At 65.1% G+C, this 45367-nt stretch carries 45 protein-coding genes and 3 pseudogenes; 23 read left to right on the top strand and 25 right to left on the bottom strand.

The features are described from left to right. On the bottom strand, nucleotides 1–495 hold a 495-nt coding region (locus WAQ08_RS18585), incomplete at its 3' end, for a PhoH family protein (RefSeq protein ID WP_422193679.1). A gap of 231 nt (nucleotides 496–726) precedes the next feature. Here WAQ08_RS18585 and WAQ08_RS18580 point away from each other — a divergent pair. The 4 genes from WAQ08_RS18580 (at nucleotide 727) to WAQ08_RS18565 (ending at nucleotide 5186) form a co-directional block, all read left to right on the top strand. Next, nucleotides 727–2784: an ATP-binding protein gene (locus WAQ08_RS18580; protein ID WP_422193678.1), complete on the top strand. Its 2058-nt coding sequence runs from the start codon at nucleotides 727–729 to the stop codon at nucleotides 2782–2784. Between the two features lie 14 nt (nucleotides 2785–2798). Next, complete coding sequence (locus WAQ08_RS18575) at nucleotides 2799–3470, top strand: response regulator (RefSeq protein WP_422193677.1); 672 nt, start codon at nucleotides 2799–2801, stop codon at nucleotides 3468–3470. Further along, the gene (gene ruvA, locus WAQ08_RS18570) at nucleotides 3467–4045 is read left to right on the top strand and encodes a Holliday junction branch migration protein RuvA (RefSeq protein WP_422193676.1); all 579 of its coding nucleotides are present in this window, start codon (nucleotides 3467–3469) and stop codon (nucleotides 4043–4045) included. The genes WAQ08_RS18575 and ruvA overlap by 4 nt, the downstream gene beginning before the upstream one ends. Nucleotides 4046–4115: 70 nt before the next feature. Continuing rightward, entirely contained in the window at nucleotides 4116–5186 is a 1071-nt protein-coding gene (locus WAQ08_RS18565; RefSeq protein ID WP_422193674.1) for a M14 family zinc carboxypeptidase, read from the top strand. A 61-nt stretch (nucleotides 5187–5247) separates the two neighbouring features. Here WAQ08_RS18565 and WAQ08_RS18560 read toward each other — a convergent pair whose 3' ends face one another. Then, nucleotides 5248–5721 (bottom strand): acyl-CoA thioesterase, encoded by a 474-nt coding sequence (locus tag WAQ08_RS18560; protein ID WP_422193673.1) that lies wholly within the window; start codon nucleotides 5719–5721, stop codon nucleotides 5248–5250. 121 nt (nucleotides 5722–5842) lie between these two features. Beyond that, nucleotides 5843–7468 carry a response regulator gene (locus tag WAQ08_RS18555; RefSeq protein WP_422193671.1) on the bottom strand — a complete coding sequence of 542 codons (1626 nt, stop codon included), beginning with the start codon at nucleotides 7466–7468 and terminating at the stop codon, nucleotides 5843–5845. Nucleotides 7469–7596: 128 nt separating this feature from the next. On the opposite strand from WAQ08_RS18555, the gene WAQ08_RS18550 reads away from it, so the two are divergent. Beyond that, nucleotides 7597–8079 (top strand): glutathione peroxidase, encoded by a 483-nt coding sequence (locus WAQ08_RS18550; RefSeq protein ID WP_422193669.1) that lies wholly within the window; start codon nucleotides 7597–7599, stop codon nucleotides 8077–8079. Between the two features lie 24 nt (nucleotides 8080–8103). Here the strand turns inward: WAQ08_RS18550 and WAQ08_RS18545 are convergent, their stop codons facing one another. Together WAQ08_RS18545 and WAQ08_RS18540 are read right to left on the bottom strand one after the other, a co-directional pair. Continuing rightward, complete coding sequence (locus WAQ08_RS18545) at nucleotides 8104–8580, bottom strand: nitrogen fixation protein (protein ID WP_422193667.1); 477 nt, start codon at nucleotides 8578–8580, stop codon at nucleotides 8104–8106. A 49-nt stretch (nucleotides 8581–8629) separates the two neighbouring features. Then, the gene (locus tag WAQ08_RS18540; protein ID WP_422193665.1) at nucleotides 8630–8905 is read right to left on the bottom strand and encodes a hypothetical protein; all 276 of its coding nucleotides are present in this window, start codon (nucleotides 8903–8905) and stop codon (nucleotides 8630–8632) included. Nucleotides 8906–9114: 209 nt separating this feature from the next. Here WAQ08_RS18540 and WAQ08_RS18535 point away from each other — a divergent pair, with 209 nt between their 5' ends. Then, nucleotides 9115–10308, top strand: a complete 1194-nt coding sequence (locus tag WAQ08_RS18535; RefSeq protein ID WP_422193664.1) for an aromatic amino acid transaminase — start codon at nucleotides 9115–9117, stop codon at nucleotides 10306–10308. A 167-nt stretch (nucleotides 10309–10475) separates the two neighbouring features. Next, the gene (locus WAQ08_RS18530; protein ID WP_422193662.1) at nucleotides 10476–12149 is read left to right on the top strand and encodes a long-chain-fatty-acid--CoA ligase; all 1674 of its coding nucleotides are present in this window, start codon (nucleotides 10476–10478) and stop codon (nucleotides 12147–12149) included. Between the two features lie 30 nt (nucleotides 12150–12179). Here the strand turns inward: WAQ08_RS18530 and WAQ08_RS18525 are convergent, their stop codons facing one another. From WAQ08_RS18525 to WAQ08_RS18510, 4 genes are all read right to left on the bottom strand, one after another. Further along, nucleotides 12180–12734: a YaeQ family protein gene (locus WAQ08_RS18525; protein WP_422193660.1), complete on the bottom strand. Its 555-nt coding sequence runs from the start codon at nucleotides 12732–12734 to the stop codon at nucleotides 12180–12182. A gap of 53 nt (nucleotides 12735–12787) precedes the next feature. Further along, nucleotides 12788–13666, bottom strand: a complete 879-nt coding sequence (locus tag WAQ08_RS18520; protein ID WP_422193658.1) for an alpha/beta hydrolase — start codon at nucleotides 13664–13666, stop codon at nucleotides 12788–12790. 60 nt (nucleotides 13667–13726) lie between these two features. Further along, the gene (gene otnI, locus WAQ08_RS18515; RefSeq protein WP_422193656.1) at nucleotides 13727–14545 is read right to left on the bottom strand and encodes a 2-oxo-tetronate isomerase; all 819 of its coding nucleotides are present in this window, start codon (nucleotides 14543–14545) and stop codon (nucleotides 13727–13729) included. 107 nt (nucleotides 14546–14652) lie between these two features. Next, on the bottom strand, nucleotides 14653–16359 hold the full coding sequence (locus WAQ08_RS18510; RefSeq protein ID WP_422193654.1) for a methyl-accepting chemotaxis protein: 1707 nt from the start codon (nucleotides 16357–16359) through the stop codon (nucleotides 14653–14655). 179 nt (nucleotides 16360–16538) lie between these two features. On the opposite strand from WAQ08_RS18510, the gene WAQ08_RS18505 reads away from it, so the two are divergent. Beyond that, nucleotides 16539–18122 carry an MFS transporter gene (locus tag WAQ08_RS18505; RefSeq protein WP_422193652.1) on the top strand — a complete coding sequence of 528 codons (1584 nt, stop codon included), beginning with the start codon at nucleotides 16539–16541 and terminating at the stop codon, nucleotides 18120–18122. A gap of 58 nt (nucleotides 18123–18180) precedes the next feature. Further along, nucleotides 18181–19020, top strand: a pseudogene (locus tag WAQ08_RS18500) (M48 family metallopeptidase); the annotation flags it as partial. Nucleotides 19021–19263: 243 nt separating this feature from the next. Here the strand turns inward: WAQ08_RS18500 and WAQ08_RS18495 are convergent. The 6 genes and pseudogenes from WAQ08_RS18495 to WAQ08_RS18470 form a co-directional block, all read right to left on the bottom strand. Continuing rightward, on the bottom strand, nucleotides 19264–19905 hold the full coding sequence (locus WAQ08_RS18495) for an MBL fold metallo-hydrolase (RefSeq protein ID WP_422193650.1): 642 nt from the start codon (nucleotides 19903–19905) through the stop codon (nucleotides 19264–19266). A 150-nt stretch (nucleotides 19906–20055) separates the two neighbouring features. Further along, complete coding sequence (locus WAQ08_RS18490) at nucleotides 20056–20514, bottom strand: hypothetical protein (protein WP_422193648.1); 459 nt, start codon at nucleotides 20512–20514, stop codon at nucleotides 20056–20058. A 172-nt stretch (nucleotides 20515–20686) separates the two neighbouring features. Then, nucleotides 20687–21061, bottom strand: a pseudogene (locus WAQ08_RS18485) (MFS transporter); the annotation flags it as partial. A 102-nt stretch (nucleotides 21062–21163) separates the two neighbouring features. Continuing rightward, complete coding sequence (locus tag WAQ08_RS18480) at nucleotides 21164–21613, bottom strand: DUF6488 family protein (RefSeq protein ID WP_422193647.1); 450 nt, start codon at nucleotides 21611–21613, stop codon at nucleotides 21164–21166. After that, nucleotides 21555–22007, bottom strand: a complete 453-nt coding sequence (locus WAQ08_RS18475) for a HupE/UreJ family protein (protein WP_422193682.1) — start codon at nucleotides 22005–22007, stop codon at nucleotides 21555–21557. Before WAQ08_RS18475 ends, WAQ08_RS18480 begins: the two co-directional genes overlap by 59 nt. Nucleotides 22008–22025: 18 nt before the next feature. Continuing rightward, entirely contained in the window at nucleotides 22026–24506 is a 2481-nt protein-coding gene (locus tag WAQ08_RS18470) for a heavy metal translocating P-type ATPase (RefSeq protein WP_422193645.1), read from the bottom strand. 590 nt (nucleotides 24507–25096) lie between these two features. Here WAQ08_RS18470 and czcI point away from each other — a divergent pair. From czcI to WAQ08_RS18445, 5 genes are all read left to right on the top strand, one after another. Continuing rightward, nucleotides 25097–25456 (top strand): cation efflux protein, CzcI family, encoded by a 360-nt coding sequence (gene czcI, locus WAQ08_RS18465; protein WP_422193643.1) that lies wholly within the window; start codon nucleotides 25097–25099, stop codon nucleotides 25454–25456. A 102-nt stretch (nucleotides 25457–25558) separates the two neighbouring features. Then, a complete protein-coding gene (locus tag WAQ08_RS18460; RefSeq protein WP_422193641.1) occupies nucleotides 25559–26935 on the top strand; it encodes a TolC family protein in 1377 nt (458 codons plus the stop codon). Between the two features lie 7 nt (nucleotides 26936–26942). Further along, complete coding sequence (locus WAQ08_RS18455; RefSeq protein ID WP_422193639.1) at nucleotides 26943–28244, top strand: efflux RND transporter periplasmic adaptor subunit; 1302 nt, start codon at nucleotides 26943–26945, stop codon at nucleotides 28242–28244. Between the two features lie 14 nt (nucleotides 28245–28258). Further along, nucleotides 28259–31432: an efflux RND transporter permease subunit gene (locus WAQ08_RS18450; RefSeq protein WP_422193637.1), complete on the top strand. Its 3174-nt coding sequence runs from the start codon at nucleotides 28259–28261 to the stop codon at nucleotides 31430–31432. Between the two features lie 153 nt (nucleotides 31433–31585). Next, on the top strand, nucleotides 31586–31873 hold the full coding sequence (locus tag WAQ08_RS18445; protein WP_422193635.1) for a hypothetical protein: 288 nt from the start codon (nucleotides 31586–31588) through the stop codon (nucleotides 31871–31873). 109 nt (nucleotides 31874–31982) lie between these two features. On the opposite strand, the gene WAQ08_RS18440 is transcribed toward WAQ08_RS18445, so the two are convergent. The 4 genes from WAQ08_RS18440 to WAQ08_RS18425 all read right to left on the bottom strand — a co-directional run bounded on the left by WAQ08_RS18440 (nucleotide 31983) and on the right by WAQ08_RS18425 (nucleotide 35165). Beyond that, the gene (locus WAQ08_RS18440) at nucleotides 31983–32492 is read right to left on the bottom strand and encodes a DUF6538 domain-containing protein (RefSeq protein ID WP_422193633.1); all 510 of its coding nucleotides are present in this window, start codon (nucleotides 32490–32492) and stop codon (nucleotides 31983–31985) included. Nucleotides 32493–32663: 171 nt separating this feature from the next. Further along, nucleotides 32664–32951 (bottom strand): putative quinol monooxygenase, encoded by a 288-nt coding sequence (locus WAQ08_RS18435; protein ID WP_422193631.1) that lies wholly within the window; start codon nucleotides 32949–32951, stop codon nucleotides 32664–32666. A gap of 44 nt (nucleotides 32952–32995) precedes the next feature. Further along, nucleotides 32996–34183 (bottom strand): acetyl-CoA C-acyltransferase, encoded by a 1188-nt coding sequence (locus WAQ08_RS18430; RefSeq protein WP_422193680.1) that lies wholly within the window; start codon nucleotides 34181–34183, stop codon nucleotides 32996–32998. A gap of 163 nt (nucleotides 34184–34346) precedes the next feature. Continuing rightward, the gene (locus tag WAQ08_RS18425) at nucleotides 34347–35165 is read right to left on the bottom strand and encodes a sigma-70 family RNA polymerase sigma factor (protein WP_422193630.1); all 819 of its coding nucleotides are present in this window, start codon (nucleotides 35163–35165) and stop codon (nucleotides 34347–34349) included. A gap of 113 nt (nucleotides 35166–35278) precedes the next feature. On the opposite strand from WAQ08_RS18425, the gene WAQ08_RS18420 reads away from it, so the two are divergent. Further along, the gene (locus WAQ08_RS18420) at nucleotides 35279–35893 is read left to right on the top strand and encodes an ATP-dependent Clp protease proteolytic subunit (RefSeq protein WP_422193628.1); all 615 of its coding nucleotides are present in this window, start codon (nucleotides 35279–35281) and stop codon (nucleotides 35891–35893) included. Here WAQ08_RS18420 and WAQ08_RS18415 read toward each other — a convergent pair. Then, nucleotides 35876–36463: a hypothetical protein gene (locus WAQ08_RS18415; protein ID WP_422193627.1), complete on the bottom strand. Its 588-nt coding sequence runs from the start codon at nucleotides 36461–36463 to the stop codon at nucleotides 35876–35878. The two genes, WAQ08_RS18420 and WAQ08_RS18415, sit on opposite strands and share 18 nt — an antisense overlap. 155 nt (nucleotides 36464–36618) lie before the next feature. Further along, nucleotides 36619–37866 (bottom strand): MFS transporter, encoded by a 1248-nt coding sequence (locus WAQ08_RS18410; RefSeq protein WP_422193625.1) that lies wholly within the window; start codon nucleotides 37864–37866, stop codon nucleotides 36619–36621. Between the two features lie 64 nt (nucleotides 37867–37930). On the opposite strand from WAQ08_RS18410, the gene WAQ08_RS18405 reads away from it, so the two are divergent. The 8 genes and pseudogenes from WAQ08_RS18405 to WAQ08_RS18370 all read left to right on the top strand — a co-directional run bounded on the left by WAQ08_RS18405 (nucleotide 37931) and on the right by WAQ08_RS18370 (nucleotide 43678). After that, a complete protein-coding gene (locus WAQ08_RS18405) occupies nucleotides 37931–38824 on the top strand; it encodes an AraC family transcriptional regulator (protein ID WP_422193624.1) in 894 nt (297 codons plus the stop codon). A 74-nt stretch (nucleotides 38825–38898) separates the two neighbouring features. Continuing rightward, a complete protein-coding gene (locus tag WAQ08_RS18400) occupies nucleotides 38899–39279 on the top strand; it encodes a hypothetical protein (protein ID WP_422193622.1) in 381 nt (126 codons plus the stop codon). Nucleotides 39280–39550: 271 nt separating this feature from the next. Next, the gene (locus tag WAQ08_RS18395; RefSeq protein ID WP_422193621.1) at nucleotides 39551–39889 is read left to right on the top strand and encodes an NIPSNAP family protein; all 339 of its coding nucleotides are present in this window, start codon (nucleotides 39551–39553) and stop codon (nucleotides 39887–39889) included. Then, complete coding sequence (locus WAQ08_RS18390) at nucleotides 39886–40230, top strand: antibiotic biosynthesis monooxygenase family protein (protein ID WP_422193620.1); 345 nt, start codon at nucleotides 39886–39888, stop codon at nucleotides 40228–40230. The genes WAQ08_RS18395 and WAQ08_RS18390 overlap by 4 nt, the downstream gene beginning before the upstream one ends. A gap of 5 nt (nucleotides 40231–40235) precedes the next feature. Then, nucleotides 40236–40427, top strand: a pseudogene (locus tag WAQ08_RS18385) (ArsR/SmtB family transcription factor); the annotation flags it as partial. An 88-nt stretch (nucleotides 40428–40515) separates the two neighbouring features. Then, on the top strand, nucleotides 40516–40647 hold the full coding sequence (locus WAQ08_RS18380) for a hypothetical protein (protein ID WP_422193683.1): 132 nt from the start codon (nucleotides 40516–40518) through the stop codon (nucleotides 40645–40647). Nucleotides 40648–41200: 553 nt separating this feature from the next. Beyond that, entirely contained in the window at nucleotides 41201–42118 is a 918-nt protein-coding gene (locus WAQ08_RS18375) for a helix-turn-helix domain-containing protein (protein WP_422193618.1), read from the top strand. A gap of 99 nt (nucleotides 42119–42217) precedes the next feature. Beyond that, complete coding sequence (locus tag WAQ08_RS18370; RefSeq protein WP_422193617.1) at nucleotides 42218–43678, top strand: aldehyde dehydrogenase family protein; 1461 nt, start codon at nucleotides 42218–42220, stop codon at nucleotides 43676–43678. Between the two features lie 41 nt (nucleotides 43679–43719). On the opposite strand, the gene WAQ08_RS18365 is transcribed toward WAQ08_RS18370, so the two are convergent. The 4 genes from WAQ08_RS18365 to WAQ08_RS18350 all read right to left on the bottom strand — a co-directional run. Further along, the gene (locus WAQ08_RS18365; RefSeq protein ID WP_422193616.1) at nucleotides 43720–43959 is read right to left on the bottom strand and encodes a hypothetical protein; all 240 of its coding nucleotides are present in this window, start codon (nucleotides 43957–43959) and stop codon (nucleotides 43720–43722) included. Next, nucleotides 43925–44317, bottom strand: coding sequence for a LysR substrate-binding domain-containing protein (locus WAQ08_RS18360; protein ID WP_422193614.1), 393 nt, complete (start codon nucleotides 44315–44317; stop codon nucleotides 43925–43927). The genes WAQ08_RS18365 and WAQ08_RS18360 overlap by 35 nt, the downstream gene beginning before the upstream one ends. A 66-nt stretch (nucleotides 44318–44383) precedes the next feature. Further along, nucleotides 44384–44902 carry a methylated-DNA--[protein]-cysteine S-methyltransferase gene (locus tag WAQ08_RS18355; RefSeq protein WP_422193612.1) on the bottom strand — a complete coding sequence of 173 codons (519 nt, stop codon included), beginning with the start codon at nucleotides 44900–44902 and terminating at the stop codon, nucleotides 44384–44386. Beyond that, nucleotides 44899–45367: DNA-3-methyladenine glycosylase family protein (locus tag WAQ08_RS18350; RefSeq protein ID WP_422193611.1), on the bottom strand; the 469-nt coding region annotated here is incomplete at its 5' end. The genes WAQ08_RS18350 and WAQ08_RS18355, both read right to left, overlap by 4 nt.

The following is a 45367-nucleotide window of genomic DNA, read 5'->3' as shown; positions in this document are numbered from 1 at the left end:
GCTGCGCTCCAGCGCATCGACCGCGCAGGCCACGGCCAGGAAGGTCTTGCCCGTGCCGGCCGGGCCGATGCCGAAGCTCATGTCGTGGCCCATGATGTTCTTGAGGTACTGCACCTGGTTGGGCGTGCGGCCCTGCAGGTCGGCGCGGCGGGTGTGCAGGGTGGGGCCTTCGGCACTGTCATCAGCGGGGTTGGCCTTGGCGGTACCACCGCGCTTGGTGGTGCCTGGCCCGCCCAGCGCCTGCTGCTCTTGCGAGATGGCCAGTTGCACCGTCTCGGCCGAGATCGTGCGGCCCGCCTTGGCGTACAGCGCCTCCAGCAGGTTCAGCACCTGCTGCGCCTGGGCCTTGGGCCCGTCGATGCGGAAGGCCTCGCCCCGGCGTGCCACCTTCACGTCGAAGGCCGCCTCGATGGTGCGGAGGTGGTCGTCCATGGGGCCGCACAGGTGGGCCAGGCGGGCGTTGTCCGGGGGGGTGAAGCTGTGGCGCAAGGGCATCGGGTGGGCGATGGTTCTGGGGGGATCGTGCAAGATGGCCCCTAAATTGTCGCTTGCCCTGGGTTTCCTGGTGTGACATCTGCCTCAGAATCCAGCAGACATGCCCGGCCACCCAGGTTCAGCGGGTTGGCGTCTTTTTGAGAAGCAGTCGAGCACATGGTTCTACAGCGGTGGCAACAATGGTGGGCGAGGGCCAGCGGGCGATGGGCCTCCACCACACCTCCAGGCGGCGTGCCCGAGGAGGAGATCGCGTCCTCGCGCCTGCTGGCGCTGGGCACGATGATGCTGGGCCTTTTGCTGGCCTGGGTCGTGGCCTGGGCGGTCGTGGCGCTCAACCGCACCGCCGGTGGCGCCGAAGATGGCCGTGCCGATCCTGAGCACCTGCACGGCGTGGCGCTGCGCGGCGCCTGGACGGCGGTCACGGCCGGGCGTGGTTCGGGCGGGGTGTTCCCCTCGCAGGCCGCAGGCCAGGTCACCACCTTGCCGGATGAATGGGCGCGCACGCGTCCGGGCTTCGATGGCAGCGTCTGGTACCGCTTCCAGTTCGAGCGGCCCCAGCGCATCTCGCCGGAGGTGCTGCTGGCCGCCTACGTGGAGCGCGCGTGCTCCGCCGTGGAGGTGCAGCTCAACGGCCAGTTGCTCTACCGCGCCGGCCGGGTGGGCCAGCCCATCGCCACGCAGTGCTACCAGTCGCACGTGGTGCCGCTGCCCAGCTTCCTGCTGCGTGCCGGCGAGAACCACCTCGATGTGAAGGTGTCCGGCCACCCGCTGGACAAGGTCACCGCACGGCAGCGCGCCGGCGGCCTGGGCGCCGTGCGCATCGGCACCTGGGGTGACCTGAGCGATCTGCACGACGAGCAGACCTTCTGGTCCGTCACCGTCTCGCAGATCATCGGCGGCATCCTGGCCGTGTTGGGCGTGTTCGCGCTGGGCCTGGGCTGGGTGCGCCGCCTGGCCTACCTGGGCCATTTCGCGATGCTCACGCTCAGCTGGGCCCTGCTCACCGGCCGCTTCTGGCTGACGGACGTGCCCCTGCCCAACACGGTGCTGGAGGTGGTGATCGCCTGCCTGTTCGCGCCGATGGCGGCCTTCGCCGTGAAGTTCCTGCTGGGCTATGCGGGGCATGGGCTGCATGGCTCCAATGCGCCGGGCCGCGAGCGCCTGGTCAACCGCATCCTGTGGGCGCAGGTGCTGCTGATGCCCCTCACGCTGTGGCTGGGGCATGACAACCTCTTCATCGTCAGTCGCCTGTGGTACCTGGTGCTGGCGCTGGAGGTGTTCGCCGCCATCGTGTACTTCCTGTGGTTCGCTGGCCGCTCGCGCCGCGCCGAGTTCTGGCTGATGAGCGGCACGCTGGGCGTGACCTCGGCGCTGGTCGGCATCGAGCTGTTCTTCCAGCACCGCCTGATCCACATGTGGGGCTGGAACGCCACCTACTTCGTGATGCCCATGCTGTTCGCGGCGGTGTCCTTCCGGCTGATCCAGGTGTATGCCCGTGCACTGCAGACGGCCGAGGGCGCGCGCCAGCAGCTCGAGCGCCGCGTGCAGGAGATCTCCAGCGAGATCGAGCGCAACTTCACGCAGATCGCCGAGCTGCGCGTCGAGCAGATCGCCGAGAAGGAGCGCAAGCGCATCGCCGCTGACCTGCATGATGACCTGGGCGCCAAGCTGCTCACCATCGTGCACACCAGCGACAACGACCGCATCTCCACGTTGGCGCGCGAGGCGCTTGAAGAAATGCGCCTGTCGGTGCGCGGCCTCACGGGCCGCCCGATGCGCCTGCCCGATGCGCTGGCCGACTGGCGTGCCGAGGTGGTGTCGCGCCTGGGGCAGGCCGGCATTGAGGTGGAATGGCGCCACCCGATGGACGTGATGGACGAGCCCTTGTCCGCACGCACCTACGTGCAGACCACCCGCATCATCCGCGAGGCGGTCAGCAACGTCATCAAGCACAGCCAGGCCTCGCACGTGGTGATCCACTGCGAGGTGGGCACGCACGATTTCCAGATCGTCATCCAGGACAACGGCAAGGGCATCCCGCTGGAGCTCGACGGTCGCCTGGACCGTGGCCATGGCATGGCCAGCATGAAGCACCGTGCCAAGCAGCTCAACGGGCAGTGCCTGGTCGAATCCGGTCCGGGATTCGGAACCGTGATCCGCCTGAACCTGCCGCTGGAGATCGAAACCGTGGCATCCGCGCTATCTCACGGGGCCTCACCCCCCCGTAAAGGCGCTGCGGCTGCTAGCATCCCTGTTCAGACCCCTGGGGGTAACCCCAATGCTTATTGAATGAGGCCCTGGCCATGAAGCAAATCCTGTTGCTCGAAGACTTGCCCGAGATCCGTGCCTGGCTCAAGACACTGGCCCTCCAGGTGTTCCCCGGCGCGCAGATCCACGAGAGCGCCCGCATCCACGACGCGCTGCAGCTCGTCAATGCCATGCGCTTCGACGTGGCCCTGTGCGATCTGGGCCTGCCCGACGGCTCCGGCGTCGAGGTGGTGCAGGCCCTGCGCGACAAGCAGCCCGATGTGCAGTCGGTCGTTGTCACCATCCATGACGACGACGAGCACCTGTTCCCCGCGCTGCAGGCCGGCGCCTTCGGCTACCTGCTGAAAGAGCAGTCGCGCGAGCAACTGGCCGAACAGCTTCAGCGCATCGCCCAGGGCGAGCCGCCGCTGTCGCCCTCGATCGCGCGCCGCGTGATCCAGTACTTCACGGCCCAGGCCCGCATGCAGCCGCAGCACGTGGGCAACGATGCCGATTCCGTGACGCCGCACGTGCAGCTCACCGAGCGCGAGAACGAAGTGCTGCTGCGCGTGGCCAAGGGCTTCACGCTGCCCGAGATCGGCCAGCAGCTTAACCTGTCGCGCCATACCATCGCGGATTACGTCAAGCAGATCTACCGCAAGCTCAACGTGTCCTCGCGTGCCGAAGCGGCGCTGGAAGCGCAACGACTGGGGCTGTTTCGCCGATGATCTCCCGGTTGACGGGCGTGCTGGCCGATAAGGCCCCGCCCAGCGTGCTGGTCGACGTCAACGGCGTCGGCTACGAGGTGCAGGTGCCCATGAGCACCTTCTACAACCTGCCGGAAACCGGCGCCAAGGTGACCCTGCTCACGCAGTTCATCGTCCGTGAGGACGCGCAACTGCTGTACGGGTTCCTCACCAGTGCCGAGCGCGAATCCTTCCGTGAGCTGGTCAAGATCAGTGGCGTGGGGCCGCGCATCGCCTTGAGCGTGCTCTCGGGCCTGACCTCGAACGACCTGGCCCAGGCCGTGGCCACCCAGGACACGGCCCGCCTGACCAAGGTGCCCGGCATCGGCAAGAAGACGGCCGAGCGCCTGCTGCTCGAACTCAAGGGCAAGCTGGCCCCGGCGCTGAACGTGCCGGCAGCCGAGGTGTCTGGCGGCGAATCGCATGCCGACATCCTGCAGGCGCTGATGGCGCTGGGCTACTCCGACAAGGAGGCCCGCGCGGCGCTCAAGGCCCTGCCGCCCGACGTGGGCGTGAGCGAAGGCATCAAGCAGGCGCTGCGTGCTCTCACGCGTTGATCACCAGCCCACTTGGCCCATGTCACAGGGCCCTGACGGATTCAGGGCATGATAGCGGGCTATGTGCTTTGTGAGTTCACCCCGGCAGGCGGCCCGCGCCGCCACGGCGGTGCTGATTCCGGTATTCATGTGGGCAGCGGTTCCTGGCCTGGCGGCCGCCGCGCCGCAGGCCGCAGCGTCCGCTTCATCCCCGACCCCGTCCCAGTCTGTTACTGCGGCCAAACCCGCCAAGCCGGCGGCGGCGCCGACCAACAACATGACGGTCCGGCCCTCGGTGGCCCCCCTGGTCAACAAGCCGTCCGTGCTGGGCAAGCCGGCGGATGACCCGTCGCGTGCCAAGTCCGTGCTGCCCGCGCAGCCGGCCCTGTCGCGCACCGTGGACATCCCCACCACGCAGGCCTTCTGCGAGCAGAGCGTCAAGCGCCTGCCCAGCGTCGGCATGGCGCTGTGCCGTGGCGCGCAGCTCACCGACAACGGCGGGCGCTCCGTGCAGGGGCAGCCCTTCTACCAGCGCGATGTGGTCTCGCCTAACCCACAGCTCAAGGTGCTGGTGATCGGGGGCATCCATGGCGATGAGCTGTCGTCCACCTCGCTGGTGCTGCACTGGATCCAGCACGCCACGCAGACGCCGGCCAATGTGCACTGGCGCTTCGTGCCGCTGGTCAACCCCGACGGCATGCTGCGCGATGTGCCGCGCCGCACCAACTCGCGCGGCGTGGACCTGAACCGCAACTTCCCGACGCCCAACTGGGACAAGGAAGCGCCCTTCTACTGGAAGGGCCGCACGCGCAGCGACCCGCGCCGCTACCCCGGCCCCAAATCCCTGTCGGAGCCCGAGAGCAAGTGGGTGCACGACGAGATGGAGCGCTGGAAGCCCGACCTGATCGTGTCGGTGCATGCGCCCTACGGCGTGCTCGATTTCGACGGCCCCACGTCACCACCGCAGCGCCTGGGGCGCCTGTACCTGGACCAGGTCGGCATCTTCCCCGGGAGCCTGGGCAACTTCGGCGGCGTGCACAAGCGCGTGCCCGTGGTCACCATCGAGCTGCCCAGCGCCATCCGCACCCCGCAGGATGCCGAGATGCGCCAGATGTGGCTGGACCTGCTGCGCTGGATGGGCGAGCGCCTGGGCGCGAACTGAGGCTGGGGCTACGCAGGGGCAGCCCCCTCACAGCGCGCGTCAAAGGCCCAGGGCCCAGGCCTCAGGGCAGCGGCTTGAGCTGCCCCGCGCGGGCGCGCTCCAGCCGCTCGGCGAAGCTCGCCGGCGGCGGTGCCACGGTCTTGCGGCCCTGGCCGAAGTTGTCGGCCGACAGGAACACCACACCGGTCTTGCCGCGCGCCACTTCACGGCCCGTGGCCTTGTCCTGCAGGCGAAAGACCAGGTCGAAGCCGTACTTGTTGAAGTCGTCCGGCACCATGTCCACGCTCAGGGTCTCGCCGTAGAAGGCCTCGGACTTGTACTGCGCCATCATGTCGCCCACCACGATGGATTGCCCATCGATGTCGCCCTCGCTGCGGTAGCCCAGCCAGCGGAAGAAGCGCACCCGCGCCTCCGACACCAGCGTGAGCAGCAAGGCGTTGTCGAGGTGACCACCCTGGTTCACATGACTGATGTAGATGGGGACGTCGGTGGTGAAGAGGAACTGCTCGGGCAACTCGAATTGAAGGCGGGCCATGGTGGGCAAAGGGCGGCAAAATACAACGCCCGCATGATACCTGCGGGTTTTTTACCTATGCTTGGCTCAGGGACGGCCTGGCGCGTTCAAAACGCGCCAAATGCATCCAAAACGGCCCAAATCAGCGCGGCGGATTGGCCGGGATGCCCGCCAGGATGCCCAGCAGCCGCTGCAGCTGGATCGGCTTGACCAGGTAATGGTTGAAACCGGCCTGCAGCGCCCGGGCGATGTGGTCGGGCAGGGCGTCGCCGCTCAGCGCGATCAGCGGCACGCGGCGCGTGAGCGGGCTGGCGCGCAAGGTGCGGCACAAATCCAGGCCGCTGCCGTCGGGCAGGTTGATGTCGACCAGCGCCACGTCGGGCATCTCGCCCTGGATGGCCGCCAGCCCCTGCGAGGCCGTCGGGAAGGACGACAGCTGCACCTGCGGGTAAGCCGCGAACAGGGCCTCGACCAGACTGCGGTTCAGGGCGTTGTCCTCGACGTGGATGATGCGCAGCGGCGGCAGCTCGATGCCGGCCGGCGGGCTGTTGGGCGTGGCGGCCGGGGTGGCCAGCCGGTCGGCCAGGGGCAGGTTCAGCGTGAACATCACGCCCTTGCCCAGGGCTGTGCTCACACCCAGGCTGCCGTTCATCAGTTCGGCCAGGCGCTGGGCGATGGCCAGGCCCATGCCGTGGTCGTCCAGCTCGTCCAGGCCGGGCGACTGGCGGGCAGGCGCCTTCTGGCCGCCCGAGGCGGTGAAGGGCTCGAACAGTCGGTTGGCATCGCCGCCGGGCAGCAGTCCATCGCCGCCCTGGTGGTTCACCTCGATCAGCGCGCGGCCATGGTCGGGTGAATGGCGGCAGGCCACCCACACTGTCTTGTCGGGCAGGCAGTGCGAGATCGCGAAGCGCAGCAACTGGGTGACCACATCGCGCACGTGCACCGGGTCGGCCCAGGCGGTGGGAGCATCGCCTTCGATCACCAGGGTGACGCGGCGTTCGCGGGCGGCAGCCTCCAGCGAATGGCTGGCCTCCTTGCTCACGGCCAGCAGGTTCACGCGCTGGGCGTGCACGGGCAGGGAGCGGTCTTCGGCGTTAGCCAGCTTGACGGCCTTGTCCAGCAGATGGATCAGCTGCTGCGCGGCCTGCTGGATGTTGGCCACCTGGCGGCGCGCATCGGGGGCGGCCTGGATGTCCATGTCCAACAGTTGCGAGAAGCCCACGATGGTGTTGAGCGGCCCGCGCATGCCCAGGCTGAGCTGCCCCAGGAAGGTGGTGCGGCGCGCCAGGGCCACCTCGGCCTCCAGGCGGCTGTGGTGCTCGGTCTGGGCCCAGCGCTGGGCGCGCAGGTCGGTCAGGATCTCGATGTAGCGATCCACCGAGCCATCGGGGCCTGGCAGGGGCTGCACGGTGCGCTCCACCCAGAAGGCTTCGCCATCCTTGTGGTGCTGGCACATGGCCACGCGCTCGACGCCTTCGCCCTGCGAGATCCACTGGTTGATGCGGCGCACGGCCTCGGCATCGGTCTGGGGGCCGCTGAGCAACTCCTCGACCTGGCGGCCGTAGGCGTCTTCCAGCGTGTAGCCGGTCAGGCGGGTGAACGCCGGGTTGGCCCAGCGGATGCAACGCTGCGCGTCACACACCAGGACCGCATCGGTGATGCGGTCGGCCATGAGGGCCAGTTCCTGGTTGGTGGCGTGCGCAGGACGCGTGGACCCCGTTGGCGGGGCCAGCGGTGCCTGAGGAGGGATGGTGGAGGAGTCCGACATGACCCGAGTCTCCTGTGGTGCCAGTGTGGGTGCGGATGTTATGGAAAAAGGATATCCACCCCGTAGGCGATCCGCAAGGGCCGACGCTGGATAATGGGTAACTCAACATTGCACCGAGGCGCTGCTTCATGAGCTCTGTCTACGATTTCACGGCCCAGACCATCAACGGCCAGCCTGCACCGTTGTCAGAATACCAAGGCAAGGTCCTGTTGATCGTCAACACGGCCAGCAAATGTGGCTTCACGCCGCAGTTCGAAGGCCTGGAAAAGCTGTGGAAGGGCTATTCGGACAAGGGGTTGGTGGTGCTGGGTTTCCCATGCAACCAGTTTGGATCTCAGGACCCGGGCGCGAACGATGAAATTGCCTTGTTCTGCCAGCTCAATTACGGGGTCAGCTTCCCCATGATGGGCAAGATCGATGTCAACGGTGGCAACGCCCATCCGCTGTACCAGTGGCTGGTCAAGGAAGCCCCCGGCATCCTGGGCACCAAGTCGATCAAGTGGAACTTCACCAAGTTCCTGATCGGGCGTGATGGCCAGGTCATCGGGCGTTATGCGCCCACCGATGCGCCCAAGGCGCTGGTGTCCGACATCGAGAAGGCGCTGGGCTGATCAGCCTGGGCGCTTGAACCGGGTTCAAGCCTGCAGGGGCAGGTTCGGCATCTCGGCCGCGCCGGCCAGGTTCATCGGGTCGGCGGTTTCCACGACGCTGTCTGATGGCGCGCTGTCGTTGGTGACCACCTGCGGGCAGCGCAGGCAGGCGCTCACACCTTCCTGGGCCCACCACATGCAGCGGCTGCGGATGGCGCAACGCGGCGGCTTGCTCACCACCACGGGCGCGATGCGCACGGTGCGGATGGCCAGGCGGCACTTGCGGCGGGTGTCGTCGAAGTGCCAGCACTCGGTGCTCATGGCGCAGGGCGCGCCAAAGCGGAACACCTCGGCCGGGTCCACCGGGGCGGCCATGGCGACCACCTCCGGCGTGACGGGAAACGACTGCTCCAGGTAGGACACCTCGGGCCGCTCGGCGCTGCCGCCGATCACGGCGAAGACTTCGGCGCCGTCCAGGTGGTGCTGGGCGCTGGGGCACATGGGGATGGCGGGGTGTTGCATCGCATGCTCCTCGTCGTGGGCCGTGAGGTGTCCTGGGGACTTTGTTTGATCAGCGCGCGACGATCTGGCCGATGTTGGCGATCTCGAGTTGCTTGATCTGGGTCAGCTGCAGGTTGCGGATGATCTCGGGGTTGATCTTGCCGTTGATGATGTTGCCGCCCACGGGAAAGTAGGTGCCGGCGCCGCTCACGGCCTGCACCTGTTCAGCGCTCAGCTCGGTCATGCGGCGGGCGGCCAGGGCGCGCTCCACGCCTTGGGCGGCCAGGGATTGCAGATCGGCCATCGCAGCGCGGCCGGCGGTCTTCAGTTCGGTCTTGGTGGTCATAATGAGTCCTTTCGATGTTGAGGGGATCGTTCCAATCGCCACCGTGTTCAGCAGGAGTCGGGTGTCGATGGGATGGACTGTAAAAATCCGCGTACCGCCCCACATCCTGCGAACTAGGGCCTCCCCTAGCTCAAGCTAGGGCCCCCATGCTGGGGCCCCAGTTCTAGGGAGCCGGGATAATGGGCGGTATAGCCCAGGAGCTCTCAGCCATGTTCAAGCACGTCGATGCCTACCCCGGTGACCCCATCCTCACCCTCAACGAAGATTTCCAGAAAGACCCGCGCCAGGGCAAGATCAACCTGAGCATCGGCATCTACTTCGACGAAGAAGGCCGTCTGCCGGTGATGGACGCCGTGCGCCAGGCCGAGACCGCGCTGCTGGGCAACGTCGGCCCCAAGCCCTATCTGCCGATGAGCGGCGCGCCCGATTACCGCCAGGCTATCCAGCACCTGTTGTTCGGCGCGCAGCACGAGGCCGTGACGTCGGGCCGCATCGCCACCATCCAGACCATCGGCGGCTCGGGCGCCTTGAAGGTGGGCGGTGATTTCCTCAAGCGCTATTTCCCCGATTCGCAGGTGTGGGTGAGCGACCCCACGTGGGACAACCACCGCGCCATGTTCGAAGGCGCCGGCTTCACGGTGAACACCTACCCGTACTACGACGCGGCCACGGGTGGCCTGAAGTTCGACGCCATGCTGTTGGCCATCGATGCGCTGCCCGCCAAGAGCATCGTGCTGCTGCACGCCTGCTGCCACAACCCCACCGGTGTCGACCTGAGCCAGGACCAGTGGAAGGCCCTCACCGCCGTGCTCAAGGCGCGTGAGCTGCTGCCCTTCCTGGACATCGCCTACCAGGGCTTTGGCGATGGCATCGATGAAGACGCGTTCGCCCTGCGCACGCTGGCCGACGCTGGCGTGAGCTTCTTCGTGGCCAACTCGTTTTCGAAGAGCTTCTCGCTGTACGGCGAGCGCGTGGGCGGCCTGAGCGTGGTCTGCCCCGACAAGGCCGAGGCCGGCCTGGTGCTGGGCCAGTTGATGGCCTGCGTGCGCCGCAACTACTCCAGCCCGCCCACGCACGGCGCGCGCATCGTGGCGCAGGTGCTGAACACGCCCGCGCTGCGCCAGTCATGGTCGGATGAACTGGGCGCCATGCGCCAGCGCATCAAGCTGATGCGCCAGCGTCTGTACGACGGCGTGGTGGCCCAGTTGCCCGGCCGTGACGTGCGCTACTTCATCGACCAGCGCGGCATGTTCAGCTACACGGGCCTCACGGTCGCGCAGGCCGACACGCTGCGCGAACAGCACGGCGTGTACGTGCTGCGCTCGGGCCGCATGTGCGCTGCGGGCCTCAATGCCAACAACGTCGACAAGGTGGCCGAGGCCATCGCGGCTGTGCTGCGTTGAACGGACGATAGGGAGACGACAAGGTGGTGATGGGGTGATCCGGGCTCAAACGTAGCCCGGTGGGCAGTTTGGGCGCGCCATATCAGGGAACCCCTTAGTTGAGGGGGCGTCAAGTTCGGTTCAAGATCGACCTTTGATCGAACAAGCACAACGGATTGCGCAGCGCCATGACCCAACCCTATCCCTGGCTCCAGAGCTACCCGCCGGGCGTGCCCGCCGAGATCGACCACAGCACCTACCCCTCGCTGGTCGATCTGATCGATGAAGGCCTGACCAAGCACCGCGACAAGGCTGCCTATGCCTTCATGGGCAAGCACTTCAGCTTCGGTGACATCGACCAGGCCTCCAAGATTTTCGCGGCCTACCTGCAGACGCTGGGCCTGGCCAAGGGCGATCGCGTGGCCGTGATGCTGCCCAATGTGCCGCAGTACCCAGTGGTGGTGATGGCGATCCTGCGCGCGGGCTATGTGGTGGTCAACGTGAACCCGCTGTACACGCCGCGTGAGCTGCAGCACCAGCTGTCTGATTCGGGCGCGCGCGCCATCATCATCCTGGAGAACTTCGCGCACGTGCTCGAGCAGGTGCTGGCCTCCACGCCGGTGCAGCACATCGTGCTGGCCAGCATGGGCGATACGCTGGGCTTTCTGAAGGGCGCCATCGTCAACCACGTGGTGCGCAAGGTCAAGAAGATGGTGCCGGCCTTCAACCTGCCCAACGCCGTGCGCTACAAGGATGCGCTGTCGCGCGGCACGCAGAGCCGCTACACGCCGGCCCAGCCCGGCCCGGAAGACGTGGCCGTGCTGCAGTACACCGGCGGCACCACCGGCGTGAGCAAGGGCGCCACGCTGGTCCACCGCAACATCATCGCCAACCTGCTGCAATCCGAGGCCTGGAACCAGCCCATATGGGCCCAGGTGCCCGAGGGCGAGCAGCCCACCATGGTGTGCGCGCTGCCGCTGTACCACATCTTTGGTTTCACGGTGAACATGATGCTGGGCCTGCGCCTGGGTTCGTGCAACATCCTGATCCCCAACCCGCGCGATCTGCCGGCCACGCTCAAGGAGCTGTCCAAGCACCGCTTCCACAGCTTTCCGGCCGTGAACACGCTGTTCAACGCGCTGGCCCACCACCCCGATTTCAACAAGGTGGACTGGAGCCACCTGCGCCTGTCCGTCGGTGGCGGCATGGCGGTGCAGGGCGCCACGGCCAAGCTCTGGAAGGACAAGACGGGCTGCCCGATCGCCGAAGGTTACGGCCTGTCGGAGACCTCGCCCTCGGCCACCTGCAACCCGGTGACCAGCACGGCCTACTCCGGCACCATCGGCGTGCCCATCCCTTCTACCGAAGTGCGTGTGCTCGATGACGCGGGCAACGAGGTCGCTGTGGGTGTCGCTGGCGAGATCGCCATCCGCGGCCCGCAGGTGATGGCCGGCTACTGGCGCCGCCCGGACGAAACCGCCAAGGTCATGACGGCCGACGGCTTCTTCCGCACCGGCGACATCGGCATCATGGACGAGCGGGGCTGGTTCAAGATCGTCGACCGCAAGAAGGACATGGTGCTGGTGTCCGGCTTCAACGTGTACCCCACCGAGATCGAAGAGGTGGTGGCACAGATGCCCGGCATCCTCGAATGCGGCGTGGTGGGCGTGCCTGATGAACACTCCGGCGAGGCTGTGAAGCTGGTGGTGGTGCGCAGCGATCCGAACGTCACCGAGCAGCAGGTGCGCGATTACTGCGCCCAGCACCTCACGGGCTACAAGCGCCCGCGCGTGATCGAGTTCCGCACCGAGTTGCCCAAGACGCCGGTGGGCAAGATCCTGCGGCGCGAACTGCGCGGTTGATCGATGGGCTGATGCGTGGTGGGGGCCTTCTTAGGCCCCCATCAGCTTGACGGGCACGATCTCCACCGACGCTTCACCATCGCCCACCCACACGGTGCCATCCTGCACTGTGACCTGCAGCACCATGCTGCGCTGCGCCAGCTTGGCCAGTTCCTGGCTCTGCTCGGTGGGCACCTGCCACACAGTCAGTTTGTCGGCCCGTGTGAGCTTGCCGGCAATGTTGTTCCACCACACGTTGGTGCTGCTCTGGAAGGCCCACAGGCTGACCTTGTCGGCGCGGCCGCAGGCCTTCATCAGGCGCTTGTCGTCGGGCTGGCCCACTTCCACCCAGTGCAGGATGTCGTCCGAGAAGTTCTTGTGCCACAGCGCAGGCTCGTCGGGCTCCCACATGTCCTTGGCCAGCTCCAGCGTGCCTTCGGAGGTGTCGGCCGGCCAGCCCATGGCCAGGGCCAGCACGCGGATCATCATGCGCTCGTCCGTCTCAGAGGGGTGGCGAGCGATGGTGATCTGCGGATCGGCGTAGACGTGACGGTCCATGTCGGCCAGTTGGATCTGGGCCTTGTAGATGGTGGCTTTGAGCGCCATGGTGGGGTGACTTCCGGATGCGGTGAGAGAGGTGATGCGGCGGGCGCCGTGGTTCAGTGCGCTGCGAGCCAGTCGCCCAGATCCTTCAGCACGGTGGCCTGGTCGGGTTCGTTGAGGATCTCGTGGGCCATGTGCGGGTAGGCCTTGGTGGTCACCACGCTGCGCGGTGCGGTGGCGCTGAAGCGCTCGCTGCCGGCGGGGCGTACGCAGCGGTCGCTGCCCGCGTAGATCAGCAGGGTGGGCACGGCCCAATGGGCGGCGCGTGCGTGCACGGCCTCGCCGCCTTCCAGCATGAAGCGTGTCAGGCGGGCGGTGATGCGGTCGTGCACCAGCGCGTCATCCACATAGCGCTTGACCACGGCCGGGTCGGAACATACCCACTCGGGCTTGAGGCCGTTGCCCACGGCCAGGTCGGGCGTGAGGCGACCCAGGCTGCCCAGCATGCCCTTTTGCAGGGCGTTGAGGCCGATGTCCAGCGCGGGCGAGGACAGCACGCACAGGTCCACGGGGCGGCGCCACGGCGCGTCTTCCACCGGCTGGGCCCAACTGGCCACGAAGCGCGCCACGGTGAGGCCGCCCATGCTGTGGCCCAGCACCAGCAGGCGCTGGCTGGGGTAGGTGTGGCGCAGGGTGTCGATCACGGCGGCCAGATCGTGCAGCAGGTCGTCATCCTGGGCCAGGCCGCCGCGAGGGCCGGGGGAGCGGCCATGGCCCCGGTGGTCATAGGCCACCACGGCCCAGCCAGCCTCGTTCATGAAGCGCGCCACGTGGGCGTAGCGGCCGGCGTGCTCGCCCAGGCCATGCACCAGGCAGACGACACCCAGGGGCGCAACGCCTGCCGCCAGGGGCCAGTGCGTCAAGGCCAGGGCCAGGCCATCGCGTGTGGTGGCGGTGGCAGGCAGCGAGGGGGCAGGCGGTGCGTTGGTCGTCATGGCGAAGGCGTTTGTCGTGGGACGCGGCCCGCAGTATCCCGCAAACCGGCGGGCGGCGTGTCAGCGCTGCGCGCGCAGCCAGCCCAGGCCCGCGCTGGTGCCGCCGGCGCCGGCCTGCCTGGGCTTGTATTCACAGCCGATCCAGTCTTGCCAGCCCAGTGCCTGCAGCTCGCTGAACAGATGGGGGTAGTTCAGTTCGCCCTGGTTGGGCTCGCCCCGGTCGGGCACGGCCGCGATCTGCAGGTGGCCGACCTGCCCGGCGGGCAGCCAGCGGCGCAGGCGCGTGGTGATGTCGCCTTCCATGATCTGGCAGTGGTAGAGGTCCATCTGCACCTTCAGGTGCGGCGAGCCGATGCGTTCGACCAGGCCGTGGGCGCTGGCCTGATCGCTCAGCAGGTAGCCAGGCATGTCGCGCGTGTTGATGGGTTCGATCAGCAGGGTGAGGCCGGCGGCCTGGGCTTGCGTGGCGGCCCAGGCCAGGCGCTGCTCGAAGCGTGACCGGGCGGCCTGGTGCTGGTTGGCATCAGCGGTATCGCCGGTATTGCCAAGGGGCAGCAGGCCGGCCATCACATGCACACGGGGGCAGTTCAAGGCGGTGGCCAGGGCCAGGGCTGCGTCGATGCTGCGCTGGAACTCCGCATCGCGCCCCTCCAGGCTGGCCAGGCCGCGCTCACCAGCCGCCCAATCACCGGGGGCGGCGTTGAACAGCACCAGCTGCAGGCCCAGGCCCTGCAGGCGGGCCTGGATCTCGGCGGTGGGGTGTTCGTGCGGGAACAGGCATTCCACGCCCGTGAAGCCATCGCGCGCAGCGGCCTCGAAGCGGTCCAGGAAGGGCAGCTCGGTGTAGAGCCACGACAGGTTGGCGGCGAAGTTCAGCATGGGGCTCGGTCGTGGCGCAGGGCGCGGCCGCACAAAAAGTTTCGGGGCATGGCGGTGTAGCCGATGCCCCGAAGCCTAACCGGAGTTGCGTGGTGCGCTCGCGGTGCTCAGAAGGTTTCCCAGTCGTCGTCTTTCGGCGGGGCCTTGCGGGGCGCGGCAGCCGGGGGCAGTTGCGGCGAGGCGGGCTTGGCCACCGGCGCGATGGCCTTGGGCGCCTGCGTGGTCAGGGGCTTGGCGGCCAAGGTGGGCTCGGCCTGGGGGCGGGCGCTGCTGGCCTGGACGCGGGCGATCACTTCGTTGGCATGGCCACGGGCCTCGGCCTGCGCCACCATGCGGGCATGGCCCAGCTTGAAGGCGGCCACGGCGTTGGCCAGCTTGCTGGCCTGCTCACGCAGGCTCTCGGCGGCGGCGGCGGACTCTTCCACCAGCGCGGCGTTCTGCTGCGTCATCTGGTCGAGTTCGTTGACCGAGTTGTTGACCTGGCCGATGCCCTGGCTCTGCTCGCTCGACGCGGCGCTGATCTCGCCGATGATGTCCGAGACGCGCTGCACGCTGCTCATGATCTCGTTCATCGACACGCCGGCGTCCTGCACCAGCTTCGAGCCGGATTCGACCTTCTCGCTGGAGGCGCTGATCAGTGTCTTGATCTCCTTGGCGGCCTGAGCGCTGCGCTGGGCCAGCGAGCGCACCTCACCAGCCACCACAGCGAAGCCGCGACCTTGCTCACCCGCACGGGCGGCTTCCACCGCCGCGTTCAGCGCCAGGATGTTGGTCTGGAAGGCGATGCCATCGATCACGGTGATGATCTCGTTGATCTTGCGGCTGGCGCCATCGATCTCGGCCATGTTGGCCACCACCTGCGAGACGATCTCGCCGCCGCGTTGCGCCGCCGTGGCAGCGCCCGAGGCCAGTTGGTTGGCCTGGCGGGCGGCATCGGCGCTCTGGCGCACGGTGCCGGTCAGCTGCTCCATCGAGCTGGCGGCCTGCTGCAGGTTGGAGGCGGTATTTTCCGTGCGGCTGGACAGATCCTGGTTGCCGGAGGCGATCTCGGTCGATGCCGTGGAGATCGAATCGGTGGCCAGGCGGATGACGCTCACGGTGTCGCGCAGGCGGGTGATCATGTCGGCCAGCGAGCCATGCAGCGAGCCGTTGTCACCGGCGCCGCGGCGGATGTCGATGTCCAGATCGCCGTCGGCGATGCGGCCCACCAGCTTGCGCAGCTCGGCCGGCTCATCGCCCAGGTCCTTCCACACCGAGGTGACGATGGCCCACGAGGCCAGCCCCAGCACCACCAGCACCGCCAGCGCGGTCACCACCGAGGCCCACAGGCTGATGTTCATGCCCTGGTGCACGGATGCGGCAGCGGCCTCCAGATCGGCAGCGGATTGCGTCTGCTGGGCCTTGAGCACATTGTTGAGGTTCTGAAGCGCGGCCTGCATCTGGCCCACTTCATCGCCCCCGCCGCTCTTTTCGATCATGCCGCGCGTGGCGGCGATGCCCTTGGACTGGAAGGCTTCGAAGGCGTTGGCCAGTTCGGTGGCTTCCTTGGCCTTGCCCTCGAGCTTCTTGAGCGCGTCCAGTGCCTTGCGGCCGCTGGCCACGGCGGTCTCGGCATCGGCCAGGCGATCCACGCTGCCTTCGATGGCGGCGCCTTGCAAGTGAATGCTCACTTGCTCAATGGCGCGTTCGACCCGCGCCACCTGTTCGGCGTAGGGCGCATCGACCTGGGACAGATGGTTGAACCGCGCCGAGGTCTGCTCGTTGATCATGAACGACACGATCATGCCGACGGTGAAAACCGCCGCTGCGCTCAAGGGCAGAATCCAGATTCTTGTTCGAAACTTCATATCCCGAAGACTCCTGTGGAGCACAGTGCGTGGACCCGGCCCTGCCGGGGGCAGGCGGGTGACATCGGGTTTTCGGCCGAAACTTGGCTGAATTGAGGGACATAAGTCGCAAAAAGCACCCCTCTCAGCCTTTTTAGAATGCGGGGATGACGCAATCGCCTTCCGCCGCGACCACCCGGCCGCCGACGACCTCCCGCCTGATGTTCTGGGTGGCCCTGCTGTATTTCTCGGAAGGCCTGCCGCTGGGGCTGTTCTTCGACCTGTTCCCGGTGCACTTGCGCCAGGCGGGCGTGGGCCCGGCCGAGATCGGGCTGCTGAGCCTGCTGGGCCTGGCCTGGACGGTGAAGTTCCTCTGGGCACCGCTGGTGGATGCCCTGCGCGGTCACCGCTTCTGGATCGCCGGGGCCAACCTGGGCATGGCGGCGGTGCTGTCGGCACTGGCCATGCGGCCCGAGGCCCTGGGCGGGGGCGAAAGCTGGCCCTGGGTGCTGCTGGCGGCTTTCACGGTGCTGTCGGCCACCAACGACATCGCCACCGATGGCTACACCATCGAGCAACTGTCACGCGGGCAGTACGGCGTGGCCAATGGCATCCGCATCGGCTTTTACCGGGTGGGCATGCTCACGGCCGGCGGCATGCTGGTGGTGGCGGGCTGGACAGGCACAGCCGGGGCGCCCAACTGGCAAGCGGCCTACGCGATGGCGGCCGTGCTGCTGCTGGTCAATGGCGCGCTGGCGCTGCTGGCACCCGCGCCGGCGCCCCGCCCTCTGGTCGTGAAAGCCGCCGAGACCGGCGAGTCCACTTGGGCGGCCGAATGGCGCCGCCTGCGCGCCCAGCCGCTGTGGCTGCTGGCGCTGGGCCTGGTGATTGTGGGCCTGCTGTGGCCGGTGCTGGGCCCGCTGGCCAAGGCCATGCAGCCCGATGACGCCGCAGCCGTGGCCCAGGCCAACCCGCTCCTGGCCTGGGTCACCGCGAACGCTAGCACCTGGTGGTTCAAGGGCGCGGTGCCCGTGGGCCTGATGCTGCTGGGCAGCAGCCTGATGGTGGTGGCCGCCCGTGATCCGCGTGCTGCGGCCATGGCCGATGGCCCCGTGTTCGGCGGCTGGGTGAGCCTGCTGGGCCGCTCGGGCATGGTGCCGGTGCTGGTCTTCATCCTGCTGTTCAAGCTGGGTGACGCGGCCATGGGCTTCATGGTCAAGCCCTTCTGGGTGGATGCCGGCTTCACGCCCGCGCAGATCGGCCTGGTGTCGGTAAACGTGGGCCTGGGCCTGTCGATCGCCGGGGGGCTGGTGGGCGGCTGGTACGTGGACCGGGCCGGCATCTTCAAGGGCCTGTGGGTGCTGGGCCTGGCCCAGGCGCTGTCCAACCTGGGCTATGCGCTGGCCGCCTGGTGGGTGCCGCATGGCGGGCCCGGCGCGCCGGTGGAGTTGCAATACCAGGCCGCGGTGTACGCCGCCAGTGCGCTGGAGAGCTTCACCGGCGGGCTGGGCACGGGGGCTTTCCTTGCCTTCCTGATGGCGATCACCGACAAGCAGCGCGCCACCACCGAGTACGCGATCCTGTCATCCATCTTCGCGTTCTCGCGCGCGGTGGCGGGCTGGGCGGGCGGCCTGGGGGTGGAGCAGATGGGTTACGCGATGTTTTTCCTGCTGACCTTCGGGCTTTCATTCCCTGCGTATCTGCTGCTGCCACAGGTTCGTCGTATGCTTTCCCGCGACGAGGCGCGTTAAGCCCTGTGACAGCCTGTGGCAAGGTGCCTGGGCCGCCCCTGGAAGGACTTTGCATATCATGAAAAAAACAAGCTCGCTGTGGGCTCGCCCCATGTTCACCGCCCTGGCCCTGGCCACCGCTCTGGCCAGTGCGCCCGTGCTGGCGCGCGAAGGGGTGGATGTGGGCAACCAGTCGGGCTTCAGCCGGCTGGTGTCGGCCGAGCAGGTGGAGCAGGCTGCCGTGCAGCAGTACGACCAGCTCAAGGCCGAGGCGGCCAAGAAGAACGCCCTGGGCACCGACAACGACCCTCAGGTGGTGCGCCTGCGTGCCATCGCCAAGCGCCTGATCCCCTACACCCTGGAGTGGAACAAGCGCGCCAGCAGTTGGCGCTGGGAGGTCAACCTGCTCAAGACCAAGGAGCTCAACGCCTTCTGCATGCCCGGCGGAAAGATCGCCTTCTACTCCGGCATCCTGGAGCAGTTGCAGCTCAACGACGATGAAGTGGCCATGATCATGGGCCACGAGATGGCGCACGCGTTGCGTGAGCATGCCCGCGCCCGCATGGGCAAGTCAGCCGCCACGCGCATCGGCGCCAGCCTGCTGTCGAGCGTGCTGGGCCTGGGCAACACCGGCGACGCGCTGCTCAACATGGGCAGCCAGTTGCTGACCCTGAAGTTCAGCCGCGAGGACGAATCCGAGGCCGACCTGATCGGCATGGAACTGGCCGCGCGCTCCGGCTATGACCCCCGCGCGGGTGTGACGTTGTGGCAGAAGATGGCCGCTGCCAGCAAGGGCGCGCCGCCGCAGTTCATGTCCACCCACCCCTCCAGCGGCACCCGCATCCAGGACATCGAGGCCAACCTGCCCAAGGTGCTGCCGCTGTACCAGCGCTCCGCCAAGCCGCCGCAGCGCTTCGACGCCCCGCGCAAGACAGGCCAGGCCGATGGGCGTGATGCCCTGACCTACTGGGGTGTGGCCAGTGCGCCGCAGGCCGTGGTGGCACAGGGTACGGTGGCGCAGGAGCCTGCGGCCCAGTCCACCCCTTCTGCAACGCCTGCCGCACCTGCGAAGGACGCGGGTGGCTGGGTGCGCGTGACGCCGGGGCACAACCACAGCTATTGATGAACCTGCTGTGACGACGCCCCGGCCTTGGGGCGTTGTTCAGAGGCCTGCGGCCAGGTAAGGGTTGTAGCGGCGCTCTTCGCCGAAGGTGCTCTCAGGCCCGTGGCCGGGCGTGAACGTGATGTCATCGCCCAGCGGCAGCAGCTTGCCCGTGATCGCGTTGATCAGGTCGGTGTGGTTGCCGCCTGGGAAATCCGTACGGCCGATGCTGCCTGCGAACAGCACGTCACCCACGAAGGCATGGCGTGTACGGGGATCGAAAAAGATCACATGGCCCGGCGTGTGCCCCGGGCAGTGCAGCACCTGCAGCGTGTGTTGGCCGATGGTGACGGTGTCGCCATCCTTGAGCCATTGCGTGGGCGCGAAGGGCTCGGCCTGCGGAAAGCCGAATATCTGGCTCTGCTGCGGCAGGGCATCGATCCAGAACTGATCACCCGGGTGCGGGCCAATGATGGGCACGCCATGCGTGCGCGCCAGCGTGCCCGTGGCGCCGGCGTGGTCGATGTGCGCGTGCGTGAGCCACAGGGCCTTGAGTGTCAGGCCGCGGTCCTCAATGGCCTTGAGCAGCACGGGGATGTCGCCACCGGGGTCGATCAGGGCGGCTTCGTTGGTTTCGCCGCACCAAACCAGGGAGGCGTTCTGGGCAAAGGCGGTAACAGGAAGGGTTTTGCGGTGGAGCATGGAGAAGAGGAAGCGGATAACAAAGTCTCAAAATTCAAAACATAGTGTCAAAACGGGTTGAATTGAAAGGACTTTTTGAAGCCTAGCACTACGTGGGATTCGTATTTCAGCCAAACCCACCACTCCGGCTCGCGTTTCGGTCACCGCCAGTCAGATGCGATCATCGTTGGGGTTGGAGAAGCTCTGCAGTTGTTCGATGCCCAGCGCCTCTTGTGGGAGCCAAAGGCCCGCTGACCAAAGCGACTCCAGTTCGACGGCCATCGCTGCCTCTAGCCATTGCGGCGCCAAGCTTGTAGCGAAAGAGCGGCACTCCGATTTCTCCCGGCGAACGCCGTTGGTCAACAGCCACCGGTAAAGCGAAATGGCTGGTGTGACCTCGGTGAAACCCGCCTCGACCTTGCGATTGAAGTCCAACGGAATCGAGACGCCCTTTGGGTCCAGATCACCGAAATATTCGGCGCCAACGGCCTGCGTCTCACGAATCGCCTGGTCGAGTGCACGGCCAGTAAGTCGGAAGTTTTGCCCGCCGCCATATATGACGGCAGCGTATCGCCGCGCCGTATGGTTCCACTCTTCGAAACTCCAGTACGTGTTGTGGTTCTCGACCACTAGGACGGGGTGCCCTGGCGCGTCAGCGGCCCGGTAAGGCAAAGGCTGCGGCACCCGAAAGCAACCGAGTCGCTCCAGTGGCAACCGCCCGGAGAACAGCAAGTCCCCGGCACACATCATGTCCAAGCGTTTTTCGTCGCCGTAGATTTCGAGAGAGCGCTCCTTGATTGGCATTCGGAATGGTCGCTTGGAAGGTAGGCGTGAACGCCGCAGAGGCCGACTGCAGAACAAAGATGAGCACATAGATCTGCCAGATCTGTGTCACGAAGGGCAGAAGCAAAGCCACTGCGGCCCTGACGAGATCAAGGGCGAGCAGCAACGCCCGACGGGGCACACGCTCGGCGAAGGCCGAAGCGATGGGCGCGATGCCGATGTAGGCGACCATCTTGATAGCGAGGGCAGTTCCCAAGACCGCACCGGCATTGGCCCCAGTCAGGTCGAAGGCCAGCAGACCCAACGCCACGGTGGCCAGGTCCGTGCCGACCAACGCAACGACCTGTGCAAAGAATAGGTGCCGGTATGTCCGATTCGCCAGTATTTCAAGCATGGGTGCTCTTGTTCGGGAGAGGCCGACGCCAGCAGCAATGCCGCAGCGCCGGCCTAGGCCTACGCGTCCACTCAGGACACTGAAGGCCTGAATGTTCTCGGCTTACTGGCCCGAGAAGTTGGCTGCGATGAAGTTGCCCTGGGTGGTAAAGAACATGTAGAGGTTTTCCTTGGACTTGTCCTTGGCGGCTGCGTCCTTGAAGGTGACCTTCCACTCCTTGCCCTTCTTCCCATCAATTTGCTCGAAATTGCTGGGCTTCACGTTCAACCAGGCCTTGTCGAGCTTGCCGCTTTGGACCAGTTCAGCTTGGCGCTTGGTCGCGCATCCCGAAACGGTCTCTTGGCTGGCTGCCTTGTTGCCATGGAAGTGGCAGTCTGAATCGCCCGCGGCGAAGGCAGATGACGCCATGAAGGCGGTGATGGCCAGGGCGGCGGATGCGATGAATTTGTTCATGAAAAACTCCAGATGGGGTTGGTTGAAGAGAAAGCAGCGATCAAAGCGATGCACGACTTGTTTGGGTGCTTTTTTGAATGTCCATGTCCTCGTGCTCATGCATGTGCTCTTCCGACGGGAAGCGGAAGCTGTTGGGGTCGCTGTCATGCTGGTAGCCATGAAGCTGCATCAAGAGCAGCAAGGCGCCGACGGACATGAGGGCCTGGTTGGCCACAGTGCTCAGACGGGGGAAAGATTCGCGCTTGCGCCGCATCGCCAGTGCCCACACCATCACGGTCAAGGCAGCAATCTGGCCGATCTCCACGCCCACATTGAAGCTCAGAATGCGCAGCAGCATCGCCGTTGGATCATCGCCAAGCGGAAGCTGCTGCAAACGGGTCGACAAGCCGAAGCCATGAAGAAGACCAAAGCCGAAGACCACCGCCGGCAAATTCGGAGACTTGACATCCAAGTGCTTCTGGAACCCGCCTTTGTTGTCAAAGACCTTGTAGATGACGCCGATGCCTCAAGATCACTTGGCTTGACGGTAGGCCAAGAGGCGCAAGGCATTGAAAACCACCAGAAGCGTGGAGCCCTCGTGAACGGCTACAGCCGCACCGATGCCCATACCCATGATGGTCGCGGGGACGAGGATGGCGACCACGCCCAGGCTGACGAAAACGTTCTGCCTGATGACGGCGCGCGTGTGGCGGCTCAGGCCAACAGCGAATGGGAGGTGGCGCAGGTCATCGGCCATCAACGCGACGTCAGCGGTCTCAAGCGCAACGTCAGAGCCAGCGGCCCCCATGGCGATGCCGACGGTGGCATTGGCCATGGCCGGCGCATCGTTGACGCCATCGCCAACCATGGCGACCTTGGTCGTTTCGCGAAGCTTGCGAATGGACTTGACCTTGTCCTCAGGCATCAGATCGCCCCAGGCTTCGTCGAGACCAACATCCTTGGCCACGGCATCAGCAACCTTTTGGTGATCGCCGGAAATCATGATCATTCGCTTGATACCGAGCTGACGCAGTTGCTCCAGCGCTTCGCGCGCACCCGCTCGTGGCGTATCCAGAAGGCCAATAGCACCGAGATCGCGATCGCCAAGGCGAACAACCATCGTCGTACGCCCCGCGTCGCGAAGTCGAGCAATCGCAGCCTCTACAAATCCACCCAGTTTGGGAACGCCATCAACGCCAAACATCTCGGCCTTGCCAATCCAGACGGGCTTGCCTTCGTAGCTTGCCTTGACGCCACGTCCAATCAGGTTTTCAAGCGCACCTGCTTCAGGCACCGATCGATTCCCTATGCGCTCACGCCCGTCTCGCGCTATGGCTGCCGCCAGCGGATGATCGCTGAGAGATTCCACGGAAACAGCAACGGTTAGGAGATCTTCTTCGGAAACCCCCTCAACGGGGATGACGTCAGTGATTCTTGGGCGCCCTTCAGTCAGGGTCCCGGTCTTGTCAAACGCCATCGCGCTCACAGAGCCTAGCTCCTCCAGCGGTGCTCCACCTTTGATCAGGACACCCCCGCGTGCCGCGCGGGCGATGCCTGACAGAACAGCGCTGGGCGTGGCGATGGCCAATGCACAAGGACTGGCCGCAACCAAAACGGCCATGGCCCGGTAGAAGCTGTCCCGAAATGGTTCGTCGACAACCACCCACGCAAACAGGAGCACGAAGGCGAGCGTGAGAACGACCGGCACGAAGACCTTTTCGAACTTGTCTGTGAACCGCTGCGTGGGCGACTTCCTGGCTTCGGCTTCACTGACCATCTTCACGACACGGGCTAGCGCGGAGTCGGACGAGCGTCGGGTGACCTCAATTTCAATAGAGCCAGACCCATTGATGGTGCCGGCAAAAACTCGAGAGATGGCCTCAACGCCGTCAGGACGGCTACGTGCGGAGGCAGCGTCCGCAACTGGACGCTTGTCTACCGGGATGCTCTCGCCTGTCACCGGAGCTTGGTTGATGCTCGACTCCCCTGCAAGCAGGAATCCGTCCGCCGCAAGACGCTCGTTCGGCCGAACCAGAACCACATCGCCGATCACAAGCTCTTCGACTGGAATCTCTACGGCTTGGCCGTCTCGGCGCACCGTGGCTGTGTCTGGGGCGAGTTCTGCCAGGGCCTCAATGGCTCGCTTGGCGCGTCCCATGGCGTAGTGTTCCAGCGCATGTCCAAGGCTGAAGAGAAACAACAAAAGCGCGCCTTCGGCCCATGAGCCCAGGGCCGCGGCGCCCGCCGCCGCGACCAGCATCAGGGTATCAATCTCGAAGCGCTTCAGCCTGAGATTGTCCAGGGCTTCTCGGAGCGTGTAGAACCCGCCGAAGAAGTAGGCGAGAACATAGAGGCTCGTTGGTAGCCATGCTGGAAGGCCTGCCGCGAGCTTTTCGAGGCCAAAGCCAACCCCTAGCAAGGCACCGCACGTCAAGGCAAAGATCATTTCAGAGTTCGGGCCCAAGAGACCACCTTCTCCGTGGCCATGGCCGTGCTCCTCCTGTTCCTTATCCGAATGGCGGTGCCCAGGTTCGCCATGGCCTGCATGCGTCGATTCGGCGGTCTTGGCTAAGGGCTTAACCCCCAACTTGGCTAATTCCCCGAGAACACCTGCCTCCGTGGTCTTTTCACGGTCGAACTCGACAGAGACTTGGCCTGACGGGCTGGCGGTGGCTTCAAGCACCCCGGGAGCGGCAAGCAAGGTCTTGGCAACTGTGTCTGCCCGGCGCTGATGGTTGATTCCCTCCGTTTGCCAGCTTCCATGCCCATAGCGGGCGATGAGTGCTGCGCCGGAGGCCTGCGCAAGCTCTCGGATCCTCGCAAGAGGCATGACTTCGGGGTCAAAATGGATACACAGCTGAGGGGCAGAGCCGCCATCATCTGTGCGAATGTGTGCCTTGTCGATCCCTGCGCGCCCTTGAAGATCACCGATCAGCCTTGCCGCGCATGCGTCTGCTGCGTCCGTGACGCCGGGAAGGACCAGGGAGAGCTCCAAGCTTGTTTTTTCTGTCATAGCCAAGTCGTCATGGTTGAAGCCAGTTGGCCTGTCCTCAGCCTCGCAGGCTCAAAGCCTGCGAGGCAGTTTGCATGCCACGGATTTAACCGCTCGACACAGGCCCGATGGACAGGCGGCAATCCCCGAGGAGTTCCTGCGCAAGTTCGCTGCCTGACCTGAAAGCATGCTGAAGGCAGTTCTAACGCAAGAAGGTGCATGGGGCAATGCCGGAAAGGCTCACCACAAAAGCTGTAGGGGAGGATTTGCTTCGCAGGCTATCCCGCCCCTCCCGTCAGCTTGCAGACGTAAAGATTACAAATTTGTTATGTGTGCAGGTGAAATTCACGCTTGAGGTACCCAGTGGAGCCTGGTTTTTCAAGCCGTTTGACTCTCGTGCGCCCCGTATTTTCAGAGGGGGAGGCGAGCTTGAGCTGTGCGTAAAGCCCCCAACTGAAACCGCCCAAACCGCTTTGCATAGCCCGCGAACGATTACCTTGACATAGATGGCTGCTGCGATATCCAATACGGCTAGCTCCTGGGCAGAATCTGTTTGCCGGGGAGCCCCCGCCTTTCGATGATTTCGGAAGGATCGTCTTCAGACTTGTTTCATGCGTCGATTGCTGAGCATCCTGCTGATTCTGATCCTGCCTCTGCAATTTTGCTATGCGGTGGCAGCGAGCTATTGCCAGCACGAAGATGGTCAGAGCGCCAGCCACTTCGGGCACCACGTTCATGTCCACGAGGACGGTGACCAAACCTCTGGCTCGACCAAATCGAAGCCGAAGACGAAGCTCTTCGCTGATAACGACTGCGTCAGCTGTCATCTTGCCAAGCCGGAACTGCTTAGCAAGCAAGTGAAAATCCCCACGTTCATGCGTGAATCGGCAGCTCCATCAGGAGGTGCCTTACTCTACAGCTCGGCCGACCCGAACAGGATCGAACGCCCCAACTGGCTGAAACTGCTCTAACCGACGAGCGGACAGTCTCTCCCCTTGCTGTATTACCGGGGTGCACCACAGTAGGTGCATTGTCCCTCGTCGAATTGCATCCAACTTCCACTGGAGAATTCGATGAAATGCCCTCGGGGCGTGCGGCGCAATGCCGGCACGCATACGCGTTCCTTTGTTCCCGGCCTGATCGCACTGGCCATTGCTTTGCCCACGCTCAGTTGGGCTCAGGCCTCTACGCCGCCAGGCGCGCCACAGTCGATACCGGGTGCTGCTTCTGCGGGATCGGCACCGACGCTGACGCTGGAGCAGGCGATAGACCTGGCGCTCAACCGACACCCTGACTTATCCGTGGCACGCCGCGAGGTAGAGGCTGCACTCGGCGCTACGCAACAGGCTGGCGTCTTGCCAAATCCGTCTCTGTCGATGTCTGTTGAAGACACACGCAAGACGACCAGGACGACCGCTTATCAGTTGAGCCAGTTGATCGAGTTGGGCGGTAAGCGCTCCAGCCGTGTCAAAGCCGCCCAGCTGATGGAAGATCTGAACCGCGCGCAAGTTCAGGGCCGTGTCGTTCAGATCCGGGCCTCGGTCCGCACTGGCTTCTGGGACCTGCTGGCCGCCCAGTCGCGCATGGATCTGGCTCGGCAATCTGAAGAGCTTGCTCAAGCAGCTGTCGATGCTGCGTCCAAGCGTGTTGCGGCAGGCAAGGTTTCTCCGGTTGAAGAGACCCGTGCACGCTTGGCCCTGTCCGGGGTCGGCCTGGAGACGGCGCAGGCTCAGCAGGATCTTGTGGCAGCCAAATCTCGCCTGGGTGCGATGCTGGGCATTGCCCCTGAGCAGCTGCCCCAACCCGCGGGGGAGTTGAGAGCGCCTGACCAGGCCCCAACCCCTTCCGAGCTCACCCGCTACATGACGACTGCACCGGAGACGGTTCAGTCAGAGCTTGAAGTCAAGCGTCGAGACGCATTGGTCGAAGTCGAGCGTAGCCGTGCCGTGCCCGATGTCACGGTGGGTGTTGGCATGCAGCGCAACAACGAGATGGGGCGCAATCAGACGCTCCTGGGGGTCTCAATCCCTCTGCCAGTGTTCGACCGCAACCAAGGCAACCTTCGTGAGGCCATCGCCCGTGCGGACCAAGCAAGAGATGACGCTCGCAGCAGGCAAATGCGCCTGATGACCGACGTACAGGTCGCTGCTGGCCAGCTTGAAACCGCTCGGCGCCAGGTGTTCCTTGCCGAGGAAAAGCTGCTTCCAGATGCAAGCAGAACCTATGAAGCGGCCACTCAAGGCTTCGCGTTGGGCAAATTTGGCTTCCTCGACGTTCTGGATGCCCAACGAACCTTGTTTCAAGCCCGCTCCCAACACCTGAAGGCCTTGTCGGATGCACAGAAGGCTGCGGCTGACCTTGAGGCGCTGCTTGGTGCTTCGGTGGCAAGCCAGGTCGGCGCGAGCAACGGCACGGCACCGATCAACACGTCTAGCGCGACGCAAAAGTGAGTTTGCAATGAACAACCAACAAAAAATCATCGTTGCGGCCATCGCCGCCATCACCATCGCCGCAGGTACCGCCGTCTGGATGTTTGGCGGGACAGCGTCCAACACCCCCAGCCATTCGGAAGCCGAAGGGCACGACGACAAGGAGCACCATAACGAAGCACCCGCCAAGCCCGAGGCAGGCAAAGAAGGTCAAGCTCAGGCCACGGCCGAAGAAAAAGCCTCGGCGGGCGGAGACGGTCACGGCGACCATGGTGATCAAGGAGAAGAAGGGGAAGAGGAGGCCGTCAAACTGACTGACGAGCAAATCAAACAGAGCCGCATCAAAGTGGAGAAGGCTCAGGCCGGTACCGTCATGTCCGGTGCAGAGTTCCAAGGCGAAGCCAAGTTCGACGCTGATCGGACGGCACAGGTCGTGCCTCGCATGGCCGGCGTTGTCGAGCTGGTCAAGGCGGATCTGGGGCAACGTGTCAAAAAGGGTGAGGTGCTGGCGGTTATCTCCAGCCCAGACCTGTCTGCACAGCGCGCTGCGTTGCTCGCTGCGCGTGAACGGGCTTCTGCCGCACGAGCGACGTACCAGCGCGAGAAGAGCCTTTGGGAACAGAAGATCTCAGCGCAGCAGGACTACCTCATCGCGCAACAGCAGTTGCGGGAAGCAGAGATCGAACAGCGCAATGCCGAGCAGCGACTTTCCGCCCTGGGCGCCGGCACCACGGCGAGTGCAGAGGGCCTGAGTCGCTTCGAGATTCGTGCTCCGTTTGACGGGACCGTCGTTGAGAAAGCGATAGCACTGGGCGAAACCGTTGCCAGCGACGCAAAGATCTTTGTGATCTCCGACATGTCCAAGGTTTGGGTCGAGTTCTACGTGCCAGCCAAAGACATCGAGAAGGTTCAGGTTGGTGCGACAGCGAGCGTCAAGGCCACTGGTTCTGATCAGGTCGTCACCGGCACGGTGAACTATGTGGGTTCTCTGCTTGGTGCATCCACCCGTACAGCCACGGCACGCATCACCATGACAAACCCCGCCGGAGCGTGGCGTCCTGGCCTCTTTGTCGCCGTCAATGTGCTGAGCGAGCGCAGCCAGGTTCCCCTGGTGATCCGCAACGATGCTCTGCAGACCGTCGAGGACAAACTCAGTGTGTTCGTGCGCACGCCCGAGGGCTTCAAAGCCCAAGTCGTGAAACTTGGCCGTTCGGATGGCACCTACTCCGAAGTGTTGTCCGGGTTGGCTGCAGGTGCTGACTACGCCACCGAGAACAGTTTCGTCCTCAAGGCTGAGCTCGGCAAGGGCAGCGCCGAGCACGGCCATTGATGCGGGAGATCAACATGTTTGAACGCATCATCAAATTCGCCATCGAACAGCGATGGCTTGTCTTGCTGGCCGTGCTGGGCATGGCTGCCATCGGCGTCTTCAGCTACACCAAGCTGCCCATCGACGCTGTTCCGGACATCACCAATGTCCAGGTCCAGATCAACACGTCTGCGTCAGGCTATTCGCCACTTGAAACAGAGCAGCGTGTCACCTACCCGGTGGAGACGGTGATGTCGGGCTTGCCGAAGCTTGTCCAGACCCGCTCGATCTCGCGCTACGGTCTCTCCCAGGTCACGGTGATCTTCAAGGACGGAACCGACGTCTACTTCGCCCGCCAACTCGTCGCAGAGCGCCTGGCTCAAGCTCGGGAACGCCTCCCCGCTGGCGTCAGCCCGGAAATGGGGCCAATCTCCACGGGCCTGGGGGAAATCTTCCTCTGGACGGTGGAGTCCAAGGAAGATGCCAAGAAGCCTGACGGAACACCCTATACGCCGACAGACCTCCGCGAAATCCAGGATTGGATCATCAAGCCCCAACTGCGCAACGTTCCGGGCGTGACTGAGATCAACTCGATTGGTGGCTACTCGAAGGAGTACCTGGTTGCACCAGATCCCGCCAAACTGTCTTCCCTCGGGCTCAGCCTGGCGGAACTCATCAAGGCCATCGATCTGAACAATGCCAACGTGGGCGCTGGCTACATCGAGAAGCGTGGTGAACAGTACCTCGTTCGTGCCCCTGGTCAGGTGAGCAGCCCCCAGGACATCTCCAATATCGTGGTCAAGAGCGTCAACGGACAGGTTGTCCGCATCGGTGACGTAGCCACGGTAGGGGTGGGCAAGGAACTCCGCACCGGTGCGGCTACGGACAACGGACGCGAGGTCGTTCTGGGCACCGTTTTCATGCTGATCGGAGAGAACAGCCGCGCCGTTTCTAAGGCTGTTTCCGAGAAGATGGTTGAAATCAACCGCTCCTTGCCGGAAGGCATTCACGCCATCACGGTGTATGACCGCACCAACCTCGTCGACAAGGCCATCGCCACGGTTCGCAAGAATCTGGTCGAGGGTGCCATTCTCGTGATCGTGGTGCTGTTCTTGTTCCTCGGCAACATCCGGGCGGCCATCATCACCGCGATGGTGATCCCCCTGTCCATGTTGTTCACCTTCACGGGCATGGTCAACCGAGGCGTCAGTGCGAACCTGATGAGCCTTGGCGCACTGGACTTCGGGATCATCGTCGATGGTGCGGTTGTGATCGTCGAGAACTGTGTACGCCGTCTGGCTCACGCTCAGGCTCATCATGGCCGAGAGCTGACATTAAAGGAGCGGTTCGAGGAGGTTTTCGCCGCGGCTCAGGAAGCTCGCCGCCCGCTGATCTTCGGTCAGATCATCATCATGGTGGTCTACCTGCCCATCTTTGCCCTCAGCGGTGTAGAAGGCAAAATGTTCCATCCGATGGCTTTCACGGTGGTTGCAGCGCTCATTGGCGCGATGATCCTGTCTGTGACCTTCGTGCCTGCTGCGGTCGCCCTGTTCATCGGTCGCAAGGTCGATGAAAAAGAGAACCGCCTTGTCACGGCCACCAAGCGTCTGTACGAGCCCATGCTCAAGAAGGCTCTGCGCAACGTGCCAGTGGTCGTAGCCAGTGCCATCGCCATCCTCTCGATCTCGGCGGTTGTCGGCTCCAAGATGGGCAGTGAATTCATCCCCAACCTGAACGAAGGCGACTTCGCCATGCAGGCCTTGCGGGTGCCTGCGACGAGCCTTTCTCAGTCGGTTGAGATGCAAAAGCAGATCGAAACGACGCTGAAAGCCAAGTTCCCGGAAATCGACCGCGTGTTTGCACGGACCGGTACGGCCGAGGTGGCCTCCGACCCCATGCCGCCGAACATCTCGGACGCATATGTGATGCTCAAGCCCATCGACGAGTGGCCCAAGCCCCGCAAGACGCGTGAAGAGCTGGTGACTGCTGTCCAGAAAGAAGTCGAGAAAATGCCGGGCAACGCCTACGAGTTCTCTCAACCGATCCAGTTGCGCTTCAACGAGCTCATTTCCGGGGTTCGCAGTGACGTTGCCGTCAAGGTGTTTGGCGACGACATGGACGTGCTCAATGCGGAGGCGGCAAAGATCGCTGCGACACTCCAAGGCATCAAGGGTGCTGCGGAGGTCAAGGTTGAGCAAACCACTGGTTTGCCCATGCTGACCGTAGCTATTGACCGCGCACGCGCGGCCAGGTATGGCCTGAATGCTGGGGATGTCCAGGAGACCCTGGCGACGGCGCTGGGCGGCAAAGAGGCGGGCACGATGTTCGAAGGGGACCGTCGTTTTGACATCGTGGTCCGATTGCCCGAGACACTGCGTGGCGACCTGGACGCAGTGAGCCGCTTGCCGATCCCCATCCCAGCGCAGGCTGCGGCGGGCGGAGCAGCCAGCGTTCGCTACATCCCGCTGTCCGAAGTCGCCGAGCTGAAGCTGGCCCCTGGCCCGAATCAGATCAGTCGGGAAAACGGCAAGCGTCGCGTTGTTGTTACGGCAAACGTGCGGGGTACCGACCTGGGTTCGTTTGTCTTGACGGCTCAGGATGCAGTGAACAAGCAGCTGAAGATGCCCCCCGGCTACTGGATTCAATGGGGCGGGACTTTCGAAAACCTCTTGTCGGCCACGCAACGCCTGCAGATCGTGGTCCCGGTGGCGCTTGCTCTGGTGTTCCTGCTGTTGTTCATGATGTTCAACAACGTCAAGGATGGTCTGGTCGTTTTCACAGGGGTTCCGTTTGCCCTCACAGGCGGCGTACTGGCCCTCTGGATGCGAGGAATACCCCTGTCGATCTCGGCTGCAGTCGGATTCATTGCACTGTCTGGCGTGGCCGTGCTCAACGGGCTGGTGATGATTTCCTTCATCCGAAGCTTGCGTGAGGAAGGCAAGTCACTCTATGACGCGGTGCTCGAAGGGGCTCTGACGCGACTTCGTCCGGTTCTGATGACCGCCATGGTGGCATCGCTCGGGTTCGTGCCCATGGCCCTGGCCACAGGTACGGGTGCCGAAGTGCAGCGCCCCCTCGCAACGGTCGTCATTGGCGGGATCATCTCGTCGACGATATTGACCTTGCTCGTCTTGCCTGTCTTGTACTGGCTTATCCATCGCAACGACGAGGCCAAGCGAGCGAGCACACCAATCGAGGCTACTGCATAACGCGGGTATATGCCGGCACCGCAAATGGGGCCGGCTCTCGGCTCTCTAGGGCGCCCGCAGTTCCGCGGTCGCCCGAACGAGCTTCGGTGCTGATCCGACGTACAACATCTGAGCGTCCTTCAGGACGCTCGGGCTCTGCCTTGGAGCGTCGCAATGTTGCCTTCGTTGTCTCACTTGGATGAGGCCGTATTTGCCGCGTGCAATGCGCTGATCCTCGTCATCGGTATCCTGATCTTCGCTTGGTGGATATCACGCCGTCCGCCATTGCCGCCAGAACCCAAGAAGCCGAAGTACGCCCAGCGGCTACAAAGCCAGTTCAAGCGTCGCAGCAGTGGAAAGAAGCAGGTGACATCGGAGGCTTTTCTCTCTGATTCGACCAAGGTTAAAGGCTCGCCGGCGGGCGTGCGCCAAAAGAAGAGAAAGCCGCGAAAGCCGCGCTAATCTTACTGTGTCACAAAAGTAGTTTTACGCTTGTGCTCCTGCCGTAAAAACAGCAGGCTAGGCTTGATACGTGGGTCAGATTTGGATGGAAATCACCGGGGTGGCTGGGTCACTTCGAGATGGAAATCAACACGCTTAGGTTCTCCTCCGCGCGTTCCTTAAGGCCCGCAAGGTTCCTGCCTGCCACCGCATCGGCAACGACGGCGCCGAAGGGTTGCCCCATGCCAAACTCTGGGGACTCCTCCAGGTCACGCCACCAGGGCAGGCCTTCGATGCGCAGTTCCTCATCTTCGGCCAGCATGCGATGGGCGACTGTGGCCGCGACGGCCTTGACTTCGTCCAGGGTGGCCGTGCGGTAGATCCTGGCGGCTTCTGGGGAGGGAACTGGCGGACTGAGGGCGCGGCCTTGTCGGTGCCGCTCCTCTAGAAAATTCGCCTGCCAGTGCGCTCCAAGCTGGGCAGCGCGGACATCGGCTTGAGCCCGGTTGATGTCCGCGAGGGCTTCCGTGTGTTCCTTCTTCCCGAAGGCTTGGTGAATGTCATCGGGAATTCGGATGCGGAAGTAGAACCGACCGCCTTTGATGACGAGATAGGGTGTTTTCTTTGACAACTTCGGCACGTCCTGATTGTCCCACGGCCCCGCATGAGAGTGGGGTTTGTGGGAAGGATTGTGGGAAGGTCAATGGGAGCTTCACCCTTTATTCATCGATATCTAGAGCCGACGCCCCAGGTGAGACGCATCGGATCTGAGCGCCACAAGCGCCTTTTTTGCTTTGGGGGCTGTGAGCGATCAGCTCGTCGGGCTGACCAGCATCTTCAGCTCGGGCGCGGCCTCCAGGAAGGGCGCCATCTGGGGCCCCAGCTGGCGGAAGTGGTCCGACTTCTTGTGCGCCTCGATGGCCTCGGGCGACTGGTAGCGTTCGACGAACACGTACACGGTGCTGTCCGCCGTGCGCCAGAGCGTGTACTCCAGGCATCCAGGCTCTGCCCGCGAGGCGGCCACGAGCTGGTTGGCGACTTCTTCGAACGCGGCCTGCTGGTCGTCCTTGACTTTGATTGTGGCAACGATGCCGACCATGGTGGGGTCCTTTCTGTGCGGTGGTGTTGTGGGGCCGGGTCGGATCAGGCGACTTCGAACAAGGCCGCAGCGCCCATGCCGCCACCGATGCACATGCTGACCACCACGTGCTTGGCCTTGCGGCGGCGCCCTTCCAGCAGGGCATGGCCCACCATGCGCGCGCCGCTCATGCCGTAGGGGTGGCCGATGCTGATGGCGCCGCCATTCACGTTGTACTTGGCCGGGTCGATGCCCAAGGTGTCGCGGCAGTACCGGGTCTGCACGGCGAAGGCTTCGTTGAGCTCCCACAGGTCGATGTCTTGCACCTTCAGGCCATGCTGCTTGAGCAGCTTGGGGATGGCGTACACGGGGCCGATGCCCATTTCTTCCGGTGCGCAGCCGGCCACGCTCATGCCCTTGTAGATGCCCAGCACCTGCAGGCCGCGCTTCTCGGCCGTGGCGCGCTCCATCAGCACGCTGGCGCTGGCGCCGTCGGACAGCTGGCTGGCGTTGCCGGCCGTGATCACGCCACCGTCGATCACGGGCTTGAGGCCGGCCAGGCCTTCATACGTGGTGTCGGGGCGGTTGCCTTCGTCCTGCGACAACAGCACATCTTGAAAGGTGACCTCGTCCGAGCCCTTGGCGCGCACGGCCATCCGGGCCTGGATGGGCACGATCTCATCCTTGAACAGGCCGGCCTGCTGGGCAGCGGCTGTGCGCTTTTGCGATTCGAGCGAGTAGCGGTCCTGAGCCTCGCGCGAGATGCCGTACTTCTTGGCGACGAACTCCGCCGTCTGCAGCATGGGCATGTAGGCCTCGCTGGCGTGGGCGATCACGTTGGGATCCCGCTCGCGCCCCACCCACTCGAAGTAGCGCTGCTGCAGGCCGCTGATGTTGTCCTGGCCGCCGGCCACCGTGATGTCCATGCCATCGACGATGATCTGCTTGGCGGCCGTGGCAATGGCCATCAGGCCCGAGGCGCACTGGCGGTCCATGGTCTGGCCCGACACCTCGACCGGGAAGCCCGCTGCCAGCAAGGCGGTGCGCGCCAGGTTGCCGCCGGCTGTGCCTGCGGTGAGCACGGCGCCCACCACCACGTCCTCGATCTCGCCACCCTCCAGGCCGGCGCGCGAGGCCGCGTGCGACAGCGCATGCGCCATGAGCGTGGGGGACTTGATGTGGTTCAAGGCGCCCTTGAAGGCCCGGCCGATGGGCGAACGGGCGGTCGAAACGATGACGGCTTCTCTCGTGATGATGGCCTTTTGCGTTGGCTTGGGGTGGAGCGCTGGGCGCTTCGGTTTGCTCAGCGGGACACGCCCCGCCACCTGCGTGGCGCGGAGCGTGCGAAGCCATCCTAGGTCAATCAGCCGGGCTGGTGGGAGGCTTTTCCGCAGGGCGGTGCGTGCAGATGGACTTCTACCGCAGGGCGGTATCCTGGGCGTGTTCGGCGCGGTTCGTCAGCACACCCAGGGGGACCACGCAGAGCGTGACGCCGTCCAGGGTGAGGACCAGGCCCAGTTGGCCACCCATCTGGGTGACGACGCTGGTGGTGAGGGGCGGCACCGAGGCTGATTCGCTGGCGGCCACGGTGTGCGTAGTGCGGGCTGTGGCCGATGCACTGATCGGCGGGTGGCGCAGCATGGCCCACAGGGTGTGCGGATCGCGCCGCTGCAGGGCTTGCAGGTACAGCCGAAAAGCCATGTCCTCGGTGGTGTCGGGTTCGGCGCCAGGTTCACGGGGCTTGGTATCAACCGCTTGCCGCAGCCTGAGCAGGGCGCGCCGCAACTGCTGGCGGCTGCCGGCTTCGGAGCGGCCGCTGGCCTGGGCGATCTCGGCATGGCTGGCATCGAACACTTCGTGCAGCAACAGGGCCGCGCCATCGGCCAGGCTGAGGTAGGCAGCGATCAGACGCAAGGCATGGGCGGCATCCTCGGCCAGTGCGGCATCCGATTCCGCGGAGGGCGATGTCAGGGCCGTGTCACCAGCGGTGGTGTCCACCAGCCATTGCTGCATCCATTGACGCCGCCGCAGGCGGTCGACGGCCAGGTTGCGCACCACGGTGAGCAGCCAGGCCTGGGCGGCGTTGAGCGCGTGCGCCTGGGTGGCTTCCAGCGCGCGCACGTAGGCGTCCTGCACGGCGTCTTCGGCCTCGGCGGGGCCCAGCAGGCGGGCAGCGGCCCGTACCAGGCGGCGGTGGTCGGCGTTGAGCAGGGCCAGGCGGCGTTCGTCGTGCATCCTGCGCAGCATGCCACAGGCCCTTTTTGCAGGGGCGGTGTCACGAAAGCGGCGCCTCGTTCGTCAAGGCTGGCATCTGGTTCACACACGAGGCATGACGAGCAATGACCACCATGGACACCCCTGATACTCCCACCGCAACACCCTCCAGCGCCACCGAGCCGCGCACCTCCTACCTGGAGGAGAAGGCTTTCAAGGCACGCACCCTGCTGATCTTCGGCACCGTCACGGATGTGATGGCCGCGGATGTGACGCGCCGCCTGATCGCGCTCGATGCCGAGAGCAGCGACCCGATCGACGTGCTGGTGAGCTCGCCGGGCGGCCACCTCGAATCGGGCGACACGATCCACGATGTGGTGCGTTTCATCGCCGCGCCCGTGAACATGATCGGCACCGGCTGGGTGGGCAGCGCCGCCACGCACCTGTACCTGTCGGTGCCGCATGAGCGGCGCTACTGCCTGCCCAACACGCGCTTCCTGATCCACCAGCCCAGCGGCGGCGCAGGCGGGCCGGCCAGCGACATCGCGATCCAGGCGCAGGAGATCGTCAAGGCCCGCGAGCGCATCGCCCGCACCATCGCACGGGAGACGGGCAAGGCGCTGGAGGTGGTGCTGGCCGACATCGCGCGGGATCGGTGGTTGTCGGCCGAGGAGGCCGTGGCCTATGGGCTGGTGTCGCGGATCATTGAGCGCAAGAGTGAACTCAGCGCGTCAGGCAGCGCTCGTTGACCAGAAGGCCTGGCGTGATGTGATGGTGGTGCTGTCGACCAAGGCCTTGAGGCGTTTTCCGTCGGGCATGCGCGCTGAGCGGGCGAGCATCGGCCATGGGATACGTTGCGGCGCCCCACGCCCCACGCCCCACTCCTGCGAGGCGGTCGATGGGGCGGGTGTCCGGGTCACCAGTTCGCGGTAGATCCCGCCTTCCTTCACGCTGCCACTCGTGGTCCCGGCGCCGTTGATGCGGGCGATGCAGTCATCCCTGTCCTTGGCGGGCAGTGCGTTGCAGCGCGCGGTGGCGTTGACCTCCGTGTCACCCGCCTTGGTGCTGGCGCCCAGCTGGCCACGCCGTGACTCGTCCCTGGCGGCGCCGGCTTCCTTCAGGCATGTGGCGCGGTCCTGCTGTGAACTGCCATCCATGCACGCCGCGCGTTCGCGCTCATAGCTGGATGCAGCGGTGTTGCCCGCGAAGGACTCGACCGCAAAGGCTGTCGCGGCACTCAACGCGGCGGCCATGAGGCCGATGGCGCGCAAGCTCGCGCCACGGGGAGGGTTCGGTGCTGCAGGGATATGGTGGGACATGCCGATGCTCCTTCTGAAGGCCCCGGCGGCATTGCCGACAGGGCCATGGCAGTTTAGGAAGCGCGCATCGGTTTCAACGTCGGACAGCCCTTGATCGCCACGGCAGCGTGTGCCGAAAGTGCTGTAGGTTGCGGCCTACAGCGTGGGTTCGCGCCTTAGCGCTTGTTGACCCGCAAGCCCACCAGCGCCGCGGAGGCGATGCCCAGCACCAGCGCCAGCGATGAGCCGTAGAACACACCGCTTGCCTGCCCATGGTCCAGCATGAAGCCGAACACCGGCGCGGCCACGGCAAAGCCCACGTCCAGCCCGGAGTACACCGTGCCGTAGACCCGGCCGGTCGCGCCCGGGGGCGCGGCGCGCTTGATCAGCATGTCGCGTGAAGGCCCGGCCAGGCCCGTGCCGAAACCAGCCAGCGCGGCGGCACCGGCCGCGATATAGCCAGGCAGCCAGCCCGTGGCCGTGAGCAGCAGCAAGCCGGCCGCCAGGGCCATGGCAATCGCGATGGTGCGCTCCAGCCTGGCCACACGTGCCACCAGGAAGCCGCCGATCACCATGCCGGCCGCGCCGCACAGCATGTAGCCCGTCACCACGAAGGCCGTGACCGACTCGGGCAGGCCATACATGCGCATCAGTGCCGGGCTGGAAAAGCTCTGGATGGCGCTCAGCGCGGCCGTGGTCCAGAAGAAAAACGAGAAGCACAGCCACACCGACGGCAGCTTCAGGAAGGCCATCGGGTGCTCCTCATGCGTGGGCGTGGCCTGCGCGCCGGGTTTGGCCGCACTGTCCCACTGGCCTGGCCGATCATCGATGGCATCGCGGTTGAGCACCAGGAGCACCAGCACCGCCAGCGACACCAGCGCGGCGGCCAGGTAGGCCGTGCGCCATTGGCCGCCGGCCCAGCCCGTCACCCCGATCAGGAATATCGGGGCCGAGGCCCAGCCCAGGTTGCCCGTGATGCCGTGTACCGAGAAGGCATGGCCCAGGCGCGGTGCCGACACGCGCTTGTTCAGGATGGTGAAGTCCACGGGGTGAAAGGGCGCATTGCCCAGCCCGGCCAGCGCGGCGGCCAGCATCAGGCCTGGGTAGCCCTGCGCCGTGGCGGCCGCCAGCGCGGCGCACACGAACAGGCCCAGCGCCGTGAACAGCACCGGACGCGCGCCCACGCGGTCCACCAGGAAGCCGGCCATGGCCTGGCCCACGCCCGAGATCACGAAGAACACCGACACCAGCAGACCCAGCTCCGAATAGCTCAGCCCGAAATCCCGGATGAACAGCGGGAACAGCGGCGGCAGCAGCATGTGGTTGAAGTGCGAGGTGCCGTGTGCCAGCCCGATCAGGCCGATGGTGGTGGCGTCCTGCCGGGCGCTGACGGGCGCCGGGGTGCCAAGGGTGGTCGTGTTCATGCCCGCACTGTAGGCGCGGGGCGCTTGTCCGGGTTACGATAGATCGACAATTTCTGTCGAGATCATGCCAAAACGCGCGCCATCTACCGTGTCGACGCCGGCTGCACCCGGGCGGCGCACCATTCCGCCGCTGGATCCGCAGCGCTACGGCCCCAGCATGGGGCGGCCCGTGCGCGCCAAGGCGCGCGTGATCACGGCCGATCTGCAGGTGGAGCCGCACAGCCACGCCTGGGGGCAGCTGGCGTTTTCGGCCACGGGCGTGGCGCGCATCACGGCGGGGCGCAGCACCTTCATCGTGCCGCCCTCGCGGGCGGTGTGGATTCCGCCGCACGTGGTGCATGCGGTCACGGTGCTGGAAGATGCCGACATGCGCACGGTGTATGTCCACCAGCAGGGGGGCGAGGTGGGCCCGCAGGTGCCTGCCGCCCAGCAGGCCGTGTGGCGCGAGTGCCGGGTGCTGGAGGTGACTGCCCTGATGCGCGAGCTGGTGCTGGAGCTGGCCCGGGTGCCGGCGCCAGGGCGCGATGCGTCCGGCCAGTTCCCTGAGGGCAAGCCAGGCGAGCGCGAGCGCTGCCTGGCGGCCCTGATCCTCGATGAGATGCGCCAGGCCAAGCCGGTGCCCCTGGGCGTGGCCCTGCCGGCGGACAAGCGCCTGCGCGCCCTGTGCGAGGCCGTGCTGAACGATCCTGGGCGCCACACCACGCTGGCCGGCTGGGCCGCCGAGGTGGGCGCCAGCCCGCGCACCGTGGCACGCCTGTTCCGCGATGAGCTGCAGACGAGCTTCGTGCAGTGGCGCCAGCAGGTGCTGCTGGCCAAGGCCCTGTCGCTGTCGGCGCGCAAGCGGCCCATGAGCCACATCGCGGCCGAATTGGGCTATGCCAGTGCCAGCGCGTTCACCGCCATGGTGACCCGTTCGGTGGGCATGCCGCCCAGCCGCTTCTTCGCGCTGGGGCAGTAGGCGCGCGGCGCGCAAGACTTGGCGCGGATCTTGCCGCGTTCACAGGCCTTGCCTGAGAACGAGAGGTCCCCGCCATGAAGACATTCATCCGCGTCGCCAAGGTCTGGCTGCCCGATGCCGGCCACACCGTGCGCACCCATGGTGCAGCCGTGGCCGGGCCCGAAGCGCAAGGCTTTTGCACCAGCAGCCAGGGCATGCGCTTCAAGCTGGGCGAGGGGCTGCCCGGCCTGGTCTGGCAGCAGGGCCGGCCCATGCTGCTCAAGCAGTTGCATGGCCTGCCTTGCCTGCGGGCCGAGGCGGCGCGCGCCGCGCGGCTGAGCAGTGCGATTGCGCTGCCGGTGTTTGTGCGTGGTGACCTTGCTCTCATCTTCTCGCACACCAGTGGCGCAGCGGGTGGAGGGCTGGTTGCCGGGAGATGCGCCGAACACACTGCGGCGCGCCTTCGGGTTCGATGAGGCCAAAGGCCCCATGGGTGATACAACGCTGGCCTGGGTGGGGGCCACAGCCCCGTCGGCAAGGCCTACCTGAGCGGTACGCCGTGTGTCGAAGCCCTGGCCGATGGTGCCCTGGTGGCAGTGCCGGTGGTAAGCGAGGGCGAGGTGTCCGAGGTGGTGCTGCTGACGTTGTGAGCTTCCAAGCCTCACAACACTTCGGTCTTCGCCGAAACATTCGTACCGTCATGTGTTGCACATTCGTTCTCGATTCAAGCAACCTTGAGCGCACATCATGACTGTGACCTGTTTCATCCGCTACCAGATCGACCCATTCCAGCGCGAAGCCTTCAAGCGGTACGCCGAAACATGGGGGCGAATCATTCCCCGTTGTGGCGGCAACCTCATCGGCTATTTCCTGCCTCACGAAGGCAGCAACGACGTGGCCTGGGGCCTGATTGGTTTCGATGATATGGCGGCTTACGAGCGCTACCGCTCGGTGCTCAAGGACGACGCCGATGGGCGGAGCAACTTCGAGCTGGCGCAGTCTCTACGCTTCATCCTCCGCGAGGAGCGAACTTGGCTTGAAGATGTCGGCGCGACGCGCGATGTAGCACGGCAGGTGACGCCATGATCGCGGTTATTTTTGAAGTAGACCCTTACCCTGGTGCCGCGCCTCGCTACTTTGAACTCGCAGCCGAACTCAAAGCCGACCTGGAGTCCATTGACGGCTTTATATCGGTAGAGCGTTTCGAGAGCCTTGCAAAACCCGGGCGATTCTTGTCCTTGAGCTTCTGGCGCGATGACGCTGCGGTGCGCAGTTGGCGTTGTCGTGGCACGCACCGTCAAGCCCAACAAGAAGGCCGTCGCGATATCTTTGCCGGCTACCGATTGCGGGTTGCAACGATTGTTCGCGACTACGGGTTGCTTGACTGCGAAGCGGCGGCGCCAGACTCTCGAAGCACGCTAATCTGACATGCATGAATACCCCCCATGAACCTCGCCTGGCCCGTGTGGCAGCCATCGTGGCAGACCCTACCCGGTCTCGGATGTTGACCTACCTGCTTTCCGGCGAATACGCCAGCGCGAGCGAACTGGCAAAGGCAGCTTCAGTGACGCCTGCCACGGCCAGTGGGCATCTGGGTAAGTTGATGGACGCAAAGTTTGTCGTCTGTGAGCCAAAGGGGCGCCACAGGTACTACCGCTTAGCCGACGCCGACGTGGCGCATGCGCTCGAAGCGCTAGCCTTGGTGGCTGAACGTGAAGAGCATGATCGCGCGTGGGCACACCCAGAGCGAGTTCGCCTACGCCTTGCGCGATGCTGTTACGGGCATCTGGCAGGCAAGCTCGGAGTTTCGATCTTTGATGCACTCCAGCTCGGAGCACATCTGAGATTGACGCCCTCAGGCTTCGATCTTACTGACTCGGGTAGGGCGTGGCTCGATGGGTTGGGGATGAGTCCAAGTCCACCCAGTAGTCGGCGTCGCTTTGCCTACGTTGTCTGGATTGGTCAGAACGCCGCGATCACCTCGCAGGCCAACTTGCAGATGAGATGTACCAGCATTTCACAGAAATGGGCTGGTTGCGACGCAGAGATGGCCGTACTGTGGAGGTCACCGTTCGTGGCCAACGGGAACTGCTAACTCTTTTGGACAAGAATGCCACCTGAGTTGGGGTAGAGCAGACTTTCGACGTTGGCGATACGCCGGCCAGCTAAGGACGGGCTGCAAAACCTGATCGCAGGGCGCGAGTCTTGCATGATGATGTCAAGTTAATGCGTGACGCAAGAACATGAAGCAAGTCAGTCAGGGATTGCTCAACCCACCAAGAAGGAGTCCAAACCCAAGAAGTTACCCAGGGCTCACATGCAGCGAGAAACGGATAGTCAAGCCACATGGTTTGACGACACGATGCTGGCGAAGGACTGTGATCACCAGCCCCCCCCATGGTCAAGCATGAACACCAGCCTGCTGCACCGCTCGTGAAGGTCGGTGATCTGATGTCGTCCGTGCGGCAGGAGTTCTTTCCTTTCAGTATCGAGCCCCGAGAGCATGACGGGTTCCGCGCCAGCCTGGCGTTCAAGCGAGGCCCCGGGCTCAGCATCGGCGCGGTGACCATTGATCCGCATGTGGCCACCGTGAGCCGTGGCAACAAGGCCGCGATGCAAAGCGGCATGAGCAAGGTGCTGTGGATCGACGAGGGTGAGGCCGAGTTCGAGCAAGGTGACTGGAGCTGGCGCTTGCAGCCCGGGCAATGGGCGGTCTATGACGTCGACCAGCCCTATCGTTTTCTGTCGACCACGCGCACATCGTTCATCACCATGGTGTGTGACCGCGCGCTGCTGGGGCCGATGGTTGCTGGCAAACCCAGCCCACAGGTGATGGACGATGTGGCGCTGCTGTCGCGTCAGTTCGTGCGCGCGGCGCTGGCTTCCGAGTTGACGCTGTCGCACCGCACTGTCAATGCACTGGCTCATGGCGTGGGCCAATGCCTGGGGGGCGCCGAGCTGGTGATGGAGGGCGTGCCCGCCACGGATCACCATCAGCAACTGCTCGACAAGGCCAGGCGCTACATCGAGCGCATGCTGCATGATCCGGCGCTGTGCCCGACCATGATCGCCAGTGCCTTGTGCGTGTCCCGACGCACGTTGTACGCCGCCTTTGCCGTGGCCAACGAGGCACCGGCGCGTGCCATCCAGGAGGCACGGCTGCGCCATGCGCAGCAGTTGTTGATGACGCAGCCTGTCAACCTCACCAGCCTGGCCTTGCACATGGGGTTCAGTGACGCGGCGCATTTCAGCCGCACCTACAAGAAGCTGTTCGGCGAATCGCCCTCCGCCACCAGGGACCGTGCCTCGCGTTGATTTGCACGGATCGACAAGCCCCCTGCGCAGAGGTGCAAGACGGCACCACGCTCCCACGGTCAGACTGAATCCGCAACCCACACCACAGCGGATTCATCCATGACACACGACGCCTCCCTCAAGACCTACCACCCCTACATCAACGGCCGCCCCTGGGAGTCGGCGGATCAGCCGCTGTACACGGTGGTCGATCCGTACACGAAGAAGCCCGTGGCCAACGTGCGCCTGGCCACTTCCAGCGACATCGACAAAGCCATCGAGCTGGCTGTGCCCGCGCAGAAGCAATGGGCGGCCTTGCTGCCTGCGCAGCGTGAAGCGGTGCTGCTCAAGGCGGCCGACATCGTCGAGCGCCGCCGCGATGAGATCGCCAGGGTGCTGATCCAGGAAGGCGGCAACGTCTTCGGCAAGGCCATGTTCGAGTGCGACTACATCATCAGCACCTTCCGCATCGCCGCCGGCCAGGTGCGCGATGTGCGCGGCGAGACCATGCCTTCCGATTCACCGAACCGCATCTCGATGACCATCCGCTCGCCCCTGGGCGTGGTGGCCGGCATCGGGCCGTTCAACGCGCCGCTGCTGCTCAATGGCAAGAAGCTGGCGCCGGCACTGGCGGCGGGCAACGCCTTCATCCTCAAGCCTTCGCCCTACACGCCGCTCACGGCCCTGCTGTTCGCCGAGATCCTGGAAGAAGCAGGCCTGCCGCCTGGCGTGCTGGCCGTGTTGCCGACCACCGATGAGGCCCTGGGCGAGAAGCTTTTCTCCGATCCGCGCATCGCCCTGGTCACCTTCACGGGCTCGGCCAAGGTGGGCTTCTTGCTGAGTGATCTGGCGGGCCGTCATCGCAAGAAGCTAGTGCTGGAGCTGGGCGGCAAGAGCCCCATCGTGATCCTCAAGGATGCCGACATGGACTACGCCGTGCGCTCCGCCGCGTTCGGCATCTACTTCAACCAGGGCCAAGTCTGCATGGCCAACAGCCGGATCATCGTCGAGGCACCGATCTACGACGAGTTCTGCAAGCGTTTTGCCGCCAAGGTGGCCGAGATCCCTTATGGCGATCCTTCCATCCCCACGACCGCCGTCGGCCCGCTGATCAGCGGGCGCCAGGTCGAGTTCGTGCAGAGCCACATCGCCGATGCCGTGGGCAAGGGTGCCAAGCTGCTGGTGGGCGGCCAGGTCGATGGCAATGTGATGGCTCCCGCGGTGCTGGCCAACGTGGCGCCGGGCATGGCGTGCTATGCGGAAGAGAGCTTCGGCCCGCTGGCCGCCATCTACCGTGCCGACGATTTTGAAGACGCCGTGCGCCTGGCCAATGACACGTCCTACGGCCTGTCATCGGGCATCGTGACCAATGACCTGCAGAATGCCTTCCAGTTCGCGCTGCGCATGAACGCGGGTGCCGTGCACATCAACGACAACAGCTTTGATGATGACCCCAACGCGCCCTTCGGCGGGTTCAAGGACAGCGGGCATGGCAAGGAGAACGGGCGCTACTCCGTGGCAGACATGACCGAGCTGAAATGGATCACCATCCAGCTCGGCGAGCGGCAGTTGCCCTTTTGACCGAGGCCGTGCGGCGTGGTCCTGTTCGCGCCGTTGGCTTTTCAGTCTGGCGATGGCCTGGTCTTGCGCCGCGCCCAGGTCGCACCCGCCACCTGCAGCTCCGTGCGCGTCAGTACATGCTGCGGCGTATCGAGCAGCATCTCGATCGCCAGGTCGATGAACGCGCGCAGGCCGATGTGGTCGGTCATGTGCTCCGGCAGGATGGGCGCCAGCCGCCCTTCGCGGATGTGGCTGGCCACACAGAAGTTAGCCAGTTGCCCGACCACCTGGCCGGCCAGCACGGCCTGGATCTCCAGATCGGTGTCGTTGGTGGACAGCGTGGGCGAGACATGCCGGTGCACCAGCTCGCCGTCGATGTGCAGGTACCAGGGCAGCACCTGCCCGGTGGCGGAAGGCGCTGCAACGGTGCGCGGACAGATCCGCCAGCGTGCGCGGCACACCATGGCGCGCCAGATAGCCTGGCGCCGCACAGATGGTGAGTTGAACCGGGAAGAGCCTGCGCGCGATGACGCCCTCGTCGGTGCTCGCGCCGACACGGAAGCCCACATCGACCCGGTCGAGCACCCAGTCGCTTTTGCCGTCGTCCAGCTGGACCTCGGGGTGTACGGCGGGATAGCGCCGACAGAACTCGTGGAGCACCGGCGAGAAGCAGGTTTCAAACGGACGCAACGACCGTGAGTTTTCGCCAGCGCTGATGCGCCCGCTTCAAGCCGCGCGGCGCACGATGGGCAGGCTGTCGCTGCGCTCGAAGGCCAGCAGCGCCTCCTTGCGGTCCAGCCCGCCGGCATAGCCGGTGAGCGCGCCACCGTGGCCCAGCAGGCGGTGACAGGGCACGATGATGGACCAGGGGTTGCGCCCCGTGGCTGCGCCCACCGCGCGGGAGGCCGATGGCCGCCCGATGGCCTGGGCCACCTGCCCGTAGGCCTGCGTCACGCCGAAATCGATGCGGGCCAGGGCCTGCCATACGGCTTGCTGGAAGGCTGTGCCCACGGGTGCCAGGGGCAGCTCGAAGTGCGTGAGTTCGCGGGCGAACCAGGCATCGAGTTGCTGGCCCGCCTGGCGCAGCAGCGGGTGGTTCGGTGTGTTCACCCAGTCGGCCCGTGGCCCGCTGAAATGGCGCTGTCCTTCGAACCAGGCGCCCTGTAGGCCGGCATCGTGCGCGGCCAGGATCATCGGGCCCAGGGGCGTGGCATGGGTGGTCCAGGCGTGGAGTGTGCTGCTCATGATCGTGCTCCTGTCGCGGGTGGTGTCGATGGTGATGGTGGGGTTGGCAGGCCTTCGCTGAGGCGGCGCCAGAGATGCAGGGTGGCGTAGCCCCGCCAAGGGCTCCAGGCTTCGGCGATGGCATCGGCCTGGGCGGCCTTGCTCACGCCCAGGGCCTTGTGCAGAGCGATGTCGCCACTGGGCCAGGCATCGGGCCAGCCCAGGGCGCGCAGCGCGATGTAGCGGGCCGTCCAGCGGCCGATGCCGGGCAGCGCTTCCAACTGGGCCATGGTGGCCTCGACATCGGCTGCGGGGCCCAGGTCCAGCCGACCGTCGGCCACCTCGCGGGCCAGCGCCTGGATCGCGCCCACGCGCTGGCGCACGATGCCCAGCGAGCCGATCTCGTCTGCGGAGGCATCGGCCACACGCCGCGCCGTGGGGAACAGGTGGGTGAGCGCCGCAAACGGCGTGGGCAGTGGCTCGCCC

It is taken from the genome of Aquabacterium sp., from assembly GCF_049274795.1.
In the GTDB taxonomy this organism is placed as follows: Bacteria; Pseudomonadota; Gammaproteobacteria; order Burkholderiales; family Burkholderiaceae_C; genus Aquabacterium.
Note: the sequence above shows the minus strand (reverse complement) of the source record. Positions and strands in the feature narration are given on the sequence as shown.

What these genes read in the sequence shown, in the direction of transcription:
- WAQ08_RS18540 (WP_422193665.1), bottom strand. Translation starts at nt 8,905, where the DNA reads ATGACCACCAAGACCGAACTGAAGACCGCCGGCCGCGCTGCGATGGCC.
- WAQ08_RS18450 (WP_422193637.1), top strand. Translation starts at nt 28,259, where the DNA reads ATGTTTGAACGCATCATCAAATTCGCCATCGAACAGCGATGGCTTGTC.
- WAQ08_RS18535 (WP_422193664.1), top strand. Translation starts at nt 9,115, where the DNA reads ATGTTCAAGCACGTCGATGCCTACCCCGGTGACCCCATCCTCACCCTC.
- WAQ08_RS18415 (WP_422193627.1), bottom strand. Translation starts at nt 36,463, where the DNA reads ATGTCCCACCATATCCCTGCAGCACCGAACCCTCCCCGTGGCGCGAGC.
- WAQ08_RS18470 (WP_422193645.1), bottom strand. Translation starts at nt 24,506, where the DNA reads ATGACAGAAAAAACAAGCTTGGAGCTCTCCCTGGTCCTTCCCGGCGTC.
- WAQ08_RS18435 (WP_422193631.1), bottom strand. Translation starts at nt 32,951, where the DNA reads ATGGTCGGCATCGTTGCCACAATCAAAGTCAAGGACGACCAGCAGGCC.
- WAQ08_RS18405 (WP_422193624.1), top strand. Translation starts at nt 37,931, where the DNA reads ATGCCAAAACGCGCGCCATCTACCGTGTCGACGCCGGCTGCACCCGGG.
- WAQ08_RS18505 (WP_422193652.1), top strand. Translation starts at nt 16,539, where the DNA reads ATGACGCAATCGCCTTCCGCCGCGACCACCCGGCCGCCGACGACCTCC.
- WAQ08_RS18375 (WP_422193618.1), top strand. Translation starts at nt 41,201, where the DNA reads ATGGTCAAGCATGAACACCAGCCTGCTGCACCGCTCGTGAAGGTCGGT.
- WAQ08_RS18545 (WP_422193667.1), bottom strand. Translation starts at nt 8,580, where the DNA reads ATGCAACACCCCGCCATCCCCATGTGCCCCAGCGCCCAGCACCACCTG.
- WAQ08_RS18575 (WP_422193677.1), top strand. Translation starts at nt 2,799, where the DNA reads ATGAAGCAAATCCTGTTGCTCGAAGACTTGCCCGAGATCCGTGCCTGG.
- WAQ08_RS18425 (WP_422193630.1), bottom strand. Translation starts at nt 35,165, where the DNA reads ATGCACGACGAACGCCGCCTGGCCCTGCTCAACGCCGACCACCGCCGC.
- WAQ08_RS18455 (WP_422193639.1), top strand. Translation starts at nt 26,943, where the DNA reads ATGAACAACCAACAAAAAATCATCGTTGCGGCCATCGCCGCCATCACC.
- WAQ08_RS18560 (WP_422193673.1), bottom strand. Translation starts at nt 5,721, where the DNA reads ATGGCCCGCCTTCAATTCGAGTTGCCCGAGCAGTTCCTCTTCACCACC.
- WAQ08_RS18445 (WP_422193635.1), top strand. Translation starts at nt 31,586, where the DNA reads ATGTTGCCTTCGTTGTCTCACTTGGATGAGGCCGTATTTGCCGCGTGC.
- WAQ08_RS18520 (WP_422193658.1), bottom strand. Translation starts at nt 13,666, where the DNA reads ATGACGACCAACGCACCGCCTGCCCCCTCGCTGCCTGCCACCGCCACC.
- WAQ08_RS18410 (WP_422193625.1), bottom strand. Translation starts at nt 37,866, where the DNA reads ATGAACACGACCACCCTTGGCACCCCGGCGCCCGTCAGCGCCCGGCAG.
- WAQ08_RS18460 (WP_422193641.1), top strand. Translation starts at nt 25,559, where the DNA reads ATGAAATGCCCTCGGGGCGTGCGGCGCAATGCCGGCACGCATACGCGT.
- WAQ08_RS18550 (WP_422193669.1), top strand. Translation starts at nt 7,597, where the DNA reads ATGAGCTCTGTCTACGATTTCACGGCCCAGACCATCAACGGCCAGCCT.
- ruvA (WP_422193676.1), top strand. Translation starts at nt 3,467, where the DNA reads ATGATCTCCCGGTTGACGGGCGTGCTGGCCGATAAGGCCCCGCCCAGC.
- WAQ08_RS18530 (WP_422193662.1), top strand. Translation starts at nt 10,476, where the DNA reads ATGACCCAACCCTATCCCTGGCTCCAGAGCTACCCGCCGGGCGTGCCC.
- WAQ08_RS18480 (WP_422193647.1), bottom strand. Translation starts at nt 21,613, where the DNA reads ATGAGCACGAGGACATGGACATTCAAAAAAGCACCCAAACAAGTCGTG.
- WAQ08_RS18525 (WP_422193660.1), bottom strand. Translation starts at nt 12,734, where the DNA reads ATGGCGCTCAAAGCCACCATCTACAAGGCCCAGATCCAACTGGCCGAC.
- WAQ08_RS18495 (WP_422193650.1), bottom strand. Translation starts at nt 19,905, where the DNA reads ATGCTCCACCGCAAAACCCTTCCTGTTACCGCCTTTGCCCAGAACGCC.
- WAQ08_RS18400 (WP_422193622.1), top strand. Translation starts at nt 38,899, where the DNA reads ATGAAGACATTCATCCGCGTCGCCAAGGTCTGGCTGCCCGATGCCGGC.
- WAQ08_RS18420 (WP_422193628.1), top strand. Translation starts at nt 35,279, where the DNA reads ATGGACACCCCTGATACTCCCACCGCAACACCCTCCAGCGCCACCGAG.
- WAQ08_RS18390 (WP_422193620.1), top strand. Translation starts at nt 39,886, where the DNA reads ATGATCGCGGTTATTTTTGAAGTAGACCCTTACCCTGGTGCCGCGCCT.
- WAQ08_RS18555 (WP_422193671.1), bottom strand. Translation starts at nt 7,468, where the DNA reads ATGTCGGACTCCTCCACCATCCCTCCTCAGGCACCGCTGGCCCCGCCA.
- otnI (WP_422193656.1), bottom strand. Translation starts at nt 14,545, where the DNA reads ATGCTGAACTTCGCCGCCAACCTGTCGTGGCTCTACACCGAGCTGCCC.
- WAQ08_RS18370 (WP_422193617.1), top strand. Translation starts at nt 42,218, where the DNA reads ATGACACACGACGCCTCCCTCAAGACCTACCACCCCTACATCAACGGC.
- czcI (WP_422193643.1), top strand. Translation starts at nt 25,097, where the DNA reads ATGCGTCGATTGCTGAGCATCCTGCTGATTCTGATCCTGCCTCTGCAA.
- WAQ08_RS18355 (WP_422193612.1), bottom strand. Translation starts at nt 44,902, where the DNA reads ATGAGCAGCACACTCCACGCCTGGACCACCCATGCCACGCCCCTGGGC.
- WAQ08_RS18395 (WP_422193621.1), top strand. Translation starts at nt 39,551, where the DNA reads ATGACTGTGACCTGTTTCATCCGCTACCAGATCGACCCATTCCAGCGC.